Source organism: Comamonas sp. 7D-2 (assembly GCF_022749555.1).
Classification (GTDB): Bacteria; Pseudomonadota; Gammaproteobacteria; order Burkholderiales; family Burkholderiaceae_C; genus Comamonas; species Comamonas thiooxydans.
The window spans coordinates 4341274-4397777 of sequence record NZ_CP094238.1; the positions used below are offsets into that span (position 1 = coordinate 4341274).

Annotated in this window: 52 protein-coding genes and 2 tRNA genes (2 of these 54 only partly in view); 28 read left to right on the plus strand and 26 right to left on the minus strand. The window is 63.5% G+C overall.

Annotated elements, in window-relative coordinates; translation table 11 throughout:
* The 3 genes in view from MPZ60_RS19850 to MPZ60_RS19860 are tightly spaced (each overlapping or abutting the next) and all read right to left on the minus strand, a layout consistent with a single transcriptional unit that may run on beyond the window.
* Window positions 1–1603 carry the 5' portion of a cobalt chelatase gene (locus MPZ60_RS19850; RefSeq protein ID WP_034355631.1) on the minus strand. It extends 98 nt beyond the left edge of the window, so the window shows 1603 of its 1701 coding nt (coding positions 1–1603); the start codon lies at window positions 1601–1603; the stop codon falls past the left edge of the window.
* Complete coding sequence (locus tag MPZ60_RS19855) at window positions 1600–2583, minus strand: AAA family ATPase (RefSeq protein ID WP_034355632.1); 984 nt, start codon at window positions 2581–2583, stop codon at window positions 1600–1602. The genes MPZ60_RS19850 and MPZ60_RS19855 overlap by 4 nt, the downstream gene beginning before the upstream one ends.
* Window positions 2576–3400 (minus strand): IclR family transcriptional regulator, encoded by an 825-nt coding sequence (locus MPZ60_RS19860; protein ID WP_034355635.1) that lies wholly within the window; start codon window positions 3398–3400, stop codon window positions 2576–2578. The genes MPZ60_RS19855 and MPZ60_RS19860 overlap by 8 nt, the downstream gene beginning before the upstream one ends.
* 134 nt (window positions 3401–3534) lie before the next feature.
* On the opposite strand from MPZ60_RS19860, the gene xsc reads away from it, so the two are divergent.
* Both xsc and MPZ60_RS19870 read left to right on the plus strand, forming a co-directional pair.
* Window positions 3535–5346, plus strand: a complete 1812-nt coding sequence (gene xsc / locus MPZ60_RS19865; RefSeq protein WP_003062707.1) for a sulfoacetaldehyde acetyltransferase — start codon at window positions 3535–3537, stop codon at window positions 5344–5346.
* 222 nt (window positions 5347–5568) lie between these two features.
* Window positions 5569–6534 carry a bifunctional enoyl-CoA hydratase/phosphate acetyltransferase gene (locus MPZ60_RS19870; protein ID WP_034355638.1) on the plus strand — a complete coding sequence of 322 codons (966 nt, stop codon included), beginning with the start codon at window positions 5569–5571 and terminating at the stop codon, window positions 6532–6534.
* Between the two features lie 124 nt (window positions 6535–6658).
* Here the strand turns inward: MPZ60_RS19870 and MPZ60_RS19875 are convergent.
* From MPZ60_RS19875 to MPZ60_RS19895, 5 genes are all read right to left on the minus strand, one after another.
* Window positions 6659–6735 (minus strand) — tRNA-Arg (locus MPZ60_RS19875).
* A gap of 2 nt (window positions 6736–6737) precedes the next feature.
* Window positions 6738–6827: transfer RNA gene (locus tag MPZ60_RS19880), tRNA-Ser, on the minus strand.
* A gap of 31 nt (window positions 6828–6858) precedes the next feature.
* Complete coding sequence (gene serS / locus MPZ60_RS19885; protein WP_003065910.1) at window positions 6859–8175, minus strand: serine--tRNA ligase; 1317 nt, start codon at window positions 8173–8175, stop codon at window positions 6859–6861.
* 182 nt (window positions 8176–8357) lie between these two features.
* Window positions 8358–9347: a 4-hydroxy-3-methylbut-2-enyl diphosphate reductase gene (gene ispH / locus MPZ60_RS19890; protein ID WP_003065908.1), complete on the minus strand. Its 990-nt coding sequence runs from the start codon at window positions 9345–9347 to the stop codon at window positions 8358–8360.
* A gap of 164 nt (window positions 9348–9511) precedes the next feature.
* Window positions 9512–9982 (minus strand): peptidylprolyl isomerase, encoded by a 471-nt coding sequence (locus MPZ60_RS19895; protein WP_003052041.1) that lies wholly within the window; start codon window positions 9980–9982, stop codon window positions 9512–9514.
* A 116-nt stretch (window positions 9983–10098) separates the two neighbouring features.
* Between MPZ60_RS19895 and radC the strand changes: the two genes are divergently transcribed.
* On the plus strand, window positions 10099–10791 hold the full coding sequence (gene radC, locus MPZ60_RS19900) for a DNA repair protein RadC (RefSeq protein WP_034355793.1): 693 nt from the start codon (window positions 10099–10101) through the stop codon (window positions 10789–10791).
* A complete protein-coding gene (locus MPZ60_RS19905; protein ID WP_034355642.1) occupies window positions 10788–11444 on the plus strand; it encodes a Smr/MutS family protein in 657 nt (218 codons plus the stop codon). Before radC ends, MPZ60_RS19905 begins: the two co-directional genes overlap by 4 nt.
* Before the next feature lie 66 nt (window positions 11445–11510).
* Here the strand turns inward: MPZ60_RS19905 and MPZ60_RS19910 are convergent, their stop codons facing one another.
* The 5 genes from MPZ60_RS19910 to MPZ60_RS19930 form a co-directional block, all read right to left on the minus strand.
* Window positions 11511–12539, minus strand: a complete 1029-nt coding sequence (locus MPZ60_RS19910; RefSeq protein ID WP_034355645.1) for a M48 family metalloprotease — start codon at window positions 12537–12539, stop codon at window positions 11511–11513.
* Window positions 12540–12543: 4 nt separating this feature from the next.
* Window positions 12544–13131, minus strand: coding sequence for a LemA family protein (locus MPZ60_RS19915; RefSeq protein WP_034355648.1), 588 nt, complete (start codon window positions 13129–13131; stop codon window positions 12544–12546).
* A gap of 97 nt (window positions 13132–13228) precedes the next feature.
* Entirely contained in the window at window positions 13229–15319 is a 2091-nt protein-coding gene (locus MPZ60_RS19920) for a bifunctional 2',3'-cyclic-nucleotide 2'-phosphodiesterase/3'-nucleotidase (RefSeq protein ID WP_034355651.1), read from the minus strand.
* A 94-nt stretch (window positions 15320–15413) separates the two neighbouring features.
* Window positions 15414–15818 carry a group II truncated hemoglobin gene (locus MPZ60_RS19925; RefSeq protein WP_003065899.1) on the minus strand — a complete coding sequence of 135 codons (405 nt, stop codon included), beginning with the start codon at window positions 15816–15818 and terminating at the stop codon, window positions 15414–15416.
* Window positions 15808–17292: an MFS transporter gene (locus MPZ60_RS19930; protein WP_034355796.1), complete on the minus strand. Its 1485-nt coding sequence runs from the start codon at window positions 17290–17292 to the stop codon at window positions 15808–15810. The genes MPZ60_RS19925 and MPZ60_RS19930 overlap by 11 nt, the downstream gene beginning before the upstream one ends.
* A gap of 216 nt (window positions 17293–17508) precedes the next feature.
* Here MPZ60_RS19930 and MPZ60_RS19935 point away from each other — a divergent pair, with 216 nt between their 5' ends.
* Window positions 17509–18384 carry a LysR family transcriptional regulator gene (locus MPZ60_RS19935; RefSeq protein ID WP_034355655.1) on the plus strand — a complete coding sequence of 292 codons (876 nt, stop codon included), beginning with the start codon at window positions 17509–17511 and terminating at the stop codon, window positions 18382–18384.
* A gap of 13 nt (window positions 18385–18397) precedes the next feature.
* Here MPZ60_RS19935 and MPZ60_RS19940 read toward each other — a convergent pair whose 3' ends face one another.
* On the minus strand, window positions 18398–20968 hold the full coding sequence (locus tag MPZ60_RS19940) for an ABC transporter permease (protein WP_080746103.1): 2571 nt from the start codon (window positions 20966–20968) through the stop codon (window positions 18398–18400).
* A gap of 45 nt (window positions 20969–21013) precedes the next feature.
* On the opposite strand from MPZ60_RS19940, the gene MPZ60_RS19945 reads away from it, so the two are divergent.
* The 6 genes from MPZ60_RS19945 to MPZ60_RS19970 all read left to right on the plus strand — a co-directional run bounded on the left by MPZ60_RS19945 (window position 21014) and on the right by MPZ60_RS19970 (window position 24756).
* A complete protein-coding gene (locus tag MPZ60_RS19945) occupies window positions 21014–21799 on the plus strand; it encodes a sulfite exporter TauE/SafE family protein (protein ID WP_034355658.1) in 786 nt (261 codons plus the stop codon).
* 50 nt (window positions 21800–21849) lie between these two features.
* Window positions 21850–22920: an adenosine deaminase gene (locus MPZ60_RS19950; RefSeq protein ID WP_034355661.1), complete on the plus strand. Its 1071-nt coding sequence runs from the start codon at window positions 21850–21852 to the stop codon at window positions 22918–22920.
* A gap of 100 nt (window positions 22921–23020) precedes the next feature.
* Window positions 23021–23389 (plus strand): hypothetical protein, encoded by a 369-nt coding sequence (locus tag MPZ60_RS19955; protein WP_003065886.1) that lies wholly within the window; start codon window positions 23021–23023, stop codon window positions 23387–23389.
* Entirely contained in the window at window positions 23386–23877 is a 492-nt protein-coding gene (locus MPZ60_RS19960; RefSeq protein ID WP_080746104.1) for a low molecular weight protein-tyrosine-phosphatase, read from the plus strand. Before MPZ60_RS19955 ends, MPZ60_RS19960 begins: the two co-directional genes overlap by 4 nt.
* Before the next feature lie 12 nt (window positions 23878–23889).
* Window positions 23890–24429, plus strand: a complete 540-nt coding sequence (locus MPZ60_RS19965; protein ID WP_034355805.1) for a CbrC family protein — start codon at window positions 23890–23892, stop codon at window positions 24427–24429.
* Window positions 24430–24432: 3 nt separating this feature from the next.
* The gene (locus MPZ60_RS19970) at window positions 24433–24756 is read left to right on the plus strand and encodes a hypothetical protein (RefSeq protein ID WP_003065880.1); all 324 of its coding nucleotides are present in this window, start codon (window positions 24433–24435) and stop codon (window positions 24754–24756) included.
* 261 nt (window positions 24757–25017) lie between these two features.
* Here MPZ60_RS19970 and hppD read toward each other — a convergent pair whose 3' ends face one another.
* The 4 genes from hppD to MPZ60_RS19990 all read right to left on the minus strand — a co-directional run bounded on the left by hppD (window position 25018) and on the right by MPZ60_RS19990 (window position 29371).
* Window positions 25018–26106 (minus strand): 4-hydroxyphenylpyruvate dioxygenase, encoded by a 1089-nt coding sequence (gene hppD / locus MPZ60_RS19975; protein ID WP_003065874.1) that lies wholly within the window; start codon window positions 26104–26106, stop codon window positions 25018–25020.
* A gap of 41 nt (window positions 26107–26147) precedes the next feature.
* Window positions 26148–26528 carry a RidA family protein gene (locus MPZ60_RS19980; protein ID WP_003065871.1) on the minus strand — a complete coding sequence of 127 codons (381 nt, stop codon included), beginning with the start codon at window positions 26526–26528 and terminating at the stop codon, window positions 26148–26150.
* Window positions 26529–26596: 68 nt separating this feature from the next.
* Window positions 26597–27997: an amino acid permease gene (locus MPZ60_RS19985; protein WP_034355664.1), complete on the minus strand. Its 1401-nt coding sequence runs from the start codon at window positions 27995–27997 to the stop codon at window positions 26597–26599.
* A 48-nt stretch (window positions 27998–28045) separates the two neighbouring features.
* A complete protein-coding gene (locus tag MPZ60_RS19990; RefSeq protein ID WP_034355666.1) occupies window positions 28046–29371 on the minus strand; it encodes an FAD-binding oxidoreductase in 1326 nt (441 codons plus the stop codon).
* Between the two features lie 228 nt (window positions 29372–29599).
* Here MPZ60_RS19990 and MPZ60_RS19995 point away from each other — a divergent pair, with 228 nt between their 5' ends.
* Window positions 29600–30235: a TetR/AcrR family transcriptional regulator gene (locus tag MPZ60_RS19995; RefSeq protein ID WP_034355669.1), complete on the plus strand. Its 636-nt coding sequence runs from the start codon at window positions 29600–29602 to the stop codon at window positions 30233–30235.
* Window positions 30236–30348: 113 nt separating this feature from the next.
* Here MPZ60_RS19995 and MPZ60_RS20000 read toward each other — a convergent pair whose 3' ends face one another.
* The 6 genes from MPZ60_RS20000 to apbC form a co-directional block, all read right to left on the minus strand.
* On the minus strand, window positions 30349–31248 hold the full coding sequence (locus tag MPZ60_RS20000) for a DMT family transporter (RefSeq protein WP_034355808.1): 900 nt from the start codon (window positions 31246–31248) through the stop codon (window positions 30349–30351).
* A gap of 159 nt (window positions 31249–31407) precedes the next feature.
* Window positions 31408–31647, minus strand: coding sequence for a formate dehydrogenase subunit delta (locus tag MPZ60_RS20005; RefSeq protein WP_034355672.1), 240 nt, complete (start codon window positions 31645–31647; stop codon window positions 31408–31410).
* Complete coding sequence (gene fdhF, locus MPZ60_RS20010; RefSeq protein WP_034355676.1) at window positions 31647–34562, minus strand: formate dehydrogenase subunit alpha; 2916 nt, start codon at window positions 34560–34562, stop codon at window positions 31647–31649. The genes MPZ60_RS20005 and fdhF overlap by 1 nt, the downstream gene beginning before the upstream one ends.
* Window positions 34563–34572: 10 nt before the next feature.
* Window positions 34573–36717, minus strand: coding sequence for a formate dehydrogenase subunit gamma (locus MPZ60_RS20015; RefSeq protein WP_034355679.1), 2145 nt, complete (start codon window positions 36715–36717; stop codon window positions 34573–34575).
* A 113-nt stretch (window positions 36718–36830) separates the two neighbouring features.
* Window positions 36831–37772, minus strand: a complete 942-nt coding sequence (locus MPZ60_RS20020; RefSeq protein WP_034355681.1) for a LysR family transcriptional regulator — start codon at window positions 37770–37772, stop codon at window positions 36831–36833.
* On the minus strand, window positions 37772–38863 hold the full coding sequence (gene apbC / locus MPZ60_RS20025) for an iron-sulfur cluster carrier protein ApbC (protein WP_034355683.1): 1092 nt from the start codon (window positions 38861–38863) through the stop codon (window positions 37772–37774). The genes MPZ60_RS20020 and apbC overlap by 1 nt, the downstream gene beginning before the upstream one ends.
* Before the next feature lie 123 nt (window positions 38864–38986).
* Here apbC and MPZ60_RS20030 point away from each other — a divergent pair, with 123 nt between their 5' ends.
* The 11 genes from MPZ60_RS20030 to soxZ all read left to right on the plus strand — a co-directional run bounded on the left by MPZ60_RS20030 (window position 38987) and on the right by soxZ (window position 51431).
* Window positions 38987–39556 carry a restriction endonuclease gene (locus tag MPZ60_RS20030; RefSeq protein ID WP_003065830.1) on the plus strand — a complete coding sequence of 190 codons (570 nt, stop codon included), beginning with the start codon at window positions 38987–38989 and terminating at the stop codon, window positions 39554–39556.
* 93 nt (window positions 39557–39649) lie between these two features.
* Complete coding sequence (locus MPZ60_RS20035) at window positions 39650–40927, plus strand: patatin-like phospholipase family protein (RefSeq protein ID WP_052057609.1); 1278 nt, start codon at window positions 39650–39652, stop codon at window positions 40925–40927.
* A gap of 85 nt (window positions 40928–41012) precedes the next feature.
* Window positions 41013–42758 carry a diguanylate cyclase gene (locus MPZ60_RS20040; RefSeq protein WP_034355686.1) on the plus strand — a complete coding sequence of 582 codons (1746 nt, stop codon included), beginning with the start codon at window positions 41013–41015 and terminating at the stop codon, window positions 42756–42758.
* Between the two features lie 229 nt (window positions 42759–42987).
* On the plus strand, window positions 42988–45135 hold the full coding sequence (metG, locus tag MPZ60_RS20045; RefSeq protein WP_034355689.1) for a methionine--tRNA ligase: 2148 nt from the start codon (window positions 42988–42990) through the stop codon (window positions 45133–45135).
* A 184-nt stretch (window positions 45136–45319) separates the two neighbouring features.
* On the plus strand, window positions 45320–45589 hold the full coding sequence (locus tag MPZ60_RS20050) for a hypothetical protein (protein WP_231905935.1): 270 nt from the start codon (window positions 45320–45322) through the stop codon (window positions 45587–45589).
* A gap of 339 nt (window positions 45590–45928) precedes the next feature.
* A complete protein-coding gene (locus MPZ60_RS20055) occupies window positions 45929–46258 on the plus strand; it encodes a c-type cytochrome (RefSeq protein ID WP_034355691.1) in 330 nt (109 codons plus the stop codon).
* Window positions 46259–47536 carry an NAD(P)/FAD-dependent oxidoreductase gene (locus MPZ60_RS20060; protein WP_034355694.1) on the plus strand — a complete coding sequence of 426 codons (1278 nt, stop codon included), beginning with the start codon at window positions 46259–46261 and terminating at the stop codon, window positions 47534–47536.
* Window positions 47537–47724: 188 nt separating this feature from the next.
* Window positions 47725–48747, plus strand: a complete 1023-nt coding sequence (locus MPZ60_RS20065; RefSeq protein WP_034355697.1) for a YeeE/YedE family protein — start codon at window positions 47725–47727, stop codon at window positions 48745–48747.
* 184 nt (window positions 48748–48931) lie between these two features.
* Complete coding sequence (locus MPZ60_RS20070; protein WP_034355815.1) at window positions 48932–50263, plus strand: FAD/NAD(P)-binding oxidoreductase; 1332 nt, start codon at window positions 48932–48934, stop codon at window positions 50261–50263.
* A 159-nt stretch (window positions 50264–50422) separates the two neighbouring features.
* Window positions 50423–50911 carry a thiosulfate oxidation carrier protein SoxY gene (locus MPZ60_RS20075; RefSeq protein ID WP_034355701.1) on the plus strand — a complete coding sequence of 163 codons (489 nt, stop codon included), beginning with the start codon at window positions 50423–50425 and terminating at the stop codon, window positions 50909–50911.
* Window positions 50912–51101: 190 nt separating this feature from the next.
* Entirely contained in the window at window positions 51102–51431 is a 330-nt protein-coding gene (gene soxZ / locus MPZ60_RS20080; RefSeq protein ID WP_034355705.1) for a thiosulfate oxidation carrier complex protein SoxZ, read from the plus strand.
* A 166-nt stretch (window positions 51432–51597) separates the two neighbouring features.
* Here the strand turns inward: soxZ and MPZ60_RS20085 are convergent, their stop codons facing one another.
* Window positions 51598–52305, minus strand: coding sequence for a YitT family protein (locus MPZ60_RS20085; RefSeq protein WP_003065804.1), 708 nt, complete (start codon window positions 52303–52305; stop codon window positions 51598–51600).
* 321 nt (window positions 52306–52626) lie between these two features.
* Window positions 52627–53133: a hypothetical protein gene (locus MPZ60_RS20090; protein WP_034355707.1), complete on the minus strand. Its 507-nt coding sequence runs from the start codon at window positions 53131–53133 to the stop codon at window positions 52627–52629.
* Between the two features lie 106 nt (window positions 53134–53239).
* Between MPZ60_RS20090 and MPZ60_RS20095 the strand changes: the two genes are divergently transcribed.
* The 5 genes from MPZ60_RS20095 to MPZ60_RS20115 all read left to right on the plus strand — a co-directional run.
* Complete coding sequence (locus MPZ60_RS20095) at window positions 53240–53698, plus strand: hypothetical protein (RefSeq protein ID WP_034355709.1); 459 nt, start codon at window positions 53240–53242, stop codon at window positions 53696–53698.
* A gap of 377 nt (window positions 53699–54075) precedes the next feature.
* Window positions 54076–54282 (plus strand): DUF3460 family protein, encoded by a 207-nt coding sequence (locus MPZ60_RS20100; protein WP_003051953.1) that lies wholly within the window; start codon window positions 54076–54078, stop codon window positions 54280–54282.
* A gap of 70 nt (window positions 54283–54352) precedes the next feature.
* Window positions 54353–55210: a ScpA family protein gene (locus tag MPZ60_RS20105; protein ID WP_003065796.1), complete on the plus strand. Its 858-nt coding sequence runs from the start codon at window positions 54353–54355 to the stop codon at window positions 55208–55210.
* Between the two features lie 136 nt (window positions 55211–55346).
* On the plus strand, window positions 55347–55985 hold the full coding sequence (queE, locus tag MPZ60_RS20110) for a 7-carboxy-7-deazaguanine synthase (RefSeq protein ID WP_034355711.1): 639 nt from the start codon (window positions 55347–55349) through the stop codon (window positions 55983–55985).
* 157 nt (window positions 55986–56142) lie between these two features.
* On the plus strand, window positions 56143–56504 hold the 5' portion of the coding sequence (locus MPZ60_RS20115) for a 6-carboxytetrahydropterin synthase (RefSeq protein ID WP_003065792.1). It continues 4 nt past the right edge of the window; 362 of the gene's 366 nt are visible here — the first part of the coding sequence; its start codon is at window positions 56143–56145; its stop codon lies beyond the right edge, outside the window.

Sequence of the window (56504 nt, forward strand, 5' to 3'; positions counted from 1 at the left end):
GGTCCAGCCCGACGCCCAGGGCGCAGACCTTCACGCCTCCCATGCGTTCCTGGGCGGCAAGAACCTGCCTCAAATGCTGATCCAGATAATGCTCGTCATTGGCCTGATGGGTGGCCGTATCCATGGGACAGCCATCGGAGATGACCAGCAGGATGCGACGTTGCGCGGCCTTTGCACGCAGCCTCTGGCACGCCCATTCCACCGCCTCGCCGTCGATGCCTTCACGAAAGATGTCGGGCTTGCGCAGTGCCGCAATGCCGTGCCGGGCATGACGCCAGGGCTTGGCCCCGTCCTTGAAGACAATGTGCAGGCGCTCGTTCAGACGCCCCGGAAACTGCGGCTGGCCGGCGCGCTGCCAGCGGCGGCGTGCTCTGCCGCCATTCCAGGCCTGCGTGGAAAAGCCCAGTATCTCCACGCTTGCGCCGGCCATCTCCAGCGCCCGCCCCAGCACGTCGAGCAATAGCGACAGGGGCCTGGCATAGGTTTTCATGGAGCCCGAGCAGTCCATGAGAATGGCGACGGCGGTCTCGTTGACGGGGCGCTGCATTTCGTCCTTGAAGATCGCGCGCTGCTGCGGGTCCGTTACCAGCTGGGACAGGCGGCTGCCGTCCAGATGGCCTTCCTCCAGCCCGAAGCTCCAGCCATTGCGCTGCGTGCTGGCCAGGCGCTGCTGCAGATAGCGTGCCAGCCGCCCGGCCTGCAGCAATCCCGAGCGCGCCAGCTCCTCGTCCATCTGCTCCCGGAACTGAGCCAGCTGCAGCGCGCGGATCAGCTCGGCGGCCTGTACTTCCCTATCGAACTCGCGCGTGAAAACCCGATAGCTTTGCGCTGTGCCGATCCATGCCCGACTGTCGCCGCTTTGCGCCACGGGCATGCCGTCCTGACTCTGGGACTCAAAGTGCAGAGGCAGGGCAAAACTGCTGCGCCGCCTGGGGCCGCCGGCACCGCGCGGCGCATCGCCCTGTGCCGCACGCACCGCCATGCCGACCCAGCGGCTGACGGCCAGGGCAGGCTCGATAAACTGCTGCTGCCGGTCTCTGGCGCGCCGCAGCCGATCCCAGTGCCGGCCCAGCGGAGAAGCCATGGACATCCGCGTGGACTCCACCAGATCGGCCATGCGTTCCGGTATCTCATGCCCGGTCAGTCGACTCCAGGCCGTGATGGCCACCGTAAACAGCAAAATTCCCAGACTGCTCTCCGTCAGGCCGGAATCCATGAAGGCCTGGCACCAGTTCACAAAGCGCTGGCGCATGTTCTCGCGCGCTCCGTGCCAGGCCTCGGGAACCAGGCTCTCCACGCGCAACTGCTCCAGCAGCTCGAACACCATGCGCTCCACCGGGTCCTGGGGCAGATGAGCCTGGAATAGTGCCTGGTCGCTCCAATACAGACGCAGTCCCATGCTGTCGAGCAGGCCGCGCTGATCCGTCTGCTGCACCGGAACCTGGCTATGATGGGCTGCCGCCTGGGGTATGGGAGCGGTGCCGCGATACAGCGTCTGACCGCTCCATTGCAGGCTGGCGTCGCCGGTTACGGCGCGCAGCATGGCGCCACCCCAGGCTTCCATTCGGGACAGCGAGGCAGGGCCGGAGGTCCCGGCGCTCATGCCAGAAACGCCAGTGCTGGTTCTGCGGGCTGCGTCAGCTCCTGGGCAAAGCAGCGCTGGAAATACTCGCTCACGATGGCGCGCTCTGCAGGCTCGCATTTGTTGAGGAATGACAGCTCGAAGGCCTGCTTCAGGTCATGGAAGATGGCGATGTTCTCGGCCCAGGTAATCACCGTGCGCGGAGACATCAGCAAGGACAGATCCCCCACTGCAAAGCCCTTGCGTGTCAGCCCGGCCAGCGCCACCATGGCGTCCACCTTGCGGCGCCCATCGGCCGTGGCAAGCTCCGGCACACGCGCCAGCACGATGGCCGCTTCCTCGGCCGGGGGCAGATAGTTCAGGCTGGTGACCAGATTCCAGCGATCGAGCTGGGCATGGTTGAGCTGCTGCGTGCCGTGATAGAGCCCGTTGAGATTGCCCTGCCCCAGGGTGTTCATGGTGGCAAACAGCCGAAAACAGGGGTGCGGCTGGATCACCCGCTTTTGATCGAGCAGGGTAAAGCTGCCCTCACGCTCCAGAACCCGCTGGATGACAAACATCACATCGGGGCGTCCGGCGTCGTACTCATCAAACACCATGGCCACGGGCCGCTGCAGCGCCCAGGGCAGAATGCCTTCCTGGAACTGGGTCACCTGCTTGCCATCCTGCAGCACGATGCTGTCCTTGCCCACCAGATCCAGGCGGCTGATATGACCGTCCAGATTCACGCGCACGCAGGGCCAGTTCAACCTGGCGGCCACCTGCTCTATATGCGTGGATTTTCCCGTGCCGTGCAGGCCCTGAATGACGACGCGCCGGTTGTGCGAGAAGCCCGCCAGAATGGCCTGCGTCACCTGCGGATTCAGGCGGTAGGCCTTGTCAATCGCGGGAACATGTTCGCCCGGCTCGGCAAAAGCCGGCACGGTCATGTCCGTGTCGATGCCAAATACATCGCGCACGCTGACGGTACGGGTGGGCTGCAGCAGGCTCAGGTCAGTCATCATCGGCTTCCGGTGGAACGTCATCGTTAATGCGGGCGATCGCCGCGACGGCCGCCTGCAGCTTGGGAAGAAAGGACAAGGCCTTCTCCTTGGAAAAACGCATGATGGGCGCTTGCACCGCAAGCCCCATATTGGAGTTGCCATGGGGTGCGGGCACCAGCACGCCAAGGCACAGCAGCCCGGGCAGGAACTCCTCGTTGTCGAAGGCATAGCCCTGGGCGCGCACCTGATCGAGCTCCTGCTCCAGCGCCTCGAAGGTCGTCAGCGTGTTGCCGGTGAACGCCTCCAGCGGCACATTGGCCAGCAGCCGGCGGCGCTGGGCGGGCGACATCTGGCTCAGGAACAGCTTGCCCGTGGCCGAACAGTGCGCGGGCACGCGCGAGCCCGGATGCAGATAAAAGCGCAGCGGAGCCGGCGTCTCCACGCGGTCCAGATACAGCACCTCGCTGCCCGAAAAAGCCGTGATGTTGCAGCTCTCGCCGAGCTCGCGCACCAGCTGGGTCAGCACCGCATGCCGCGCGCCATGCGTGGTGTTGTTGAGCAACACGTTCTCCGCCAACCGCATCAGCCGCTGGCCCGTACCGTAGTGGCGGCCGTTGCCATCTCTTTGCAGGATTCCGGCGCCCTCCAGCTGCGCAAGCATGCGGTGCATGGTCGGCTTGGGCAAGCCTGTCTCTTCCACCATGGTTTGCAAGGTGAAGGGCTGGCTCTTTTGCGCCACGGCTTCCAGCAGCGCGAACAAACGCAGATTGGGCGTGTCTCCGTCCAGGCGAGCCGAGGGGATGTCTTCGCTGTGCTTCATATCGTTGTCGATCATATTAATTTCCATTTTTCGAGTCAATTTATTCCATAAAAAGAAATTTATTTGCACGAAAACAAAAAAATGCCATAGACTGACATCGTTATTTCTTTTTTCGGAACCATAGGTTTCAAATTTTCAAGGAGACAGAGATGGCTGCAACGGACAATCGTAAAGTGGTTGAAGGCGTTCACAAGATGACCCCTTCGGAAGCATTCGTGGAAACCTGCGTCGCCAATGGCGTCAGCGAGATGTTCGGCATCATGGGTTCCGCCTTCATGGATGCCATGGACATCTTCGCCCCCGCAGGCATTCGCCTGATCCCGGTGGTGCATGAGCAAGGTGCGGCCCACATGGCCGACGGCTATGCCCGCGTCTCGGGTCGCCACGGCGTGGTGATCGGCCAGAACGGCCCCGGCATCAGCAACTGCGTGACCGGGATTGCCGCAGCCTACTGGGCGCACAGCCCGGTGGTGATCGTGACTCCCGAGACCGGCACCATGGGCATGGGCCTGGGCGGTTTCCAGGAAGCCAATCAACTGCCCATGTTCCAGGAGTTCACCAAATACCAGGGCCATGTCTGCAACCCCAAGCGCATGGCCGAGTTCACGGGCCGCGTCTTCGACCGCGCCATGTCCGAGATGGGCCCGACCCAGCTCAATATTCCGCGTGACTACTTCTACGGCGAGATCGAGTGCGAGATCCCCAAGCCCATGCGTGTGGACCGCGGCCATGGCGGCGAAGCCAGCCTGCAGGCCGCCGTGGAGCTGCTCAAGACCGCCAAGTTCCCGGTGATCCTGGCCGGCGGCGGCGTGGTCATGGGCGATGCCGTGGAGGAAGCGAAGCAACTGGCCGAGCGCCTGGGCGCACCCGTGGCCACAGGCTATCTGCGCAACGACGCCTTCCCTGCCAAGCACCCGCTGTGGGCCGGCCCTCTGGGCTACCAGGGCTCCAAGGCCGCCATGAAGCTGATCGCCCAGGCCGACGTAGTGATTGCGCTGGGCTCGCGCATGGGTCCCTTCGGCACCCTGCCCCAGCATGGCATGGACTACTGGCCCAAGACCGCCAAGATCATCCAGATCGAGGCCGATCACACCAATCTGGGCCTGGTCAAGAAGATCGCCGTGGGCATCAACGGCGATGCCAAGGCCGTGGCGGCCGAACTGAGCAGGCGCCTGGCCGATGTGACACTGGGCTGCGATGCCACCAAGGCAGCGCGCGCCGACACCATCGCCACGGAAAAAGCCGCCTGGGAGAAGGAGCTCGACGGCTGGACCCACGAGCGCGACCCCTACAGCCTGGACATGATCGAAGAGGCCAAGGGCGAACGCACGCCGACCGGCGGCAGCTATCTGCATCCCCGCCAGGTGCTGCGCGAACTCGAAAAAGCCATGCCGGCGCGCGTCATGGTGTCCACCGACATCGGCAATATCAACTCGGTGGCCAACAGCTATCTGCGCTTCGACGAACCGCGCAGCTTCTTCGCTCCCATGAGCTTCGGCAACTGCGGCTATGCCCTGCCCACCATCATCGGCGCCAAGTGCGCAGCCCCCGATCGCCCGGCCATTGCCTACGCCGGTGACGGCGCCTGGGGCATGAGCATGATGGAAATCATGACTGCCGTGCGCCACGACATTCCCGTGACCGCCGTGGTGTTCCACAACCGCCAGTGGGGTGCGGAAAAGAAGAACCAGGTGGACTTCTACAACCGCCGCTTCGTGGCGGGCGAGCTGGAGAGCGAAAGCTTTTCCGATATCGCCAAGGCCATGGGCGCCGAAGGCATTGTGGTGGACCACATCGAGGACGTGGGCCCGGCGCTGCAAAAAGCCATCGACATGCAGATGAAGGAAGGCAAGACCTGCGTGATCGAGATCATGTGCACCCGCGAGCTCGGCGATCCCTTCCGCCGCGACGCCTTGTCCAAGCCCGTGCGCATGCTGGACAAGTACAAGGACTTTGTCTGACGCCGTCTGACACCCCCTGAGGCGCTGCGCGCCTTCCCCCTCTCTACCCGCTGCGCGGGGGAGGGGGACGACACCCTCGGTGCGGGGCGGCCCTTCCTCGGTGTCCCTTGGTCGGGCCGCGCCGGGCTCATGCGCCTGGGTAAAGCGCAAGGCCCTCGAAAACCGACTCCCAGCCCCCCTGCGTTGCTCGCGCCGGGCCCTGTACTTCTCGCAGGAGCATTCATGACTCCCTCACTCTCTCTTGCCGTGGCCGCCGACGATGCGCCAGCCACGCCTCGCCCTCATCTGCAGCATCTGCAGGAGCTCGCCCGCGCCAAAGGTCCGGTCGCAGTGGCCGTGGCCTACCCCTGCGATGCCAGCTCTTTGCAGGCAGCCATGCAAGCGGCGGAGGCCGGCCTGATCAAACCCCTGCTGGTAGGTCCACAGCAGCGTATCGAAGCCGCGGCTCGCTCTGCGGGTCTCGGTCTGTCTGCCGCCGAGATCCACTCCACGGCGGACGACCCTCGCATCGCTGCGGCCCAGGCTGCGGCACTGTGCCGCGATGGCCAGGCCCGATCCCTGATGAAGGGCAGCCTGCACAGCGACGATCTGCTCGGCGCGGCCGTGGCGCGCGAAGCCGGTCTGCGCGGCAGCCGCCGGGCAAGCCACGTCTTCATCATGGACATCCCGGGCTACGACCGCCCGCTGCTGATGACCGACTGCGTGGTCAACATCTTTCCCAGCCTGATGGAAAAGCGCGACATCGCCCAGAACGCAGTCGATCTGGCGCAGGCCATAGGCATAGTCCAGCCCCGCGTGGCCCTGCTGTCGGCGGTAGAGACCGTCAACCCTGCCATTCCCGGCACCATCGATGCGGCAGCCCTGTGCAAGATGGCCGACCGCGGCCAGATCACGGGCGGGATCCTTGATGGTCCACTGGCCTACGACAACGCCATCTCCCTGCACTCAGCGCACAACAAGGGCATAGTCTCCGATGTCGCAGGCCGTCCCGATGTGCTGCTGGCCCCCAATCTGGAAGCCGGCAACATGATCTACAAACAGTTGGTCTACATGGCCGACGCCGAATGCGCCGGCCTGGTGCTGGGCATGCGCGTGCCCATCGTGCTGACCAGCCGCTCCGATTCGGTGGCCAGTCGCATCGCCTCCTGCGCCCTGGCCGTTCTGGCCAGTGCAGGGATGCAGGCATAGAGCAAGACCTGATCAAGGCCCGCCTGGACACTGCGGTGGCCGGGCCTTTCTGTCAAACGCCTATCTCCCGCAGACGCCAGAAACGAAAAAGCCTCAGAGTATTTCTACTCTGAGGCTTAACGTTTGGTGCGGCTGGCAGGAATCGAACCCACGACCCCTTGGTTCGTAGCCAAGTACTCTATCCAGCTGAGCTACAGCCGCATTGGCGGAGAGGGTGGGATTCGAACCCACGGTACGTTTGCACGTACGCCTGATTTCGAGTCAGGTACATTCGACCACTCTGCCACCTCTCCTGTGTCGAAGCATCTATTGTAGCCTAAAAAATCAGGCCTTCAGCAAAGTTTTGCCGCCCATGTACGAAACCAGCGCTTCGGGCACGGTGATCGAGCCGTCGGCGTTCTGATAGTTCTCCAGCACGGCGACCAGCGTACGACCCACGGCCAGGCCGGAACCGTTGAGCGTGTGCACCAGTTCGTTCTTGCCCTGGGCATTCTTGAAACGGGCCTGCATGCGACGCGCCTGGAAGGCTTCGCAGTTGGAGACCGAGCTGATTTCGCGATAGGTGCCCTGTGCCGGCACCCAGACTTCGAGGTCATAGGTCTTGGCGGAGCCAAAGCCCATGTCGCCCGTGCACAGGCTCATCACGCGGTACGGCAGACCCAACTTCTGCAGCACGGCTTCGGCGTGACCGGTCATCTCTTCCAGCGCTTCATAGCTTTTTTCGGGATGCACGATCTGCACCATCTCGACCTTGTCGAACTGGTGCTGACGGATCAGACCGCGCGTGTCGCGGCCGCCCGAGCCGGCTTCGGAACGGAAGCAGGGGCTGTGTGCGGTCAGCTTGATGGGCAGGCGGTCTTCGGCCAGCACTTCATCGCGCACCAGATTCGTCAGCGGCACTTCGGCCGTGGGAATCAGGTACAGAGCCGCGGTATCGGGCAGGGGCTCGGCATCCTGGCCGCCCTTCTGGGCAGCAAACAGGTCGCCTTCGAACTTGGGCAACTGGCCCGTACCCTTGAGCGAATCGCTGTTGACGATGTAAGGCACATAGCATTCGGTGTAGCCATGCTGCTCGGTCTGCAGATCCAGCATGAACTGGGCAAGCGCACGGTGCAGGCGCGCGATCTGGCCCTGCATCACGGTGAAGCGGGCACCGGAGAGCTTGACGCCGGCTTCGAAGTCCAGGCCGATGGGCGCACCCAGATCGACGTGATCCTTGATCTCGAAGTCGAAATTCCTCGGCGTGCCGAAGCGGCGCACTTCCACATTGCCTTCTTCGTCGGCGCCCACGGGCACGGACTCATGAGGCAGATTGGGCACGGCCGCCAGCATGGCCTGCAGCTCGGTCTGGATCTGATCCAGGCGCGTGGCCGATTGTTCCAGCTCGGTCTTCATGGCTGCCACTTCGGCCTTGGCGGCTTCGGCGGCGTCCTTTTCGCCCTTGCCCATCAACATGCCAATCTGCTTGGACAGCTGGTTGCGCTTGGACTGCAGCTCCTCCGTGCGCGTCTGGATGGACTTGCGTTCGGATTCCAGCGCCTTGAAAGCTTCCACGTTGAGGAAGGCTTGGGGGTTCTTGCGGGTTTGCAGTCGGGCGACGACTGAATCCAGGTCTTTGCGGAGAAGTTGAATGTCGAGCATAGATGGGGATTTTAGAGCGACTGGCCGCACCCGGCCGATACACGGGGGATGGCAGCAGTCAGCTATCAAAAGCAAAGCGCCTTGCGCAGGCTATTCATAGAATTTCAGCATAAAACCATCTGAAATTACCGAATACCATGCGCAAGGCGCTATGAAGTTGCAAGCATTCAGCTTGCCATGACTCAATGTCCGGTCTCGGGCGCCTTGCGCACTTCGATCTCCAGGCCCGTGGCCGCGTCGATCTTCAGACCTTTGGGCAGCGGGAACTTGATGGTTTCCTCGATACCGTCCATCTTGCGCACGGCGACTGCGCCCAGTTGCCGGATGCGTGCGATGACCTCGTCGACCAGCACTTCGGGCGCCGAGGCACCGGCGGTCAGCCCCACGCGGGCCGCATCGGCAAACCACTCCTGCTTGAGCTCGAGCGCGTTGTCCACCATATAGGCGGGCGTGCCCAGGCGATCGGCCAGCTCGCGCAGGCGATTGCTGTTGGAGCTGGTCGGGCTGCCGACGACGATGACCAGATCCACCTGGGGTGCCAGCACCTTCACGGCGTCCTGGCGGTTCTGCGTGGCATAGCAGATGTCCTGCTGCTTGGGCTCGCGCACCAGAGGAAAGCGTGCCTTGATGGCGGCCTTGATGCCCGCAGCATCATCGACCGACAGCGTGGTCTGCGTCACCACGGCCAGCTTTTCGGTCTGGCGCGGCGCCACCTTGGCCACATCGCCCTCGTCCTCGACCAGATGAATGCCTTCGGAGAGCTGGCCCATCGTGCCTTCGACCTCGGGATGGCCCTTGTGGCCGATCATGAGGAATTCGTAGCCTTCCTTGGCCAGCTTGGCGACTTCCACATGCACCTTGGTGACCAGCGGGCAGGTCGCATCGAAGATGGCAAAGCCACGGCGCTCGGCCTCCTGCTGCACGGCCTTGGAAACGCCGTGGGCCGAAAAGATCAGCGTGGCGCCGGGCGGCACTTCGTCGAGCTCCTCGATGAAGATGGCGCCCTTGGCCTTGAGGTCGTTGACCACAAAGGTGTTGTGCACGATCTCGTGGCGCACGTAGATGGGCGCGCCGAACTTGGCCAGCGCCCGCTCCACGATCTCGATGGCGCGATCCACCCCGGCGCAAAAGCCGCGCGGCTCGGCCAGCAGGACTTCCTTGGCTCCCACCATTTCAATACCCCCTGGCGCTACGCACCACTCGCACGGCATGACACTGGCGCGCTTGAAGCGCGGGACGGCGGCGCGGGCCGACCGCAGCAAGGGCCGCCCCGCAGCAAAGGCCGTCGTCCCCCTTGAAGGGGGAAGCTGCGCAGCAGCTCAGGGGGTGTGTCATTTCAAAGTACCCCGATCAGCTTCACTTCAAACGTCACGGGCTGGCCGGCCAGCGGGTGGTTGAAGTCGAACAGCACGGCGCCGTCCTCGCGCACCTGCACCACGGCGCCGGCGTAGCTGCCGCTGCCGTCGGGCGTGGGGAACTGCACCACATCGCCTGCGGTGTATTGCTCATGCGGGTCGCCGAGCTCGTTCATGAGCTTGCGGGCCACCCACTGCATCATGTCGGGGTTGCGCTCGCCAAAAGCCTCGCCTGCAGGCAGCTCGAAAGTCGTGTGCGTGCCCTCGGCCAGGCCGATCAGCTTGTCTTCCATGGCCGGCGACAGCTCGCCCGCACCCAGCGACAGCGTCGCCGGCTTTTCGTTGAAGGTATTGATCACATCGCCCGCAGGGCCCGCCAGGCGGTAATGCAGCGTGAGAAAAGAGCCTGCCTGCACGACGGGCAGATCCGAAGGGGTTGCGCTTGTGGTCATGAAAGTCCCGATAAACTGGGCTGCATTGTAAGAGCGAGCCTATAACCTCTTCGCCGCTGCGTTGAGATGGCCGACCCGCCCCTTCCCCCGCCTTGTGCAAGCGAGCACTGACGCCCATGCCCATCAAAGACCTGCCCCTGGATGCCCAGCCGCGCGAAAAGCTCGCGCAGCGGGGTGCGGCTGCGCTCTCGGATGCCGAGCTGCTGGCCGTCATTTTGCGCACCGGCATAGCCGGCAAGACGGTGCTGCAGATGGCGCAGGAGCTGCTGGAGCTGCCCGGTGATGGCCAGGGAGCAGGCGGTCTGGCCAGACTGCTGGCCGCCGACTACAAGGCTTTGACAGCCGTCAAAGGCCTGGGCCCAGCAAAGCGAGCCGAGCTGATGGCCGTGCTGGAGCTGGCCCGCCGTGCCACGGCACAGCAGCTGCGCGAGCGGGAAGTCTTTTCCTCCCCCGAGGCCGTCAAGCACTATCTGCAGCTGCATCTGGCGGCCAGGCCGCACGAGGTGTTTGCCGTGCTGTTTTTGGACAGCCAGAACCGCTTGCTGGCTCTTGAAGAAATGTTTCGCGGTACCTTGACGCAAACCTCCGTCTACCCTCGTGAAGTCGTGCTGCGCGCCCTGCACCATCAGGCCGGCGCGGTGATCCTCGCGCACAACCACCCCAGCGGCAACGTGCAGCCCAGCAGTGCCGATAGCGCGCTGACCGCCACTCTCAAGGCCGCTCTGGCTTTGATCGATGTACGCGTGCTCGACCACATCATCGTCGGGCCGGGCGCCGCCTGCTCCATGGCCGAGGAGGGTCTGCTATGAGCCACGCACACCGCTCGCTGCAGGATCTGGCCGGCATCTCCCGCCATCTCAAGCAGATGCGCGAACAGGCCGAAGCCCTGGCCCTTGCGCAGGCCGAGGCGCGTGCAGCGCGCGAGCGTGAACGCAATCTGTTTGCGCTCAGCGTCGGCAAGGTCACGCCACTGCGCTCGCGCAACGAAGTCAGCTTTCTCGAGCCAGCGCCCTCCCCGCTGCCGCTGCAGATGGTGCTGGACGAACAGAATGTGCTGCGCGAAGCCATGAGCGACGAGTTCGATGTCAGCACCCTGCTGGACGTGGACGATCAGCTGAGCTTTCGCCGCCCCGGCATTGGTCTCGACGTGACCCGCAAGCTGCGTGGCGGCCACTGGAGCATTCAGCGCCAGCTGGACCTGCACGGCCTGCGCTCGGACGAAGCCCGCGAGGCGCTGGGCCAGTTCATCCGGCTGTCGCACCGCACGGGCGTGCGCTGCGTGCGCATCGTCCACGGCAAGGGCCTGGGATCGCCGGGGCGCACCCCCGTGCTCAAGGGCAAGGTGCAGCGCTGGCTGGTTCAGAAAAAAGAGGTTCTGGCCTTTGTCCAGGCCCGCCCGGCCGAGGGTGGCGCGGGCGCGCTGGTGGTGCTGCTGCAGCCGGGCAAGCGCAAGCTGTTCTAACTGTTTTAGGATCCAATCTGATAGCCACCTGCACCTATGTGCATTGGGTTTCAGGCCTGAAACAGCTTATCTTCCCTGCGGCACGGTGTTGAGCGGCAAGGGTAGCGGCCGCATATTGCGGCCGTAGATGCGGCGTATGCGCTCGGGCACCGTCGGGTGGGATTCCAGCCAGTCTTCGAGGCGGCTGGCATGGGGTGTTTCGGCCAGCAGCATATGCTGCACGATGCGCTTGTCCAGCCCCTGGTGGCTGCGCGTATCCTGCTGCCAGCTGCCGTACTGCTGCTCGGCCAGTTCACGCTGCGTGAGCACCTTGCGCAGCACGCCGCCCAGCCCATCCTTGCTGCGCGTCCACTGCACGGCACGCGCATCGGCCAGATACTCGCGCTGGCGCGATACGGCGGCCTTGAGCAACTGGCCGCCCAGCCAGCCGACAAAGCCCGCAGCCTGGATAAAGAGGCCGAACCATTGCATAAGAATGCTGTCGCGCTCGCGCAGGCTCTGGCCGAAGTTGTGGATCAGCTCCAGCCCGTAGACCATGCCGGCCAGCTGCATGTTCAGGCGCGTGTCGCCCTCGCGCAGATGGGACAGCTCATGCGCCACCAGGCCCTGCATTTCCTCACGGCTGAGCTGGTCCAGCGCCCCCTGGGTCACGGCGATGACGGCGTCCTGCGCATCCCAGCCCGCCGCAAAGGCATTGATGGCCTCGGTACGCGCCAGCACCGCGACCTGGGGCGCAGGCCAGTGCGCCGCAATGCACATTTCATCGACGATATTGCACAGCTGCTGCTCGGCCAGCGAGCTGCCGGGCCTGGCCTCGCGCGCACCCACACGCTGAGCCAGCTTGCGCCCGCCATGGCGCAGCTGGTCCAGCTCTATCCAGCAGCCGCCCAGCACCAGCAGCAAGGTCACGCCGATATTCACAGCCGCAAAGCCAGTGGGATAGTCCCAGCCGCCGAATGCCAGAGTGCCCAGCCACCAGGCCAGCATCAGGCCCAGGTGCACCGATGCCACCACGGCCAGCACGCACAGGCCGAACACCAGCAGCAACCAGCGCGTGCTGCGCCTGGCCTGGCGCTGTCGCTCCCAGAAACGCATGCGCTCAGAACCTGACCTGAGGAACGGCGCGCTCCTGCTCGCTCTGGGTCGAAGCCAGCATGTCCATATGCACAAAACCCACCAGCCGCGCCACGATCAGATCCGGGAACTGTCCGGCCTGGTTGTTGAATTCCAGCACCTCGTCGTTATAGGACTGACGCGCAAAACCGATGCGGTTCTCGGTACTGGTGATCTCTTCGCTGAGCTGCTGCATGCGGGCATCGGCCTTGAGCGTGGGATAGGCCTCGGCCAACGCCATCAGACGGCCCACCTGACCGCCCAGCACCTGCTCCGCAGCCATCAGAGCCCCCATGGCCTGCGTCTTGCCCGGCGACTGACGGGCCTTGTCGGCAGCGCTGACGGCCTCGCCTCGTGCGCGAATCACGGCCTCCAGCGTCTGGGCTTCGTGCTGCATATAGCCGCGTGCAACCTCCACAAGATTGGGAATCAGGTCATGACGGCGCTTGAGTTGCACGTCGATCTGCGCAAACGCGTTCTCCACCTGGTTCTTGTGCGTGCGCAAGCGGTTGTAGAGGGCAATTGCCCAGATCACGATCACCACAACCACTGCCAGCGCGATATATGCCGTCATACCCTCTCCCTGAAAATTTTCTCGCATCATAGCCAGTCCCAGAAAAAAGCCGCCGTGGCCTTTGGAGCCACGGCGGCAGTCATTGCGGCAACGCTGCCTACTTGGACAGATCGAGCTGGTATTTGCTCATGCCCTTGCCCGAGCCGTCATCGGCCGCCAGCACAGACACTCCCGTCAGGCCTGCCGCCTGGGCCACGCTCAAGGCATTGGTGCCGGAGCTGAACACCACCGGGCCGGCCGTCGTCACCTTGGCAAAGCGCCAGCTCTTGGCTGCGCCATTAGCCGCTCTGGTGATCTGCGGATTCTTGCGCACATACTCGATCACCACATCACGGTTCGCATCGGGCGATGCCCAGATGGCCGACGAGCCGTCGAGCTTGGGGATGAAGCTGGCACCGCTGGTGGCCCGGTAGTTGTTGGTGGCGATCACGAACTCCTGCGCCGTATCCATGGGCTTGCCCAGATAGCTGAGGTTCTTGATACGGCTGCCCAGCGGCTGGGTCACATCGATCTCGTACTGCACATCGGCGGTGGTGAACATATCGAAGTTGTAGCCCGGGAAGCTGCTGATCAAGGGCTGCTCGGCGGTCTTGTTCACGTCGATCTGGTTGAAGCGCTTGGCTGCAGCCTCCAGCCAGCTCTTGATGTCGGCGCCATTGACCTTCACCGCATATACGGTGTTGGGGTAGAGATACAGGTCGGCCGCGTTGTAGATGGCGAGCGAGCCGGCAGCCACATCGGTGAAGTCCTTGCCGCCCTGGAAGCCGGACTTGAACGGCGCGCTCACCGACAGCACGGGCAGGCTGGCGTACTGCGGCAGATTGGCCTTGATGTAGCTGGCCACATAGGCCTGCTGGGCCTGGTTGACGATCTGGATGGCACCGGGGTCGCCCACATCGGCAAACAGCGTGCTCATGCGGAAGTCCGTGCTGCCTATGGGCGTCTTCACGTAGCTGATGGCCGCCTGATGCTGTGCCTCGATCAGCGGCGCGACGGCCGGGTCGGCATCCACAAACACCGTGGCACCCGCGGCATCCTTGTTCTGGATGTTGCGCAGCTCGCTCTTGCTGCCGGTCTTGGCCACGCTCCACTTCTTGCCGTCCCATTGCAGCGGCAGCTGGATCACGCCCAGAGCCTTGCCCCAGGAGCTGGCCATGACCGCAGGCACGCCGTTGATGGTGCCAGCCTGGTTGTCCACACCGTTCTGGCTGTAGGCAGGCTTGGCCGACAAGTCGGGGAACACGCTGTGCTGATGGCCCATGACCATGGCGTCGATGCCCGCCACCTTGGACAGATACAGGCCGGGGTTCTCCATGGTGGCCGAATAGGCCGAGCCGTCCAGACCACCATGCAGCAGCGCCACCACCACATCGGCACCCTTGGCGCGCAACTCTGGCACGTATTTGCCGGCAGCCTCCACCGCACCTTCGGTGTAGACCTTGCCTTCGAGATAGCGCTTGTCCCAGTTCATGATGCCCGGCGTGGTGAAGCCGATCACGCCGATCTTGATGGGCAGCTTGACTTCCTTACCATCGCTGCCCTTGGCCACCATGGTGCGCTCCAGCACGGCATAGGGCTGAACCAGCGGCTTCCTGGTCTTGCTGCTATAGACATTGGCCAGTACGGCTGGATAGCCGTTGCCCGCACATTTCTGGCTGGCATCCACGCCATCCACATCCAGACCGCCGCCCAGCACCTGGTTGAGAAAGGGCAGGCCGTAGTTGAATTCGTGATTGCCCAGCGTGCCCGCGTCAAAGCTCAACGCGCCCATGGCCTTGTACATGGACAGCTGCTGCGTGCAGGGTATGGGCTTTACCTCGGCCTCGTAGTCGGCCAGGGCCGTGCCCTGAATGGTGTCGCCGTTGTCCACCAGCAGCGTGTTGGCAAATTCCTTGCGAGCCGCACGGATCAGCGTGGCCGTGCGCTCGAAGCCATAGGTCTTGTCCTCGGCCAGCTTGAAATAGTCATAGCTGCGCACATTGAAGTGCAGGTCCGTGGTCTCCAGAACGGCCAGCGTCGCCGTGGCAGGCTGCGCGGTCACAGGCGTCGTGCTGCTGTCGTCGCTGCCGCCGCAGGCGGCCAGCAATGCGGCACAGCCCACGGCCGTCAGCACATGGCGGCGTTGTTGCAATGCCGAGAAGAAACCGCCCGAGCGCAGCTTTGCGCCAGGCAAATCGAAATCCTGCATGGTTGACCCTGCTTGTTGAAAAACAGGCAGTGTCGGCAGGGCTTCTTACAGCATCGTGAAGGAAATTTGACGCTTTGAAACTGGGCTCAGGAACTCAGGCGCCGCGATTGCGCATCCAGTCCGCCGTGTTCATGAAGCTGGCCTTGAGGCGCGTGCGCAAGGCCTCGGGCACCTCGGTCTCGCCCATGGCCTGATCCATGCAAGCCACCCACTGGTCGCGCTCCTGGATCCCAATGGAAAACGGCATATGGCGCATGCGCAGACGCGGATGACCGAAACGATCCTGGTAATAGTCGGGGCCGCCCAGCCAGCCGCAGAGAAACCAGAACAGCTTCTGGCGCGCATCGGCCAGCGTGCTGCCATGGGCGGCGCGCAGCTCCTTGTAGCCGGGCTCCAGATCCATGAGGTCATAGAAGCGGGTCACCAGTTGCTGGACTTTCTCTTCCCCGCCTATCCATTCGTAGGGGGTATCAAACGGGGGCTTTTCTTCAATCTGCATGTGTAGCGGCTTTGCGAGTCAGTCCCGATTGTCGGACATGCGGCATGTCCATACCCGAGCGCAGGAATGCGAAAACCCCAACGGCCGTCAGCACCGTCACGCCTGCCAGCACATCGAGCAAGGTGGAAAAAGCCAGGCCATAGGCCTTGAGCAGCTCGGCGGCCGACGCATCCTGCATCAGCGCCTGCACTCCCTGCATATTGCCGGTGACCAGCATCTGGGCCACGGCCGAGCCCTGCGTCATGGAGGGCGAGAGAGCAGCCAGCTCCCGCGTCAGCAGCACGGCCAGCGCTGCCCCGACCACGGCCAGGGCAATGCCCTCGCCCGCCACACGCACGGTGCTGAAGATGCCCGTGGCCATGCCGGCACGCTCGCGCGGCACCACCGTCACGGCCAGCCCGTCCATCAGCCCCCAGGGCAGTCCTATGCCCAGACCGATCAGCAGCAGTGGCGCGGCCATCTGCGCCAGCTCCGAGCCGGGTGGACAGCGCCCCAGCCACAGCAGACCCGCGGCGCAGACCAGCAGCCCCGCGCCGCACAACAGGGCCGCCGACAGCCAGCGCGAGAGCCAACCCGCCAGCAGTGGTACGAACAGCATGGGCAGCGACAGCACAAACATGCGCTGCCCGGCCGCGAGCGGCGCCAGGCCTTCCACGCCGATGAAGCGCAGAGGCAGCAGCACCAGCAGCACCACAAAGGCGTAGGCCGGTGCTGCGGCCAGCAGCTGCACACCGACAAAGCGCGGATAGCGGAACAGCGATAGGTCCAGCATGGGGTGAGCGCTGCGGCGCTCGATCTGTACAAAGGCCGCTGCCGCCAGCAGGGCAGCCGCCAGGGGCAGCCATGTGCGGCCATGCGACCAGCCCGTTTCCGGGACTTGCAGCATGCCCCAGGTCAACAGCGCCAGCGCCAGCGTGAACGACAGCGCGCCCGGCAGGTCCAGCCGCTGTGCCTGCGGATTGCGCGATTCCGGCATATGGCGCAGGCCCAGCAGCAGCGCCGCGAATGCTGCTGCGGCGGCGCTGAGCAGCACGCTGCGCCAGCCCCAGCTCTGCAGCAACCAACCCGACAGCAAGGGCCCGAAGGCCAGTCCCACACCAAAGGAGGTGCCCACGAAACTGAAGGCACGGGTACGCCGGGCTCCATCGTAGGCCTGGGCCAGGCCGGCGGTGCCTGCCGCCAGTGCAGCGGCCGCGCCCAGTCCCTGCAGCGCCCGCAACAGATCGAAGCCGATGATGGCCCCCTTGCCCTGCAGGCAGACCTGCAGCAGCACGCTGCCAACCACGGCGGCCAGCCCCGCAAGAAACACACGCCGCCGCCCGTAGATGTCGGCCAGTGCTCCTGCCGCCATCAGAGTGGAGCCGAAACTCAGCATGAAGGCATTGGTGACCCAGTTCAGCGCCAGAGGGCCACCGCCCAGAGCCTCACGCAGCGCCGGCAGCGCCACGGCCGGCCCGGTAAAGCTCAGCGGCATGGCCAGCGCGGCCAGGCAGACCGACAGCAGCACCCAGACAGGCGATGCGCGGCGGGTGCAAAAAGAAAGGTCCGCGTGCGGGCGGGATGGGGAAGTGGGGCAAGACATGGAGGGCTGGCGTCGTGAATCAATCAGACATGAAAGATAAAAGCTCTCCAATGAAACGAAAATAGCTTTAACACTCCCCACAATCCCAACCAAAGGTTGCCAATTACCATGGACAGCTTCAGCGGACTTGAGTCCTTTGTACGTGCCGCCGATCTTCTGAGCTTTGCCGAGGCCGGTCGCGCACTCGGCATCTCGGCCTCGGCCGTGGGCAAGAACGTGGCGCGCCTGGAGCAGCAGCTAGGCCTGCGCCTGTTCCATCGCACCACGCGCCAGGTTCGCCTCACTCAGGAAGGCAGCCTGTTCCACGAGCGCTGCCGGCGCATCCTCGACGAGCTGCACGATGCACGCGCCGCCATGCAGGCCGCTGCCGAGGCGCCACGCGGCCGGCTGCGCGTGAGCCTGCCCACCATCGGCTACCGTTTTCTGCTGCCCGTGCTGCCCGAATTTCAGGCCCGCTATCCCGAGGTGGAGCTGGATCTGGATTTCAACGACCATCTGGTCGATGTCGTCGAAGCCGGTCTCGATGTGGTCATCCGCAGCGGCGAGCTGGCCGACTCGCGGCTGGTGGCGCGCCGACTCGGGCCGTTTCGCTTCATTCTGGCAGCCTCGCCGGCCTATCTGTCCGAGCGCGGCGTGCCGCTGACGCCGCCCGACCTTGCCGGACACAGCAGCCTGCGCTATCGCTTTCTGAACAGCGGCAAGCTCGAGGAGTGGACGCTGCCCGGGCTGCCGGCCATGCCCATCGCCCTGGTCTGCAACAATATGGAAGCCATGCTGGGCGCAGCCGTCTCAGGCCTGGGCCTGGCCTACATGCCCGACTTCCTGGCCCGCGACGCACTGGCGCGTGGCGAGCTCCAGCAGGTGCTGGCCGAGCAGCTCACGCATAGCGGGCAGTTCTCGGCACTCTGGCCCTCCAGCCGCCAGCTCTCGCCCAAGGTCAGGGCCTTTGTGGACTTTGCGAGCGAGCGGTTGTTCAAGGGCTAGCCTTAGAACATTCTTATTCCGCCGCCTGGCGCAGCGTGATCATCACGGGGCGGCTGACCACCTCGCGCAAGGCCCACCAGCCGGCCAGCCAGGCCAGCAATGCGCCCGCCAGCGCGCCCACCAGGGGCACCCACCAGAGCACATTCCACTCGAAATCAAACACCCAGCGCGCCAGCGCCCAGCCCACGGCAAGGGCCACACAACTGGCCAGAAAGCCGGCCATCAGGCCCACTCCGGCCAGCTCGGCACTCTGCACCTGCTGCAGCAGGCCCGACCTGGCGCCCACGGCGCGCATGATGGCATATTCGCGCGCTCTTTCCTCACGCGTGCCGGTGACGGAAGCAAACAGCACGACCAGCCCCGCCACCAGCGTGAAGCCGAACAGGAACTCCACGGCGCGTATGACCTGGTCCATCACCTGCTGCACCTGGGCCAGCGTGCTGCTCAGATCGACATTGGTGATGTTGGGAAATTCATTGACCAGCGCATTGTCAAAGCCCTTGATATCGGGCGCGCGATAGGCCGCCAGATAGGTCACGGCCACGTTCTCCAGGTGCTGCACGGGGTAGATCACAAAGAAGTTGGCGCGCATGGAACTCCAGTCCACCTTGCGCAGACTGGTGATGCGGGCTTCGCTTTCCTCGCCGCCGATATCGAAGCGCAGCGTATCGCCCAGCTTCAAGCCCAGGGTCTTGGCAATGCCTTCCTCCATGCTGATCGCGCCCTGCTCGCCCGCCTGCCAGCGGCCGCCCACGATCTGGTTGTGATCCGGCATGGTTTCGGCAGTGGAGATATTGAACTCCCGGTCCACCAGTCGCTTGGCGCGATCCTCCTCATAATCATCGGGGCTAACGGCCTTGTCGTTAACGGCGATCAGCCGGCCGCGAATCATGGGATACCAGTCATAGCTGTGCACGCCAGCCTTTTTCAGCGCGGCCTGAAAGTCCTGCGCCTGATCGGGCTGGACATTGATCACAAAGCGGTCGGGCGCATTGGCAGGGGTGGCCTTGCGCCAGCTGGCAATCAGATCGGTGCGCAGCAGTACCAGCAGCACCAGGGCCAGCAGCCCCACGGCCAGCGAGCTGACCTGCACCACGGCATACACGGGCTTGGCCGAGACCTGGCGCGTGGCCATTACCAGCCATCGCGGCGCCGTGGCCTCATTGACCACCTGGCGCAGCAGCTTGACGGCCAGCCAGGCCAGGCCCGCGAACAGCAACACGGCCACGGCAAAGCCGCCCACGGCAATCAGGCCCAGCTTGATGTCGCGGCTGGCCACCATCAGCAAGGCCGCAAACCCCGTCACGCCCACGCCCAGCACCAGCCATGAGGCGGGTTTGAGCGCCCCCAGATCGCGCCGCATCACGCGTAGCGGTGGCACCTGGGCCAGCTGCAGCACGGGCGGCAGGCCAAACGCCAGCAACAGGGTCAGCCCCATGCCCATGCCGAACAATGCGGGCCACAGGCTCGCCGCAGGCAGGGCGGACTCGACCAGTCCGGCCAGCAGCCAGACAAACACATGGTGCACGGCCCAGCCCAGCAGCACGCCGGCCGCGCTGGCGGCCAGGGCAATGCTCACGAATTCCACGACATAGGCCAGGGCAATACGGCGCTGACTCTGGCCGAGCACGCGCAGCATGGCCGACGCATCGAGATGGCTGTTGGCAAAAGCACGCGCCGCCAGTGCCACGGCCACGGCCGAGAGCAGCGCCGATAGCAGCGCCACCAGACTCAGGAACTTCTCGGCCCTGTCCAGGGTCTGGCGCATCTCGGGGCGGCCGCTTTCCAGCGATTCCACACGCACGCCATGCAGGCTCTTGGCCAGCTCCTGCGCCCAGCCCAGATAGTCTTGCGCAGCCCGTTCTGCGCCGCGCCCGGCGTCTGCCTGCGCAGCCACGGCCAGTCGATAGGTGATGCGGCTGGCCGGCTGTACCAGGCGCGTGGCGGGCAGGTCGGCGCTGTTGATCATCACGCGCGGGGCAAAGCTCATAAAACCCGCGCCACGATCGGGCTCGATGGCGATGATGTGCGAGATATGAAAGCTCGCATCGCCCAGCAGCAGTCTGTCGCCGAGCTTCAGGCCCAGCGCCTCCAGCAGCGGCGCATCGACCCAGGCATGGCCGCTTTCGGGAATCGCCCGCACTTCCAGATCCGGCTGGCCCGTCCCCTGGTTCAGATGTAGCACGCCGCGCAAAGGATAGCCGGGCTCCACGCTTTTGAGCGCCACCAGACGGCTGGCACCACCCTGCTCCTGAGCGGCCCGCGCCATGGTCGGAAAGCTGGCCGTGGCCACGGTCTGCAGCCCCTGCTGCCTGGCCTGCTGCACAAAAACCGCGGGAGCGGGGTTGTCGCTGACCACAACCACATCGCCGCCCAGCAACTGACGGGCGTCACGCTGCAGGCCGGCCTGCAGGCGGTCGGCAAAAAAACCCACCGAGCTCAGTGCCGCCACGGCCAGCAGCACGGCCACGATGATCAGGCGCAGCTCGCCAGCGCGCAGATCGCGCCAGAGATTGCGCAGCCCCAGAATCCAGACAGATGATGCTTGCATGGTCTGCACGATAGCGCAGCGGCCTGCCGCCATGCCAGAACTGCATGGCAATGCCCTGCTGGAGCGGGACGATAATCGATGCCTTCAGACGGAGGCCAGAACGTGGAAGTGATCTTGGTGGTGGCCCTGGGGGCTGCGGTGGCAGGCTTTGTACAGGGGCTGTCGGGCTTTGCCTTCGGCATGGTGGCCATGTCGTTCTGGGCCTGGGTGCTGGAGCCGCAGCTGGCCGCCGTGCTCTCGGTGTTCGGCTCGCTGACGGGGCAGATCATTGCGGCCTTCACCGTGCGGCGCGAATTTCACTGGAAGTCGCTGCTGCCCTTCATCGCGGGCGGTCTGGCCGGCATTCCCATAGGCGTGGCCGTGATGCCGCATCTCAATATGGACTGGTTCAAGTTCGGCCTGGGCTGCCTGCTGGTGCTGTGGTGCCCCACCATGCTGCTCAGCGCCCACCTGCCCCGGCTGACGCTGGGCGGCGGCCTGCTGGCCCGCTGCAGCGATGCGATTGCGGGGCTCATCGGCGGCGCCATGGGTGGGCTGGGCGGCTTCAGCGGCACCGTGCCCACGCTGTGGTGCACGCTGCGCGGCTTTGAGCGCCATGTGCAACGCACGGTGATCCAGAACTTCAACCTCTCGGTGCTGGCCGTCACCATGGCCAGCTATCTGGCCACCGGCCTGGTCAAGCCCGCCATGTGGCCCTCGTTCGCCATCGTGCTGCCGGCCGTGCTGGTGCCCGTGATCTTCGGCACCCGCGTCTACAAAGGCGTGAGCGATGCCCGCTTTCGCCAGATCGTGCTGAGCCTGCTGACCTGCTCGGGCATCGCCATGCTGGCGGCGTCCGTGCCGCGGCTGTTCCTGGCACCGTAACGTAAAACTGCCTACGGCAAGGCTGATCGCAAGCCACTACCATCTGCGGCATGAATGCCGCGCCTACCGCCCCCACACCTGAACTGACCGCCTTTGCCCACGCCATCCCCAAGATGGAGTTGCACTGCCACCTGCTGGGCACGGTCAGAAAAAACACCTTCATCGAACTGGTGCAGCGCGCCAAGGCGCCGCTGACTGCCGAAGAGATCGAGGCGTTCTACACGCGCGGCGAAAAGCCCGTGGGCGTGCTGCGCGTGCTGCGCGCACTCGACGAGTGGCTGCTGCAGACGCCGGCCGATCTGGAGCGCATTACCTATGAATACCTGCAGGATGCCGCTGCCCACCATGTGCGCTATGCCGAATTCTTCTGGAACCCCACGGGCACGGTGCAATGCTCGGGCATGAGCTATGCCGCCGCCCAGCAAGCCATCCTGGCCGGCGCCGCAGCCGCGCAAAAGGATTGCGGCATACGTGGCCGCCTGGTGCCGTCCATCGACCGCGAAGCCCCGGCCGAGGCCGCCGTGCAGATGGTGCAATGGATGCTGGACAACCGCCATGAAGATGTGCCCGGTATCGGCATCGACTACCGCGAAAACGAGCGCCCGCCCGAGCTGTTTGTCGAAGCCTATGCGCTGGCGCGTCGCAACGGCCTCAAGACCACGGCCCATGCCAGCGAGTTCGGCCTGCCCTGGAACAATCTGCAAACGGCCATAGAGACTCTCAAGGTGGACCGCGTCGACCACGGCTACACTGTCATCGACAACCCTGAGCTGGCCCGGCGCTGCGCCGATCTGGGCATTGTGTTCACCGTGGTGCCGACCAATTCCTACTACCTGCGCACGCTGGCACCCGAGCGCTGGGCGCTGGACCACCCGATTCGCCAGATGCCCGGCCTGGGCCTTCGCGTGCATCCCAACACCGACGACCCCACGCTGCACCATGTGGACCCCACAGGAGCCTGGACCAAGATGGTCAGCGACTTTGGTTTTTCGATTGCCGACCTCAGGGACTTCATGCTCAACGGCATCGATGCGGCCTGGATAGACGAGAGCGAAAAGCGCAGCCTGCGCCAGCAGTGGAGCGCAGAGTTCGATGCATTGAGCAGCACACACCACTTCTAATCAAATATCGCTGCAGCGCTTTCCATAAAGTGCCTTCAGCTATCAAAATCAATTCAAGCAGGCAGAACACCCGCCTCTTCTCTTAACGACCATCTGCCCTATGCCGTCAGACAAGCCCTCCAGCCTTGAAGAGATTCAGGCGTCCATTGCCAAACTCAGAGTCACCGAACAGCAGCTCGAAGCCACCGCGCAGAAGTACGAAAGCAAGATGCAGAGTTCGAGGAAATGGAACTATCTTGCCGTGGCCATGGCCGTGGTGGTCTGCGCCGTCGCATGGCTTAACCAGGCCTCGCCCTGGCTGCGCTGGGGTGTCCTGCCCGTGGTGCTTTTCATGGTGCTGTTCTTCGAAGGCATGCGTCGCCTGCTGGGCGTGACCATGCAAAGCAGCATGCGCCAGCTCAAGACCCAGATCCGCACACTGGAAACCAGGATGGCCGAGGTACAAGCCACAGTGAAAGATCAGCCATGACTGCCGCCAAACCCGTTCGCGTTCTCATGGTCTGCACCGGAAACATCTGCCGCAGTCCCACTGCCCACGGCGTGCTGGAAAAAATGGTGGTGGATGCGGGTCTTCAGCATCTGGTGCAAGTGGACTCCGCCGGCACGCACGGCTATCACGTAGGGGAGGCTCCCGATGCCCGCAGCCAGCAACATGCGCGCCGCCGGGGCTATGACCTCAGCGGGCAGCGTGCGCGGCAGCTAACGAAGCAGGATTTCGACGCTTTCGACCTGGTACTGGTGATGGACAGTGCCAACGAAATCGCTGCGCGCCGCATCGCCACACCCGCCCAGCAGCAGCGCATGAAGCGGCTGACCGACTACTGCCAGCGCTTTGACGAGCGCGAAGTGCCCGATCCCTACTATGGCGGCGACAGCGGCTTCGAGCATGTGCTCGATCTGGTGGAAGATGCCTGCCGAAATCTGCTGCAAAACATCGTCCAGAATCGCCAGACCTGAATGGAGCTCTCCATGGATTTGCCGAAATTCCGACTCAGCCCCAATGCCTATGCACTGGATCTGTTTGTGGCTGAAAGCGGTACCTGCTCCTGCTGTGGCCAAGCGCGTGAGCTCAAGTACAACAGCTCGTTTTACAGCCGCGAAGAGCCGGACTATCTCTGCCCCTGGTGTATTGCCGACGGCAGCGCGGCCAAGCACTATGAGGGCGAATTCAACGACTACCTGGGCATTGAAGGCGTGAACGCCGATCCCGACGAACCTGACAGCATCGTCATGGATCACGTGCTGCTGCTGGAAGTCTGCGAACGCACGCCCAGCTATCACAGCTGGCAGCAGGAGCAGTGGCTGGTGCATTGCAACCAGCCCTGTACCTTTCTCGGCTATACCGATTACGCCGAAATCCAGACCCTGCAGGCCGAGTTGCAAGCCGATATAGCCAGCATGCCGGAGCGCTATCTGCAGGCCATCAGCAAGACCGGTGATCCGGTGGGCGGCTACCTGTTTCGCTGCGTGAAGTGCGGCATGCACCGGCTGCACACCGATTGCACCTGAGGCATGAACACGGACATCATGCAGGTGGAGTTCAGCCACCATATCGACGCCAGCGAAGCTGATGCCGAAGGCTTTTACGAGTACTACTACGAGTACGACATCTATCGCTTTACGCTGGGCGGCCTGAGTCTTGTGGTGCGCAGCTATAGCGATACCTGGGAGCAAGCCAGCGTGCTGCGACTGGAAGAAGCCGGCAAGTCACGCCCGCTGCAGCCCAAGGATCTGAAAATGCCTCTTGTCCAACAGGCGCGGGAGCATCTGCAAAGCCTGGGCAAGCAGGAACTGCGCTGGTTCAACCCCAGGCACGCGCGCTACGACCCGCTTTGAGCAAGCCGCTGAAGCGCTCAGGCTACGACGCACCCACCGCCAGTTCATGGCGGCCGCAGACACCCGGCACCGTAGTGCCCGGAAAATGCAAGCCTTCGGAAAGCGCCTGGCGCTCTTGCCGCGTGGCCCGCATCAGTCGATACATGTCCGCATGGTCGATGAGGCCGGCGGTGCACAGATCCAGCCCCTAGTTGCCGATCGCGACGCCAATACGCCAGCCGCTGTCGTCCACCGCACGGAAGCGATCGATCTTCATGGTGCTCACTCCTTGGCGGTTTCGAGCACGCCGCGGTTGATCTGGTCGCGTTCCATGGACTCGAACAGCGCCTTGAAATTGCCCTCGCCAAAGCCTTCGCGGTAGTTGCCCTTGCGCTCGATGAACTCGAAGAACACGGGTCCCAACAGCGGCTCGGAGAAAATCTGCAACAGCAGGCGTGGCTGGCCGCCTTCGGTGGTGCCATCCAGCAAGATGCCACGCGACTGCAACTCGCCCACGGGCTGGCCGTGGCCGGGAAGGCGCTTGGCGAGGTTCTCGTAATAGATGTCGTTGGGCGCAGTCAGCAGCGGAATGCCAGCCATCTGCAGGCTGTCGATGGCCGTGGGCAGGTCTTCGCACAGCAGCGCGATGTGCTGTATACCCTCGCCATTGAACTTCATCAGGAATTCCTCGATCTGGCCACCGCCCTGCTTGGCTTCCTCGTTCAGAGGAATGCGGATCAGGCCGTCAGGCGCAGTCATGGCCTTGGAGGTCAGGCCCGTGTACTCGCCCTGGATGTCGAAGTAGCGGATTTCCTGGAAGTTGAACAGCTTGTTGTAGAAGTCGGCCCAGTAGGCCATGCGGCCGCGGTAAACGTTGTGCGTGAGGTGATCGACGACCTGGAAACCGTGGCCCTTGGGATTGCGGTCCACACCGGGCAGAAACTCGAAGTCGATGTCGTAGATGGACTTGCCATCTTCGTAGCGATCGATCAGGTACAGCGGCGCACCACCGATGCCCTTGATGGCGGGCAGGCGCAGCTCCATGGGGCCGGTGGGAATGTCCACGGGCTGGGCGCCCAGCTCCAGCGCGCGCTTGTAGGCCTTGTGCGCATCCTTGACACGGAAAGCCAGGCCGCAGGCACTGGGACCGTGCTCGGCTGTGAAATAGGCCGCCTGACTCCTGGGCTCGCGGTTGATGATGAAATTGATGCCACCCTGACGATACAGCACCACGTCCTTGGAACGATGCTTGGCCACCAGCGTGAAGCCCAGCTTCTCGAACAGCGGCTCCAGCACGCCGTCTGCAGGCGAGGCGAACTCGACGAACTCAAAGCCGCACAGGCCCATGGGGTTTTCGAACAAATCGGTCATGAGGAGGTTTCCTGAAAAAAATGAAGTTGATGATGGCGCGATCAGGCGGTTTTATCCAGTGCCTGGACTTCGATCTCAACGCCTACGCCAAAAACCAGCTGAGCCTGCACCAGGCTGCGCACCGGGTAACGGCCTTCCTTGAAATAGCTTGCATAGACCTTGTTGAAGGCATCGAAATGAGCCAGGTCGCTGAGCCAGATATTGGCCTTGACCACATCGTCCAGCGAGCTGCCCACCGCCTCCAGCCGCGCCGCGATGGCCTTGAGCACGGCATGTGTCTGCTCTTCGATGGGGCCGGTGAGCGGACGCTTGTCCTCGCCGAAGGGGATCTGCCCCGACAGCATCAGAAGGCCGCCTGCGCGGACTGCGGAAGAGAAGGGCATGCCGCCGGGCGCGGGATAAAAGGTTGCAGTGGAGTTCATCGAAGTGCTCTCAAGGTTCAGGTGGTTACAACAGGCTGGCGCCAAGGTCTGCGCAAGCCCTCATTCAATCAAACCGCAGTCTGCACCAGCCGAACGGGCTGGCGAAACACCATGCGGTACATGGCATAGACCGCCAGCACCCACACCGGAATGGCATAGGCAGAGGCACGTACTCCGGGAGTGAGCAGCATCACGACCACCACCAGCGCCATGGCCGCCAGACAGATGTAGTTGGTCAGCGGGAACAGCGGCGCCTTGAAGCTGCGCGGCGTGCCCTTGGCATCATGCAGCTTGCGGTAGTTCAGGTGCGAAATGATGATGATGGTCCAGATGATCACCAACGCCGCCGTGATCAACGAGATCAGCAGCTCTATCACGCCGGCAGGCGCCACATAGTTCAGCACCACGCAGAAGGCAGTGACGATGCCGGGATAGACGATGGCCTTCACGGGCACACCGCGTTTGTTGACTTCAGCCAGCGACTTCGGTGCGTTGCCTTCCTGGGCCATGCCATACAGCAGACGGCTGGAGCTGTAGACCATGCTGTTGTAGACCGACAGCGTAGCGGTGAGGATCACGAAATTCAGCATATGCGCGGCCAGGTGCTCGCCCATGCCCGAGAACACCAGCACAAAGGGACTACTGCTGTAGGTGCCGCCACCGGCCTTGAGCTGGGCCACCAGATCAGTCCAGGGCGTCAGCGACAGCAGCACGGCCATCGAGCCCACATAGAACAGCAGCACGCGCACCATGAGCTGGTTGATCGCCTTGGGGATGACCTTGCGCGGCTCTTCGGTTTCTGCTGCGGCAAAGCCCAGCATTTCCACGCCGCCGAAGGCGAACATGATGAAGGCAAAAGCCATGAACAGACCCTTGAAGCCGTTCGGCAGGAAACCGCCTTGCGTCCACAGGTTGCTGATCGTCTGCGTGGGGTTGTGCGTGGTGGACAGCAGGTAGATGCCCGTAGCGATCATCGCCACCACGGCCACGATCTTGATCAGTGCGAACCAGAACTCAAACTCGCCATAGGCCTTGACGTTGATGAAGTTCACGCCGTTGATAAGCACAAAACAAACGGCGGCCGTCACCCAGACCGGGATATCGGGCCACCAGAACTGGATGAACTTGCCCACGGCGGTCAGCTCCAGCATGCCCACCAGCACATAGAGGGCCACGCAGTTCCAGCCCGACAGGAAACCGGCAAAGCGCCCCACGTAGCGGTTGGCGAAATAGCTGAACGAACCGGCAGAAGGCTCCTCGACCAGCATTTCGCCCAAGAAACGCATGATGAAGAAGATCAGCAGGCCGCCGATGGTATAGCCCAGCAGCACGCCAGGGCCGGCCAGCTCGATGATGCCGGCCGAGCCCAGAAACAGCCCGGTGCCTATGGTGCCGCCCAGCGCAATCAGCTGGATATGGCGGTTCTTGAGCTTGCGCTCCAGATGCCCGTTGGAGGAAGGGGTATGCATGGTTTGTCTCCTGTTATCTATATCTACCTATGCGGATCCGAAAAGCGCTTACTGCTCGGCCCTGCCGCGCCACATATCCCATGCCAGCGTGAGTCCCACGCCGATGTCGCGCAGCGGGCGCGGCGGGATGTAGTTGGCAGTGCCCTCGACGAGGAAGTCGTCGATCAGCGGGGTCTTGCGGCCCAGCGCCAGGTCGGCGATCAGCATGCCGGCAGCGGTATGGCGCACGATGCCCGAGCCGTTGCAGCAGGACGCTGCCCAGGCGTTGTCGCCAATCCGGCCAAAGGCGGGCGCATGGTTGTGCGAGACCGCCAGCCAGCCCATCCAGAAATGCTCGAGTTCGATGGCCCCGAGCTGTGGAAAGCGGCGGCGCAACAGCGCCTGGTTCATGGCCCTGGCCTTGGCGCGGCGCCCGTCAGTGGTGCGCAGGCTGGGTGAATACTCGAACCCCTGGCGGATCATCAGCCGCCGGTCGTGCGTCAGCCGTACCGTGGAACCCGCCACGCCATGCGCGGGCGTCACACCCCAGGCGACATCCGTTCCCAGCTGGGCGATCTGGGCATCGCTGAGCGGGTGGGTGAGGCTGGCGAACAGCAGAATCGGTACCTGGCGCTCCTGGTAGACGCCGAATGACTGCGAGAACGCATTGACGGCCAGAATGGCCTTGCGCGCACGGATGCTGCCCTGGGCCGTGCGGACAAAGGGAGCCGCGCCTTCGAGCTTCGCCTCGATGACCGGCGAGTTCTCGAACAGCTGTACCTGGGACGGCAGGCTGTCGGCCAGACCACGCACCAGCGCCGCGGGATTCATGAGGCGCGTGCCCGGCGTGTAGACCGCTGCCGCGTAGTAATCGGTGCCTATGCGCTGGCGCAGCGCATCACGATCCAGATATTCATGGGACTCCTGCCAGGCATCCAGATTGCGTGCATAGGGCTTGAGCGACTTCTGCGCCACCTCCTCCGTCACCGCCACGTGGTAGCGGCCGCGCTTTTGCCAGCCACAGGAGATGCTGTGCTCAGTCACTGCCCGCTCCAGTGCATCCACGGCAAAGCGGTTGACGCGGATCACGCGGCGGCCCGCCTCGACCGCGGCATCGGAAGGCGCCGAGCTGTGCGGCAAATCGATCGCGAAGCCCGAGTTGCGGCCCGAGGCGTTCTCCCCCACCACGCCCGCATCCACCACGGCGATGGAAGCATCAGGTTGCTGTTGTGCCAGCTGGCGTGCTGCCGCCAGCCCCGCATAGCCGGCGCCCACGATGACCCAGTCCACCGCCACATCGCCCTGCAGCGGCGCCTTCGGCTGGCGAGTTCCCAGCAGCGCGCTCCATCCATTGGTGCGGTCGTCGGCGGGAAGGCGGTAAACAGAGCGTGACATGGCGGTTTCCAATAAGAGCCCTCGGAAGCTGACTCGCTCTCCAAGGTCGCTGATGAACAACAATGGAGGCGGAGTCTAAAACATAAAACATTAAACGTTTAATCTTTATTTATCATGGATTACCCGAGGGTGAAATTACCCAAGCAGGCCCATCCAGCCGTCAGTGCCGGAGCGTGTAGCATCTGGTGTGGTGCGTCATCGACGCCTTATGAATCACACACGCAGCCCATGAATCAAACAGGAAGCAAAACCGCCCCCCGCCGTACCCAGGCAGAACGCAGTCAGACCACTCAGCGCAAGATCATCAAATCCGCCATACGGCTGCTACAGAAGGTTGGGTTTCAGCAGACCAATCTGCAGGAAATTGCGCGTGGCGCCAAAGTCACGCTGGGGGCGGTGCAGCACCAGTTCGGCAGCCGTCAGGCGCTGATGGAGCAGGTGGTCGATGAAATCATGGCGCCGCTGGCGGCTGCGGGCGCGGGCTGGCCCGAAGATGCCGCCCAACTGCCGCTGGAGCCGCGCGCTCGCGAATTCGTGCGCAGGGCCTGGCAAAGCGTCTATGCCCAACCCAGCTATGTGGCGACCTGGAGCATGTTTTTCGGCTGCAAGAGCACACCGCTATTCGAGCGCATCAACGCGCACCGCTCCCAGCATGACCCCGCCTCCTTCGAACACTTCGTGAAGGTTTTCCCGGAAATCGCCGAGCGCCATCCTCAGCCCAGCCACTTTGCATCTGTGGTGTTTGCTGCGCTGCGAGGCCTGGCCGTCATGCGTCTGTTCGAGATCGACGATGCAGCGGCCGAACATCAGTTGGAGGTGATCTCCCAGATGATCGTGAACGCAGGCACGATCAACCAGGCTTGAGCCGCAGGCAGCAGCGACTTTCGCACCCTGAACAAGCCAGGCCCATATTAACCAAATCGGCTTGAAATGCTTTCTTTACAAGCGCTTCATGCTATCAAACATGAGCTCCAACCTCAGGCTGTTGACCGACGCCCCCAGTTCATCACGGCTGTACCCAGCACCGCCATGGCGCCGCCGAGCACCATGGCGCCTTCAATGCTCTCGCCCAGCAGCAGGGCAGAAAGCAGCACGCCGATCACCGGCACCAGCGTGATATAGCCCGAGGCCGCACCTGCGCCCAGCGATTTGACGCCCGCGAAGTACCAGGCATAAGCCAGGGCCGTGGAGCCATAGGCCATGAAGACCATGGCAGTCCAGGCTGTGCCGCTGGCCTGAAATGCCGAAACCAGCCCCTGCGGGCCTTCCAGCACCAGGCTGGCGGCCAGAAGCAGCAAGGCGCCAAAAATGGAAGTCACAGTGGTCGCAGCCAGCACATCCACGCCTGCCAGCATGGCGCGGCCAATCAGCGTGTAGCAAACCCAGCAGGCCACGCAGCCCAGAATCAGCATCTCGCCCACCCCTACCGTTCCGTTGAGCAATTGCATGGAATCGCCATGTGAGATGACCACCATGGCGCCGCAGGCCGCCAGCAACATGCCCAGCGCAATGGTGGCGTTGATGCGCTCCTTGAAAAGCCACACCGCAAACGCCAGCGTGACCACCGGATTGAGCGTGATGAGCAGCGCCACCTTTCCCGCAGGCAGATACTGCAGACCCGTGAGGAAAAAGCTGGCGTAGCCGAACACCCCGGTCGCGCCTGCGGCAAACATGCTCAGCCAGGTCTTGACAGACCAGTGCCTGAGAGCACCCAGCCCGCCCGAGAAATACAGCCAGGGCAGCAACAGGGTCGCAGCCAGCAAAAAGCGCAGCGCCGATGCCGCCAGAGGCGGCATATTGAGCGCCAGAATGCGGCCTGCCGGCCAGGAAGCGCCCCACATCAGGGCCATGCCCAGAAGACGCAGGTGTGCGCTCATCAAAGAGCTCTTGACGGATTCGGAAATCATGAAGATGGCCAACAAAAAAAGCCGCGGCCATTCGATCGCGGGCAGCGGCTCAGATCAGGGATCTAAAGACCCAATATACCCGCAACACATTCCGGATGGATGCATGCCGCTACCGTCTGGCGCACTGTGCTATGCCTGCACAGGCCTCAGCCGCGCGGCATGCTTGCGCAACGCATCGCGCACCAGAGGCCGCAGCTGCGCAGCCTCCGAAGGCTCATTCAAAGCCGCCAGAATGCGAAGCCGCATGCGCGGCTCCCAGAACTTCTGGATATGCTGGGCCACACCGTCGAGCGCCTCGTCATGCTCTGGCATGGCCTCGAAGAACTCGGCTATGCGATTGGCCATGCGGATCAGGTTGTTCACATCCATCACTGACTTCCCATCTCCAGTTGGGCTGCGGCCAGATGACCGAGCTGCTGGTCGTTGAAACGCCTGTAGCCCTGCTGCCAGCTTGAAGGCTGCGCCACGGGCAATACCTGCACGGCCGTCACCTTGTACTCGGGGCAGTTGGTGGCCCAGTCCGAACTGTCGGTGGTGATCACATTCGCGCCCGACTCGGGGAAATGGAAGGTGGTGTAGACCACGCCGGGCTGTATGCGCTCTGTCACCGTGGCGCGCAGCACCGTCTGGCCGGCGCGGCTTTCAATGCCCACCCAGTCGCCATCGCGGATGCCACGGTCCTGTGCGTCATGCGGATGAATCTCGAGCCTGTCCTCACCGTGCCACTGGTTGTTGGCCGTGCGCCGCGTCTGCGCGCCCACGTTGTACTGCGAGAGAATGCGCCCCGTGGTCAGCAGCAGCGGAAAGCGCTGCGTGACCTTTTCATCGGTGGCCACGTACTGGGTGATGATGAAGCGGCCCTTGCCACGCACGAATCTATCCTGGTGCATGATGGCCGTGCCCGCCTCTTCGGTGCCCTCGTTGCAGGGCCACTGCACGCTGCCCAGGCGCTCTATCTTCTCGTAGCTCACGCCCGCGAAAGTCGGGGTCAGTGCCGCGATCTCGGCCATGATCTCGCGTGGATGGGCGTAGTTCATGGGATAGCCCAGCGCGTTGGACAGCAGTTGCGTCACCTCCCAGTCGGCATAGCCGGCCAGCGGCTGCATGAGCTGGGTCACGCGCGAGATGCGGCGCTCGGCATTGGTGAAGGTGCCGTCCTTCTCCATGAAGGACGATCCGGGCAGGAACACATGGGCGTACTTGGCGGTTTCGTTGAGGAAGATGTCCTGCACCACCACGCACTCCATGGCCGACAGCGCTGCCGTCACATGCTGGGTGTTCGGGTCGGACTGCACGATGTCCTCGCCCTCGCAGTACAGGCCCATGAAGCTGCCTTCCAGCGCGGCCTCGAACATATTGGGAATGCGCAAACCCGGCTCGGGACTGAGCTTCACGCCCCAGGCGCCTTCAAACTCGGCTCTGGTGATGCTGTCCGAGATATGGCGATAGCCCGGCAGCTCATGCGGAAAGCTGCCCATGTCGCAGGAGCCCTGGACATTGTTCTGCCCGCGCAAGGGATTCACGCCCACACCTTCACGACCCACATTGCCCGTAGCCATGGCCAGATTGGCAATGCCCATGACCATGGTCGAGCCCTGGGCATGCTCGGTCACGCCCAGGCCGTAATAGATGGCGGAGTTGACCTGCCTTCCCTGCGGATGATCCGCACTGCCCAATGCATACAGCCGCGCCGCACCACGCACCAGCTCGGGAGCCACACCGGTGATGTCGGCCGTGGCCTCGGGCGAGTTCTCCGGCCTGGCGACGAACTCCTTCCATTGCGCAAAGGACTTGGCATCACAGCGCTCGTCAATATAGGCATCGGCCAGCCAACCCTCGGTGACGATCACATGGGCCAGCGCCGTGATCATGGCCACATTGGTGCCGGGCTTCAGCTGCAGGTGGTAGTCGGCCTTGATATGGGGCGAGTTGACGAGCTCGATCTCGCGCGGGTCGATCACGATCAGGCCGGCGCCGGCACGCCGGGAGTCGCCACGCAGCCGCTTTTTCATGCGTGAGCCGAACACCGGGTGCGCCGCCGTGGGATTGGCGCCTATCACCATGATCACATCGGAGTGCTCGACCGACTTGAAGGTCTGCGTGCCTGCCGACGTGCCATAGGTCTGGCCCAGGCCATAGCCAGTGGGCGAGTGACAGACACGCGCACAGGTATCGACATTGTTGTTGCCGAAGGCCGCGCGGATCAGCTTTTGCACCAGATAGGTTTCCTCATTGGTGCAGCGCGACGAGGTGATGCCGCCAATCGAGTCCCTGCCATGCTTGGCCTGGATGCGGCGGAACTCGCTGGCCGCGTGGGCAATGGCATCCTCCCAGCTCACTTCGCGCCAGGGATCGGTGATCTTGGCGCGGATCATGGGTTGGGTGATGCGGTCCTTGTGCGTGGCATAGCCCCAGGCGAAACGCCCCTTGACGCAGGCATGGCCTTCGTTGGCCTTGCCGTCCTTCCAGGGCACCATGCGCACCACCTGCTCGCCCTTCATCTCGGCCTTGAAGCCGCAGCCCACGCCGCAGTAGGCGCAAGTCGTGATCTCGCTGTGCTCGCTCTGCCCCAGCTCGACCACGGTCTTTTCCTGCAAAGTGGCCGTGGGACAGGCCTGCACGCAGGCGCCGCAGCTCACACAGTCGCTGGCCATGAAGCCGTCGCCCTGACCTGCCGTGATGCGAGACTCGAAACCGCGTCCGCTGATCGTCAGTGCAAACGTGCCCTGCGTTTCCTCGCAGGCGCGCACGCAGCGATTGCAGACAATGCACTTGCTGGGGTCGTAGTTGAAATACGGGTTGGAGGTATCGACCTCAGCCTTGGCCTCGCCCTTGAAGTGGTTGGCTCCATCCATGCCATAGCGCACCTCGCGCAGGCCGACCACTCCGGCCATGTCCTGCAGCTCGCAGTCGCCGTTGGACGAGCAGGTCAGGCAATCGAGCGGGTGGTCGGAGATATAGAGTTCCATCACGCCCTTGCGCAGCTCCTGCAGCTGCGGACTCTGGGTGCGCACCCTCATGCCCGCTTCGGCAGGCGTGGTGCAGGACGCAGGAAAGCCCTTGCGCCCCTCGATCTGCACCAGACACAGCCGGCAGGAACCAAAGGGCTCCAGCGAATCCGTGGCACAGAGCTTGGGCACCTTGATGCCGCCATCGACAGCGGCGCGCATCAGCGATGTGCCCTTGGGCACGGTGACCTCGCGGCCGTCTATATGCAACGTGACCAGTTCCTCGGACAGGCTGGCAGGCGTTCCGCAATCGGTGTTCTTCAGATGTTCCAGCATGGCTCTCTCCTCAGGCGGGGTTCACGGTCTGCGCGGGCTCGATACCGAAGTCCTGCGGGTAGTGCTGTAGCGCAGAGCGCACCGGATAGGGGGTCATGCCGCCCATGGCGCACAGGCTGCCATGCTGCATGGTGTCGCACAGGCTCTCGAGCAGCGCCACATTGGCCGCATGCTCTGCACCGCCTTGACGCGTGATGCGGTCTATCACCTCCACTCCCCGCGTGGAGCCGATGCGACAGGGCGTGCACTTGCCGCAGGACTCGATGGCGCAGAACTCCATGGCATAGCGCGCCAACTGCGCCATATCGGCGCTGTCGTCATGCACGACCAGACCGCCATGGCCGACCACATTGCCCTTGGCTGCATAGGCTTCGTAGTCCAGCGGATCATCCCAGTTCTCGGGCGCCACATAGCTGCCCAACGGGCCGCCAACCTGAATGGCCTTGATGGGCCGACCGCTGGCCGTGCCGCCGCCAAAGTCCTGCACCAGCTCGCGCAGCGTGAGGCCGAAAGCTTTTTCCACCAGTCCGCCACGCGCGATATTGCCCGCGAGCTGGAACGGCAGCGTGCCGCGCGAGCGGCCCATGCCATAGCCCTGATAGAAGGCCGCGCCCCTGGCAAGGATGATGGGTACGGTCGCCAGCGTGATCACATTGTTGATGACCGTAGGCTTGCCGAACAGGCCTTCGATCGCGGGCAGCGGCGGCTTGGCGCGCACAATGCCGCGCTTGCCTTCGATGCTCTCCAGCATGGCGGTCTCTTCGCCGCAGACATAGCTGCCCGCTCCCTTGCGCACCTGCAGGTAGAACGCCTTACCGCTGCCGGCCACATTGGCGCCCAGCCAGCCCGCCGCACTGGCGCGTGCAATCGCCTCGTTCAGCACCGCAATCGAGTGCGGATATTCACTGCGCACATAGATATAGCCCTGAGTCGCACCCACGGCCAGACCAGCGATCGCCATACCCTCGATCAGGCAGAACGGGTCGCCCTCCATCAGCAGACGGTCGGCGAACGTGCCCGAATCGCCTTCATCGGCATTGCAGGCAATGTATTTCTGCGGCCCTGCTCCCACATTCTCTGCAGCCGCAACAGTCTTCCATTTGATCCCCGCGGGAAATGCCGCCCCGCCGCGACCACGCAGGCCGGAGTCCAGCACCTGCTGGACGATGGCTTCGGGCGCCATGGCTGCAGCGGCCCTGAGGCCTTGCCAGCCGCCATGGGCCTCGTAATCCCGCAGGCTCAGCGGATCGACGATGCCCACGCGCGCAAAAGTCAGACGCTCCTGCCGTGCCAGATAAGGCATCTGTTCGGTCAGCCCATGGCATAGCGCATGGGACCGCCCCTGCAGCATGCCGGCGTCCAGCAGACCCGGCACGTCAGCCGCCTGAACCGGGCCGTAGGCCACACGGCCCTGTGCAGTCTCGACCTCGACCAGGGTCTCCAGCCACAGCAAGCCGCGCGAGCCGTTGCGTACCAGCTCCACCGCCAGGCCTCGCGCCTCGCACTCGCGCTGCAGTGCCTGGGCCACCGCATCCGCGCCCACGGCCAGGGCTGCGGCATCGCGCGGCACATAGATGCGCGTGGCAGCAACAGCTTCATTTTCGATAGCTGCTTGCGCTTCATCTGCCTTGGCTTCAAGTCGTTTTTGCTGTATTTCCTCCAGCAGGGCATCGAGCCGGTCCGCAGTCATTCGCGCATGGACTTCGCTCTCATCGACCATCACGGCCGGCGACTGGGCGCACAGCCCCAGGCAGTAGACAGGCTCCAGCGTCACGCTGCCATCGGCGCTCGTGCCATGGGCCTGGCAGCCCAGTGTCTCTTGCGCATGGGCGAACAGTGCATCGCCACCACGCGACTTGCAGGCTTCGGCCCGGCAGATCTGGATTAGCGTCCTGCCATGCGGCTGCTCGCGCAAATGCGGGTAATAGCTGACAACACCATGGACCTCGGCACGCGAAAGATTCAGGGCCTCGGCAATGGCGGGCACGGCGGCGCGCGGGATGAAGCCCAGCGCATCTTGCAGGGAGTGCAGCAGCGGCAGCAGGCCACCGGGTTCCTGACCAAAGCGGGCCAGACAGTGCGTCAGGGCGTCCCGCTGTTCGGGGCTGAGCAGCGGCGCAGCCTCCTGCGGCTGCGCAATAGGGTGATGGGGCATGGGGCGACCTTGTTATGAGGGCGCACCAGCGCCCTTTGTCTCATGCCGTATTTCAGCCCCGGCCGTATCTCAGGTCAAATTCTTTGAATTGATGACGCGATTCAAATTGCAAATCAGCGCACGGCCCCGGCAAAGCTCGCACATTGCTGGCGCCAGGCCTGGGACTGCATGAGCGCCAACGCGGCCTGCTGCGCGCGGGTCGCCTGCTCCTGCGAAGGGGTCAGGAAAGCAATGGCCGTCTGCACCTTGGGCGCAATCAGAGGACGCACCGAGATCCGGGCCGACTCGGGCAGCGTCGCCACCAGCGCACCGGGCAGCACGCTGTGCAGACCGCCTTCGGTCACGGCCAGCATCAGGCTCAGCACGGAATTGGTCTCCATGGCCGCACTGACCTCGCAGCCGGCTGCCACAAAGCTCTGGTCCACAATCAGCCGGTTATGCATGTCCGGCGTCAAAAGACATAGCGGCAGCCTGGCCGCCTGAGCCCATTTCACAGGTTTCTGGCTCTGCTCCTCAGCCGCAGGACTGAGCAGGAAATAATGCTCCTGATACTGCGGCCACATGGTGATGCGGGCGCTGCGTGCCGTGCGGCGGCCCGACTCCAGCCTTTCGCTGTAGCCCAGGGCCAGATCTAGCGAGAGATCTTCGAGTCCGGTTTCTATCTCAAGCGAGCTCATGGAGAGCACCATGGGCGTGATGCCCGGGTGCTGGACCCGCAGCAGCGCGGCAAAGCGCGTCAGCATGGGGATGGCCGTAGGCACGGCAGCCATGCGCAGCAGACCCTTGAGCTGGCCGGCTGCGGCGCTCAGATCCTGTCTCAGCGCCTCCTCGGCCCTGAGCATGGACAGTGCCGTGGCCAGCACCTGCTCGCCCTCGGCAGTCAGCCCGCCAAACACGCGGCCGCGCCTGACGATGACGGCACCGAACTCGTCCTCCAGCGCCTTGAGCGCATTGGACAGTGCAGGCTGCGTGATATGGCAGGCCTGCGCCGCCCTTGCGAAATGGCGGTGCTCGTTGAGCGCCACCAGATAACGCATGGAGGTCAGAAGGTTCATCAGGTATTGCTGCTAACCGTGATCGTGGGGAACTTGCTGGAGAAGTCCTTGGCCTTGAGAGCCACCTTCACGGCCAGATCGCGTGCCACCTTTTTGTAGACCTGTGCGGCTTCGCTCTCGGGCTCGGCCACCACCGTGGGCTTGCCGCTGTCGGCCTGCAGACGGATCTGCAGCGACAGGGGAAGCGCCCCCAGATAGTCGATGTTCTGCTCGCCTGCCATCTTCTTGCCGCCGTCTGCGCCAAAGATATGTTCGACATGGCCGCAGTTGGTGCAGACATGGGCAGCCATGTTTTCGACCAGGCCGAGAATCGGCACGCCGACCTTCTCGAACATCTGAATGCCCTTCTTGGCATCGATCAGGGCGATGTCCTGGGGCGTGGTCACCACCACGGCACCCGTCATGGGCACGCGCTGGGACAGCGTCAGCTGGATGTCGCCGGTTCCGGGCGGCATATCGACCAGCAGATAGTCCAGATCCTTCCAGTTGGTCTGGCGCAGCATCTGCTCCAGCGCCTGGGTGGCCATGGGGCCGCGCCAGATCATGGCCTGGTCGTTGTTGACCAGCAGACCGATGGACATGACCTGCACGCCGTGGTTCTCCAGCGGCTCCATGGTCTTGCCGTCATGGCTTTCGGGCTTGCCCGAAACACCCATCATCATGGGCTGGCTGGGGCCGTAGATGTCGGCATCCAGAATGCCCACGCGGGCACCTTCGGCGGCCAGCGCCAGCGCCAGATTGGCCGTGGTCGTGCTCTTGCCCACGCCGCCTTTTCCGGACGAGATGGCGATGATGTTCTTCACGCCGGGCAGCAACTGCACGCCACGCTGCACGGCATGCGAGGCCACCTTGGTGGTGATGTTGACCGAGACATTGCCCACGCCCGCCACAGTCCTGGCCGCAGCGATGAACTGGCTGCGCAGGGCAGGCTGCAGGCTCTGGGCCGGATAGCCCATCTCCACATCGAACGAGACATCGTCACCGGCAATCTGCAGATTGCGCAGGGCGCGCGTGCTCACAAAGTCCTTGCCAGTGTGCGGATCAAGCACGGTGGTCAACGCGCTCAGAAGCGCTTGTTCTGTAACAGCCATTGGATTTAGTTTTCCAGAGGTTTCTTCAATGAGGGATAGTCTAGCGAAGCTGTCCAACCCCTGTGCACAGGAGACAATGCAGCCCTTTGCCCAAGATTTGAGAGACAGCCCGTGAAATTGAAGATGGCCGAAAATTCTCTGTTTGCAGTCCTGATGCGCTCACGCTGGTGGATCAGCTTTGCGATCTGCGCTGCGGTGGTGCTGGTGTCGCTAGCGGTGTTCCCCAAGGACATTTCGCCTTTTGCCGCTCTGGGAGCCTTCCCGTTCTTCGTCGTCGGCTGCATTGCCTGCTACAAGCAGCTGCGGGCCCCCAGCCCGGCCAGGCTGGAGCAGATTCAGCAGGTGATCGCCGAGCAGTCCTGGGCCGACTTCAGTGCACAGTTGCAGACAGCCTGGCAAGCCGAAGGCTATGAGGTTCAGCGCCTGAACCAGGCCGGTGCCGATCTGCTGCTGACGCGCAACGGCCAGACCAGCGTGGTCGGCGCGCGCCGCTGGAAAGCCGCCGCCCATGGCGTGGAGCCGCTGCGCGAGCTGCAGGCCGCACAACACAAGCTGAAAGCCGATCTCTGCGTTTACGTGGCTCTGCAGCCTCTGGGCGAAAATGCCGCCAGCTGGGCCGCGCAAAATCAATTGGTGGTGCTGGATGCCAAGTCCATCGCCACGCTGATTGCCAAGAACCAGAAAAAGAGCTGACGGCCGCCGCAGACTGTCACCTGGGCCGCCGCCGGCCCGTTCGATGGCCCGGCCCACCTACCGCCCGCGGCCCAATCCGGGCACACTGCAGCCATGGCGGCAGTGCAGTTCTCTCCCACCCTCCCACCCAGTCTTGCCGAAGCAGAGCGGCAGAGCTCCATAGGCCCTAGCTCCAGCATCGGGCAGACCGGCCTGTTGCTCAGCGGCGGCGGCGCCCGGGCTGCCTACCAGGTCGGCGTGCTGGCCGCCATCGCCGAGCTGCGCCGCGCTCGCGGTCTGCAGCATGGCCCCAATCCCTTTCCAGTGCTTGCAGGTACATCGGCAGGCGCCATCAATGTCGCAGCCCTGGCTTGCCATGCCGATGCCTTTGACAGCGCAGTGCGGCGCATGTTGCATGTCTGGGGCCATATGCATACCGAGCAAATCTACAAGGCCGACTCTCTCAGCGTGCTGCGCAGCGGCGCACGCTGGCTGACGCTGTTGTCGCTGGGCTGGGCGCTGGCCCGCTGGAGCCGCATGCGCCCGCGCTCGCTGCTGGACAATGCTCCGCTCAAAACCCTGATGAACAGCGGCCTCATGCCTTTCGAGCGCATCCCACAACTCATCGACAGCGGTCATCTGCACGCCCTGGCCATTACCGCATCCAGCTACAGCAGCGGTCAGCACATCACTTTCTTTCAGACTCGCGAGGCCTTGAGCCCCTGGGTGCGCGACCAGCGCAAGGCCGTGCAGACCCTGCTGACCGCCGATCACCTGCTGGCCTCGTCGGCCCTGCCCTTCATCTTTCCAGCCATGCCGCTGCCCATGGACGGACATCTCGAGCATTTCGGCGACGGCTCCATGCGCCAGACTGCGCCCCTGGCACCAGCGATTCATCTGGGCGCCAGCAAACTGCTGGTCGTCGGCGCGGGCAGACGCCACGAGCCTGTGAGCAGCCAGCCGCAGGTCGATGCCAGCTATCCCACACTTGCCCAGGTGGCCGGGCACGCGCTGTCCAGCATTTTTCTGGACACGCTGGCTGTGGACATAGAGCGTGCCGAACGCATCAATCACACACTGAGCCTGATTTCTCCGGCCGAGCGCATTCACAGCCGGCTGCGCCCTATCGAGGTACTGGCCATCACCCCCAGCGAGCGCATCGACGATATTGCCACGCGCCACATCGACAAGCTGCCGCTGCCGGTGCGCACCCTGCTGGCCACGCTGGGCGTGCGCGCAGGCACGGGCAACCCCATGCGTGACGGTGCGCTGGCCAGCTACCTGCTGTTTGAGCAAGGCTATACCCGTGAACTGATAGCACTGGGCCGCAAAGACGCACTGGCCCGAAGTGAGGAGCTGTGCGCCTTCCTGGGTTGGCCCCAAAAAATGTAATAAATGTTAATGATGCGAGAGGAGCCTGGCAAATGATGCGTGAGACACTTTGCATGACCTTCATCATCGCTCCGACAACCGCCTAGTGACTCCATCCCCACAGCCCATCCGCGCTTCCAAATCGCTCAAGCTTTCGCTGATCCTGCCTTTTGTTGCCCTGATTGCGCTGCTGACATCGGCTCTAGGCATGCTCTGGTACTGGACCGGCAGCAACACGGTGTCCGCCTTGTCCGAGCAGGTGATGCAAGAGAAAGCCGAGCGCATCGCGCTGATCGTGGATCGCCACCTGTACCCGTCCAGTGCCGTGCTGGAGGCTGCGTTCCCCAGCGGCGAGTCCGTGGCCGCCGATATCCGCGAACATATTCCCGACCTGATCTCCCGGCTGTGGGTGGCGACCTCGCTGCATACCCGACCCAACGACTATGTGTACTACGCCAATATCGCAGGCCAGGGCATTGCTCTCAAGCGAGTGGCTCCAGAACTGGGCCAGTTGCGCCTCAAGACTCTGCCCGGCGAGCACCGCAGCTACTTCAAGGTCGCCGGCATGCATGCCGAGCCGATCTACGAATCCACCGAAACCAATCTGTTCGAGCCACGCCAGCGCCCCTGGTTCAAGCTTGCGGCACAGTCGGCCGATGTGATCTGGACTCCTGCCTATATCGACTTCAGTGCCAAGGACCTGGTGCTCACGCGCGCACGCCGCATTCTCTCCATCAAGAGCAGTCTCGAGGGTGTTGTGGCCACTGACATTTCGCTGCGCGCGCTCAACGAATTCGTCAACCAGCTGCATCTGAGCGAACATGGCCGGGCCTTCATCATCGAGGCCGACGGCTCCCTGATCGCAGCCACCGGCATGCCCAACATCCACCAGCGCAAAGACGGCAAGCTGGAGCGCATGACCGCCGCCAACAGCCAGGACCCGCTGATTCAGGCTGTGTACGAAAAAATCCAGGGCGCCTTCCAGTCCTCGCTGTCCAGCGAGGGCCCCGGCACGGCCCTGCTCGAAGATGACAGGCACAACCATATTCGCATTGCCTATCGGCGCCTGAGCAATGGAGCCGGTCAGGACTGGATGGCCGTGGTGGCCGTGCCGCACAAGGACATGCTGGCCGGCGTCTACCGCCATATGGCCCTGGTGGGCAGCCTGGGCCTGCTGGCCCTGGTCGTGGCCGTCGTCATCGGCACCCGCATCTTCGGTGCCGTGGCCAACGATATGCGCTCGCTGACCCGCGCCGTGCGCCGCGTCGGCCAGGGCGAGATCGACACGCCGATCGAAGTGCAGCGCCGCGATGAAATTGGTGAGCTGGCCCACAATTTCCACCGCATGCGCCACAGCCTGTTTACCGATCCACTGACCGGAGCCAGCAACCGCAGCGCACTGCAGCATATTCTGACCACACTCACCCGCCCCCTGCCCGGCCAGAACATGGCCGCCCCGTTTGCCCTGCTGTTTGTGGACCTGGACCGCTTCAAGCCGCTCAATGACCGCTGGGGCCATGACAACGGCGATCTGGCACTGGCCGAGATCAGCCTGCGCCTGCGCAATCTGCTGCGCCCCGACGATGTCGTTGCCCGCCTGGGCGGCGACGAGTTCATCCTCATCCTGCGCGGAGTCAGCGACGAGGAGCAGGTTCAGGCCGTGCGCCTGAAGATAGAACATGCGCTGCAGCAGCCGCTGGGCACGCTGCAAGGCATTCCCGAGGGCGAAGCCGTGACCGTGGGCGCATCCGTGGGACAGGCCCTATATCCCAGGGATGCCCAGGATGCACAAAGCCTGCTCAAGGTGGCCGACCAGGACATGTATCGCAACAAAAGGCCTTCGGTGGGCTGAGCGCAGCCTCGGCTATCGCTTCCAATTTTGAAGCTGCTTACGCTTTATATTCATAGAATTACTATTAATTTCAGCTTGAAAACAATATGTGCACTATGTAATTAGCTATAAAAAGCAAAGCGAATGCCGCTCCCGAACGAACTCGGCGGGCACCGCCGCAAAACCCGCGCCCGCAGCCTGATGCCAAGCCCTTCTAGAATGACGGGTTCTCTGTGAAAGCTGTTTCCTCATGACCGCACGCAAACTATTCGTCACCACCGCCCTGCCGTACGCCAACGGCAACTTCCACATCGGCCACATCATGGAATACATCCAGGCCGACACCTGGGTGCGTGCGCAGCGAATGCAGGGCAATGCGGTCAACTTCGTGGGTGCCGACGACGCCCACGGCGCGCCCATCATGATTGCCGCCGAAAAGGCCGGCAAGACGCCCCAGCAGTTCGTGGCCGACATCGCCGCCGGCCGCAAGCAGTATCTCGACGGCTTCCACATCGCCTTCGACAACTGGAGCAACACCGACAGCGCCGAAAACCACGAGCTGTCCAAGCAGATCTATCTGGACCTGAAGAAGGCCGGCTTCATCGAAACCCGCACCATCGAGCAGTTCTTCGATCCCGAGAAGAACATGTTCCTTCCCGACCGCTTCATCAAGGGCGAATGCCCGCGCTGCCACGCCAAGGACCAGTACGGCGACAACTGCGAAGTCTGCAGCTCGGTCTACGCGCCTACCGACCTCATCAATCCGTTCTCGGCCCTGTCGGGTGCCACGCCGGTGATGAGGTCGTCCGAGCATTTCTTCTTCAAGCTCTCCGACCCGCGCGCCGTGGATTTCCTGACCGAATGGACGCAGAACGGCAAGCATGTGCAGCCCGAAGTGGCGGCCAAGATCAAGGAATGGTTCGGCGTTCGCACCAACCCCGACGGCTCGACCAGCGAAGGCCTGGACGACTGGGACATCAGCCGCGACGCGCCCTATTTCGGCATCGAGATCCCCGATGCTCCGGGCAAGTACTTCTATGTCTGGCTCGATGCGCCCGTGGGCTATCTGGCATCGCTCAAGGAACTGCTCAACAAGCGCGGCGAGGACTACGACGCCTATATGGCCGACCCCGACCTGGAGCAGTACCACTTCATCGGCAAGGACATCATCACCTTCCACACCCTGTTCTGGCCTGCGATGCTCAAGTTCAGCGGCCGCAAGACACCGACCAGGATCTGCGTGCACGGCTTCATGACCGTGAACAACGGCGAGAAGATGAGCAAGAGCCGCGGCACCGGCCTCGACCCGCTCAAGTACCTGTCGCTCAAGATGAACCCCGAGTGGCTGCGCTACTACCTGGGCGCCAAGCTCAACGGCAAGAACGAAGACATCGACTTCAATCCCGAAGACTTCATGCTGCGCGTCAACTCCGACCTGATCGGCAAGTACGTGAACATCGCTTCGCGCGCCGCAGGCTTCATCAGCAAGCGCTTTGACGGCAGGCTGGGTCAGGTAAGCGAAGACGGCCAGGCCCTGCTGGCCGCGCTGCGCGAGCAGCAAACCGCCATCGTCGCCGCCTACGAGGCTCGCGACAGCGCCCGCGCCGCGCGCGAGATCATGCTGCTGTGCGACAAGGTCAACAGCTATGTGGACGCCAACAAACCCTGGGAACTGGCCAAGAAGGAAGGCATGGATGCGCGCCTGCACGATGTGTGCACGACCTGCATCGAAGCCTTCCGCATCCTGACCATCTACCTGAGCCCCATCCTGCCCGGCGTGGCCGCCGAAGTGGCCCGATTCCTCATCGTGCCGCCCGAGAGCTTTGCCGACGTGGTCAAGCCCCTGGGCGCAGGCCACCAGATCGGCATCTACCAGCATCTGATGCAGCGCGTCGATCCCAAGCAGCTCGAAGCCCTGTTCGAAGCGCCCGCCGGCCAGGCCGCCCCCGCCGCCGAACCCGCCAAGGCCGAGAAGAAGGCTGCCAAGAAGGCCGAGCCCGTGATCGACCCCAATGCCCCCGGCGGCGAGCCGCTGGCCGAGACCATCAGCATCGACGACTTTGCCAAGGTCGATCTGCGCATCGCCAGGATTCTGGAATGCAAGACGGTCGAAGGCTCGACCAAGCTGCTGCAGCTGACGCTGGACGTGGGCGAGAAGGACGAAAACGGCCAGCCCAGGACCCGCAACGTGTTCAGCGGCATCAGCAGCATGTACCAGCCTGAGCAGCTGCAGGGCAAGCTGACGGTGATGGTGGCCAATCTGGCTCCGCGCAAGATGAAATTCGGCCTGTCCGAAGGCATGGTGCTGGCCGCCAGCCATGCCGACGAGAAGGCCCACCCCGGCATCTATGTGCTGGAACCCTTCCCCGGCGCCCAGCCCGGCATGCGGATTCATTGATCTCATGATCCCCCCTGAGTCGCCTTCGGCGCCTTCCCCCCGAGGGGACGACACCTTCGCCGCGAGGCGGCAGGGCCGCCTTAGGCGCTTGCCCGGTGTCTCCTCCCGGGGGCGTGCCTCATCAGGCTCCTGCGGCTTCTGGCTGGCTGGAGCTTTTTTATGCCTGGCGCTTTCGGGCTGCACCGTGATCGCCGTCACCGGCACTGCCATCAGCGTGACAGCCGGGGCCGTGGGCCTGGCCGCCGATGCCGCCATCGGCACAGCCAAGATCGTGGGCAAGGGGGTTGGCAAGGCCGCCGATGCCTTGATGGATGAGGATCAGCCCGATGCCAGCGGCGTGAATATTCGCTACCGCGATCCGTCGGCAAGCGCTCCCGCAGCGGCAGAAATGCCGGCAGCGACCGCCAACACCATGCCTGCCGCGCCCTCTGACGGACTGCCGCCGCAAAACTGACGAATCACCCGCATCCGTTCACAGGAAACCGCATCTCGCTACACATCAGATAGCGCAATGCGGTTTTTTCATGCCCTGGCGCGCACCCGCAAGCACAAGCGCAGCGCATAACTAAATAACCAATAACTTCCTGTTACACCACCGGGATATTGAGCTTGTCAGAGCCGGTCCGCTTCCTAGAATCCGACTCCATCAGCTCTGCCTGCTCCGCCCCTGCCCAGAAGAATGCTCGACATTCACCACACATAACAAAGGCCGCGCACATTCAGGCATCGAGGTCATAAATCCCCCACGCGGCCTTGCGTGGGGACAACGGGAGGCCCCATGCGATCGAAACCCTTGCTCACTTCAGCGCGCTCTGCGCTATGGCTGGCTTTTGCCCTGGCAGCGCCGCTGCCCAGCCTGGCCAGCCCTGCTGCCACCTCCTTGCGTGTGCAGGATGTGGCCGTGCTGGCTGCCAGCTGCGCCAACTGCCACGGCCCGGACGGCCGCTCCACTGGCGTCATTCCCCAGCTGCGCGGCCTGCCCGAGGCCCATCTGCTGCAGCGCCTGCAGGCCTTCAAGGCCGGCACCGCCAAGGACGCCACCGTCATGACCCGTCTGGCCAAGGGCTACGACGATGAGCAACTCAAAGCGCTGGCCCAGTGGTTCAGCAAGAAGGGCCAGTAAATGCAGATCAATCGTCGTCAAATTCTCGGCGGTGCCGCCGCCGGCGCAGCCAGTTTCGCCGTGCCCGCCATCGTGCAGGCAAAGGCAGCTTCGGCCCATGTGGTCGTGATCGGAGGCGGCTTTGGCGGAGCCACGGCCGCGCGCTATCTGCGCCAGTTCGCACCGCATATCCAGGTCACACTGGTGGAGCCGGCCGAGCGCTTCTATACCTGCCCCTTCTCCAATCTGTACCTGGCCGGCCTGCGCAGCTGGGACAGCATAGGCCACGGCTACGGCGGTCTGCGCAAGGCCGGCGTGAACGTGGTCCATGCACGTGCCGACCAGGTCCTGACCGACTCCAGGCGCGTGCTGCTGTCCAACGGTCAGGCGCTGAGCTATGACAAGCTGGTACTCTCGCCCGGCATCGACATGCGCTGGAATGCACTGGAAGGCTATGACGAGGCGGCCGCCCAACTCGCTCCCCATGCCTGGAAGGCCGGAGCACAGACCCAACTGCTCAAGAAGCAGCTCGAAGCCATGCCCGACGGCGGCAAGTTCGTGATGGTCATCCCTGCCAACCCTTTCCGCTGCCCGCCCGGTCCCTACGAGCGCGCGGCCATGGTGGCGCACTACCTCAAGAAGCACAAACCCCGGTCCAAGATTCTGCTGCTGGACGACAAGGATGCCTTCTCCAAGCAAGGCCTGTTCATTCAGGGCTGGAAAGCGCTTTATGGCGACATGATCGAATGGGTCAAGCAGGCCGATGACGGCAAGGTCACACGCGTGGATGCCAGGAACCTGGAAGTGGAAACCGCGTTCGGCACCAGGCACAAGGCCGATGTGCTCAACGTCATCCCGCCCCAGAAGGCCGGCTTTATTGCCGACCGTGCCGGCGTGACCAATGCCAGCGGCTGGGTGCCCGTCAAGCCCGAGTCCTTTGAGTCCACTCAGGTCCAGCATGTCTATGTGCTGGGCGACGCCACGATTGCCGCGCCCATGCCCAAGTCCGGCTTTGCCGCCAATACGCAAGGCAAGGTAGCCGCTGCCGCGATTGCCGCCGAACTGAGCGGCCAGCCCCTGCCTGCGGCGGCCTTTGCCAATACCTGCTACAGCCTGATCGGCACCGATTACGGCATCTCCGTGGCCGGCGTCTACCGCACGGCGGCGGGCAAGCTGATCGAGGTGCCAGACTCCGGCGGCGTGAGCCCCTTGAACGGCGATGCGGCCTTCCGCAAGGCCGAGGCCGACTACGGCGCAGCCTGGTACAAGGCGATCAGCGCGGATATCTGGGGTGGTTGAATAGAGGCATCCCCCTGAGGCGCTGACGTGCCTTCCCCCTTCTCTCGTTGCGCTTCGCTTGCGGGAAGGGGGACGCTGGCTTTGCTGCAGGGCGGCCCTTGCTCGCCAGCCCTCGCGAAGCTTCACGCTTCATGCGCCTGGTGTGAATCTCTGCCGCCCGCCCTCCTCTGCTTTATTGAACGACTGATATGTTGTTGTGGTCTGTTTTTTTGCTGGGCATGGCCTTCGGCGTCGCCGCGCGTCTGGGGCGTTTCTGTCTGCTGCGCGGCCTGCGCCAGCAAATGGGGCGAGATACCGAAGTCGCTGCGGGCCAGGCACCTGCATTGCAGGCCTTTGCCCTGGCATTGGCCGTAGCCTTGCTGGCCTCGCAGGGGCTGCAGGCTCTGGGAATGCTCGATCTGAGCCAGGCCGCCATTGCGCGGCCCAGCTTTTCCATGGCTGGCGTGCTGATTGGTGGTTTGCTGTTTGGCATCGGCATGGTGCTGGCACGCGCCTGCGGCGCACGCTCTCTGGTGCTGCTGGCGGGAGGCAATCTGCGCTCTCTGGTCACCCTGGTGTTTCTGGCGCTGGGCGCGCAACTGGCCATGACTGGTGTGCTGACGCCTCTGCGCCTGTGGCTGCAGGCCCTCGCCCCCCTCACGCTGGCCCAGGCCACCTTGCCCGCCTATCTGTCTTCCCTGAATACATGGCTGCTGACGCTTGGGCTGGCCTTGCTGCTGCTGGCCTACGCCCTGCTGCGTCCCGGCCTGCGTCAAAGCCGCTTGCAGTGGAGCAGCGCGTTGCTCATAGGCCTGCTGGTGGCTGCCGGCTGGTGGCTGACTGCGCATATCGGGGTCGATGAGTTCGAGCCGGCCCGCCTCACCTCGCTGAGCTTCATCGGCCCGATTGCCGAGGCCCTGCTCTATCTGCAGCTGTCCGTGGGACGCGAGCCCGGCATAGGCCTGGCGCTGACGGCGGGCGTGCTCGCCGGCGCATTTCTCGCAGCCCTTGGCAGTCGCACGGCACGCTGGGAAGGCTTTGACTCCACCAGCCGCCTGGCTGCCAGCGCCGGTGGCGGCCTGCTGATGGGAGTTGGCGGCGTGCTGGCCGCAGGCTGCTCCATAGGCCAGGGACTGAGCGGGCTGTCCACGCTGTCGCTAGCCAGCTTTGCGGCCGTTGCCGGCATCCTGCTCGGAGCGCTTCTCAGCCTGCGCCTGCTACGCCAGCAATAGCGCTGGCTTCGCTTGGGTATTCACCTCCGGATCAGGACCTGCTCCTAGAATCTCCAGCCACCAGCTCTGCTTGTGCCGCGTGTCGGCTGAGAGGCAATCCCATCGCGCTGCGCCCAAGCTTGCTTCCCTCCACCGAATCCGAGGCCTGGATCAGGCCCTCATTCCCATTACAGGAGCAATGCTCATGCAACGTCGCCATTTCCTCTGGACTCCGCCCGCACTCGCCCTGGGCGCCGCTGCCGGCCCGGCAATGGCAGCACCCGCCATCATCAGCAGCCAGTCGCCCATCCTGCCGCGCAAGGGCAAGGGGCCTCGCATCGTGATCTGCGGCGGCGGCTGGGGCGGCATGACGGCGGCACGCTATCTGCGCGAGCTGATTCCCGCTTCCGACGTCGTGCTGCTGGAGCGCAATCCGACCTTCTGGTCCGGCCCCATGAGCAACAAGTGGCTGGTGGACATAGTTGGCACGGACTTCGTGAACCGCGACATGCTGCACCCGGCCAACAAATACGGCTACACGCTGCTGCAGACCGAAATCACGGGCTTCGAGCGCGACAAAAAGCTGGTGCGCACGGCCCATGGCCTGATCGAGTACGACTTCCTGATTCTCTCGGGCGGCATTCGCAACGATTACGAGGCCTGGTTTGGCAACGACCAACGCGCCATCGAGTACACGCGCACCCACTTTCCCAACGCCTACATCCCCAATCAGGAAATGCTCTCGCTCAAGAGCAAGGTCAAGAACTTCAAGGGAGGCACGCTGGTGATGACGCTGCCGCCTCCACCGCATCGCTGCCCGCCCTCGCCCTATGAGCGCGCCTGCCTGATCGCCTGGCATATCAAGAAGAACAAGATTCCCGGCAAGATCCTGATCCTCGACCCCAAGCCCAAGATCGCCCCCATAGGCGTGGGCTACAAGCAGGCTTTCGAGGAGCTGTACGCAGACATCATCACCCATGTGCCCAATGCCGGCGTCAAGGAAGTGGACCCCTTCAACAAGCAGATCAAGACCGCTGCGGGCGACTTCAAGTTCGACGACGCCATCCTCATGCCGCCCCACCAGGCCGCCGACATGGTCTGGAAGGCGGACCTGATAGGCAAGGATGCCGCCACCGGCAAGCCCACGGGCTGGGCCGATATGCATAACCGTCTGTTCCATGCCAGGAGCGACGACCGCGTCTACTTTGTGGGCGATCTGATGGGCGCGATCTCGCCCCAGTTCGGCCACTATCCCAAGAGCGGCCATGTGGCCAACTACATCGGCAAGATCGTCGCCCGGAACATTGCCGAGCGCGTGGCCGGCAAGGAGGTCGTGGCCCGGCTGCCCGACAACCTCTGCTACATGATGGTCAACGGCGACCCTCAGGAAGAAATTTCGGTGAAGTTCGAATACGAGGTGGACGCCAGCGGCCAGGTCAACCAGACCCAGATCGACATGGATGTGCGCACCTCCGATCTCGTCAAGGAAGACTTTGCCTGGATCAACGGCAAGTTCGGTGATTTCTTGGGCACTTAAATCTCCCCCTGAGCGGCTTTGCCGCTTCCCCCTCTCTCTTCGGGAGGGGGACGACGCCCTCTGCTAGGCGCCCCCGCCGCGAGGCGGCTCTTGCTTGGCGTCTCTCGCTTGGAGCCGGTGCGAGTTTTGAAGTTTTGTTGATTGGATTGAAGAGAAGCAATGTTCAAGAACACCACCCGTAGAAGCATGGTGCTGAGCGCGGCGGCAGCCGGGGCCAGTCTGGCTCTGCCCGCCCCTGCTCTCGCCCAGGCCAAGGCTCCGTTGGTCGGACCGCTGGCCCCCAACCCGGCCGAGTTCAGAAAAGCCATGGAGCAGTTCACGAGCGGCAAGCCCGGCCTGGCCGAAGGCCTGCAGCTCGATGTGCCCGTGCTGGCCGACAACCCCAGCGCCGTGCCCGTCAAGGTCAAAGTGACGCTGCCCATCACCGAGCAGGACTGGTGCGAGGAGATCATCGTGCTGGCCGAGCTCAACCCCTCGCCGCTGACCTGCCGCATGCAGTTCACTGCAGCAGCCGGAACGGCCGAGGCGGCGGTGCGCATACGCCTGTCCCAGTCGCAGACCGTGCATGCCCTGGCACGCATGAAAAGCGGCAAGATCCTGGTCGCCAAACAGGCAACGACCGTGGCCGCCAGCGGCTGCGGCATGTGAATCTGGAAACACCCCCTGAGTCGCTGCGCGCCTTCCCCCTCTGTTGTGCCACGCTTTGCGTGGCCGAGGGGGACACCGCCCGCGCGGCAGGTCGGTCTTTGCGCGGCGGTTGCTGGCCCAGGCCCACTTCTGGTTCGGGGCGTAGTTGCATCCACATTCACGATGGATGCCTGAACTGAAAGGAATTTAGATGAATAAGCCACCCCGCGTCTGGGTCAGCAATGCCAGCCCCAAGAAGGGCGAAGTGCTGCGCGTGCGCGCGCAGATGGAACATGTCATGGAAAGCGGTCTGCGCACCGACCCGGCCACGGGCAAGGTGCGCCCGCGCAATATCGTGAGCCGTTTCGAAGCCCGGCTGGGCAATACCTTGCTGTTTGCCTGGGAGCCAGGTATTTCGATTGCCCAGAACCCTTATATCGAGTTCACCTTTGTGGCGCGCGAAAGCGGCGAGCTGAATATGCAGTGGAAGGACGAGCAAGGCCAGACACTGAGCGCCCAGAAGACGATCAGCGTCGCCTGATCGCGAGAGCCATGAGAAATGGCTCCCCACGCTTGCCCACTACGTGTGGCCGCGGCCCCTCCGAGAGGGCCTAGGTGGCCCCGGCGTTTTCATCTTGGGCGGCCCGGCGATGAAAAAGCCCCGTCCGGTTTGCACCGGAGCGGGGCTTTTTCATGGATGACAGACCTCAGTTGCCCTGATAGCGGCCGGGGCGATGGCTGATCCACAGGAACATGCTCATGATGACCGCGGCGAGCACCGAATACGCCACACGCTCCAGCGGCACGATGGCCAGCGCCAGCAGCACAACAGTGCAGTCGATCATCATCTGCACCTTGCCGGCGCGAATGCCGTAGCGGTCCTGCAGATAAAGAGAGACGATGGTGGCCCCGCCCAGGCTGGAATGATGGCGTGCCAGGAACAGGCAACCCGATCCCATGAGCAAGCCTCCAGCCACGGCCGCATAAAGCGGATTCAGGTAGTCGATATGAATGAAGCGCGGGCCCACATCGGCCATCAGCGCCAGCATGGCAACCGAGACAAAGGTCTTGATCGTGAATTCCGCGCCCATGCGCTTCCAGGCAAACCAGTAGAACGGCAGATTGATGACGAAGAAAATGGCACCGAAAGGCAGTCCCGTCACATAGTGCAGCAAAAAGGCCACGCCCGCCGTGCTGCCCGTGAGCAGTCCCGCCTGCGCAAACAGCATCATGGTGATGGAGACAAACAGCGAGCCTGTGAACAGGGCCTGCGCGTCCTCGAAGCGGCCATGGCGCAGGCCCGAAGTGGCCGGTGCAGCAGCAGCGGGGGCATCCATGCGGCCGGCCAGTGCAGAGCTGGCCGAAGAAGATAGCGGTGTGGACATGTCGGGTAAGACAGCAAGATTGATGCCCATGATCTCGATAAAGACCGGGGCGAGCCGGTGCGGATAACACCGGGAAACCCCTTAATTTTACGGATGGACTCATGCTGTATGCACATGATTTGCTGCAACGCAACAAATCTCGAAGGGGAATTTCAGGCGCAACTCCGTCGTATATTTCAAGCTTTTCGGCATCCATCGCTTACAGGGAAAGCGTCAAAAGCTATCAATTCAGAAGCATCTCGACTCCCCCGCCACCACAGCATTCAGCCCCTCTTCAGACCAGAGGCAAAAAAGCCCTGTCTGCGCCATCGCAAACAGGGCTTTGAACAGATCCGGTGGCTTTGCAGGCGATCAGCCGCGCGACTCGTCGGGCAGGCGCTCGCGGTTGAGCGTGCGCAGCACCCGGCCATCGGAGCCAAAGGTGACCGTGAACTGCATCTCGCGAGTGGGCGGATCGATGTAGTTCCAGTCCCAGTCGGTTTCCTGCTTGAGCTTGTAAGTCATCATCTTGGCGGGCTTGCCCAGCATGCGGCGCACCTCGTTTTCCTCCATGCCGGGCACGACCTTGGCAAACACATGCGGAGCCAGCACCTGACGCAGCGCACTCATCTTGCCGTCCGCGTCTATGGTGATCATGTAGTTCCTGGCGCCGGCAGGCTGACGGTTGTACTCGAAGGTGCGCGAGCCATCTTCCTCGTTCCAGATGCGCTCGGGCTCGCCAAACTTCGCACGCACATCGGCCTCGGTGGACAGGCCTTCCTCCAGCTCCTTGATCTTCTGCTCGTCACAGCCCAGCAGCGCCAGGGTGCTGATTGCAGCCGCCGCCAGGGCCGCCGTCAAACGGGAAAAAATATTCATGGGCTTGAATCACAATGCTTGCCAGACAGAATGCGAATTCTGACATCAAGCCACCCGCGCACACGCGCCACTTTTGCAAACGCTTGTCAAAACGGAGTCATCCCCAGTGAGCACAACCCTAGAACAACTGTTTTCCCAATTCAGCAGCGCAGCACAGGCGGCCCGGGATCAGCAGGACAAATGGCTGATCATTGATCCCGTCTACGAACACCTGGAGACACTGCAGGACGCCGCACTGGAGCAGGTCCTGCCCCATATCCTGGCGCTGATCGAAACCTATCCCGAACTGGACTACGGCGGCCCCGGTCCGTTCGGCAGCCTGATCGAGGAGCACCCCATGGCCTCCTACACCCCGGCCTTGCTGGCGTCGCTTGAGCGCCAACCCAGCGTGCAGGTGATAGGCTGGCTGGACCGCACCATGCGCGTGGACGAGGACTTCCAGCGCAATGATCCGAACCCGGTCGGATCCGCCGAATTTGCCGCCGTGCTGCGCAAGATCGTCGATTCGCCACTGGCCTCGGACGAATGCAAGGAGTTCGCGCAGATCTGTCTCAAGGATCTATAAGAACGAGCTTGCGATCTCTACGCAGCCGCGTTGGAGCGCAATCGGGATGAGTTCGAAGCGGTGGCTCGCCGCTTGCACCGGGGTGCAAGCAAGAGTCAGCGCGTAGAAATCGCCCGATTTCGCTCCAACCCTTCGGGACAGTGTCTTTGCGGACGCCCGGTCAGGGGCGGTCTGCGGCGTTGCCTCGCCGTCCGCGCAAATCCTCGCAACAGCAGAGCTATTGCTGCGGTATCGCGCGCGGGGGGCCGCCCCCTGGCATCCCATCCCGCAAAGCCTCTGTCGCGGCGCGAGGAGATCGCAAGCACGTTCTAAAGGCCCGGTGCGGGCCTGGCGCCCGCGTCGGGCTAAAATCCGCTGTTCTGAGAGGTTTTACACATATGTCTTTCTTCCGCCGCCCCGACTACCGTTCCGACACCACCAACTTCATCAACGACCTGAAGCAGCAAAAGCCCGAGCTGGACAAGCAACAGCAAGCCGGTCGCGCCCTGCTGTGGGACAAGGACGTGAACTATGAAGTCTGGGAAGATCTGCGCGCCGGTCGCGTGGAACAACAGCCCTACGTGTACCAGACCAACCACTCCTGATCTTTTCGATGAAATCAGCCTCAAGCGCTTACTCATCAAGCGCGCTCAGCTCTGCAATCCATAGCAGACCATGAGCGAGGCTGAAGAACAGACCCTGTTGCCGGGCCAGAACCCGGACGCTTCTGATCCGTCGCCTTCGGTCGTCGATCAGGTGGCCCTGGCACGCCTGTACGGCGAGCCGCTGTTTGCGCTCCCCCAGGATCTCTATATCCCGCCCGATGCGCTGGAAGTCTTTCTCGAAGCCTTTGAAGGCCCGCTGGACTTGCTGCTCTACCTGATCCGCAAGCAGAACTTCAATATCCTCGACATCCCCATGCTGGACGTGACGCGCCAGTACATGACCTATGTGGACGAGGTGCGCAGCCGCAATCTGGAGCTGGCAGCCGAATATCTGCTGATGGCGGCCATGCTCATCGAGATCAAGTCGCGCATGCTGCTGCCGCCCAAGAAGCAGGAGGACGGCGAAGAAGCCGAGGATCCGCGCGCCGAGCTGGTGCGCCGCCTGCTCGAATACGAGCAGATGAAGCTGGCCGCCCAGCAACTGGGACAGCTGCCCACCTACGGGCGCGACTTTCTCAAGGCCACGGTCTATATCGAGCAAAGCCTGCAACCGCGCTTTCCGGATGTGGAAATCGGCGAGCTGCAAGCCGCCTGGCGCGACATCCTCAAGCGCGCCAAGCTGGTGCAAAGCCACAAGATCACGCGCGAAGAGCTGTCGGTGCGCGAGTACATGAGCCAGATCCTCAAGCAGCTGCAGGGTCAGCGTTTTGTGGAGTTCGAGCGCATCTTCAATCCGGAAAAAGGCTCGACCGTGCTGGTCGTCACCTTTATCGCCATGCTGGAGCTGGCCAAGGAAACGCTGATCGAAATCACCCAGGCCGAAGCCTACGCGCCCATTTATGTGCGCCTGGCCTATACCCCGGTGTGAGGCCGGAGAACAGTTGCAGGGCCTCGGCCTTGTAACCCTATGGCCCACCAGAAGTTCAGCAAGGGCTTACATTCGCATCCTGGGCTGCAGCATGCCAGCCTCCTGTTCCACCGCGCCTTGACGCGACACCTACGACATGACATACAGCGTCAAAGAAATTTTCTACACCTTGCAGGGCGAAGGCGGCCAGGCCGGCACGCCGGCCGTGTTCTGCCGCTTTGCGGGCTGCAATCTGTGGACCGGCCGCGAGCAGGACAGGCCCAATGCCATCTGCCAGTTCTGCGACACCGATTTTGTCGGCACCGACGGCACGCTGGGCGGCAAGTTCGCCACGGCCGATGAACTGGCCGAGCGCATCCTGAGCCAGTGGCCTGCCGACGACAGCCGGCACCGCATGGTGGTGCTGACTGGCGGCGAGCCTTTGCTGCAGGTCGACCCAGCCCTGATCGCCGCCCTGCATGCGCGCGGTTTTCGTATCTCGGTGGAAAGCAATGGCACGGTGGCCGCACCCGAAGGCATAGACTGGCTGTGCATCAGCCCCAAGGCCGGTGCCGACTGGATTCAGCGCAGCGGGCAGGAGCTCAAGCTGGTCTGGCCTCAGCCCACGTTCGACCTGGCGGCCATTGAAGCCAGCACCGAGTTCCAGCACTATTTTCTGCAGCCCATGGACAATGCCCAGCAGGGCAGCAATATTGCCGCCTGTATCGCGCAATGCATGCAGCGCCCCGGCTGGCGCCTGAGCCTGCAAACCCACAAGCTCACGGGCATTCGATGAAACACCCCCTGAGTCGCTTCGCGCCTTCCCCCTCTCTCGCTACGCGGGAGGGAGACGACAGCCTCGCTGCGGGGCGGCGCGGCCGGCCCAGGCCCTTGCTTGCTGTCACTGGCGTTGGTGCGTGCCGGTTGCATGCGCAAAGCCAGAAATAACGTTTATGCAGTTCACCGTTCACCAGCGTTTTTTCTTCGATGCCGCCCATACCCTGGAGCGGGCTATCGAGACCGAGAGCAGCCGCCGCATTCACGGCCATACTTACTGGGCGGAGGTCAGCGTGAGAGGCCCGCGCAATCCGGACAACGGCATGGTCATCGACCTCGGCCACCTGCGCGCGCGCCTGGAGTTGCTGCGCGATCAGCTAGACCATCACTTTCTCGATGAAGTGCCGGGCCTGGGCAAGCCCACGCTGGAAAACCTCTGTCTCTTCATCGCCAATGCCCTGGCCGACCTTGAGCCCGCGCCCAGCCGCATCCGCGTCTGGCGCGACAGCATCGGCGACGGTTGCGTGCTCGATCTGTC

Excerpts from the sequence above, each read along its gene's own strand:
- MPZ60_RS19855 (WP_034355632.1), bottom strand. The coding sequence starts at position 2,583 with ATGACTGACCTGAGCCTGCTGCAGCCCACCCGTACCGTCAGCGTGCGC.
- MPZ60_RS19860 (WP_034355635.1), bottom strand. The coding sequence starts at position 3,400 with ATGATCGACAACGATATGAAGCACAGCGAAGACATCCCCTCGGCTCGC.
- xsc (WP_003062707.1), top strand. The coding sequence starts at position 3,535 with ATGGCTGCAACGGACAATCGTAAAGTGGTTGAAGGCGTTCACAAGATG.
- MPZ60_RS19870 (WP_034355638.1), top strand. The coding sequence starts at position 5,569 with ATGACTCCCTCACTCTCTCTTGCCGTGGCCGCCGACGATGCGCCAGCC.
- serS (WP_003065910.1), bottom strand. The coding sequence starts at position 8,175 with ATGCTCGACATTCAACTTCTCCGCAAAGACCTGGATTCAGTCGTCGCC.
- ispH (WP_003065908.1), bottom strand. The coding sequence starts at position 9,347 with ATGGTGGGAGCCAAGGAAGTCCTGCTGGCCGAGCCGCGCGGCTTTTGC.
- MPZ60_RS19895 (WP_003052041.1), bottom strand. The coding sequence starts at position 9,982 with ATGACCACAAGCGCAACCCCTTCGGATCTGCCCGTCGTGCAGGCAGGC.
- radC (WP_034355793.1), top strand. The coding sequence starts at position 10,099 with ATGCCCATCAAAGACCTGCCCCTGGATGCCCAGCCGCGCGAAAAGCTC.
- MPZ60_RS19905 (WP_034355642.1), top strand. The coding sequence starts at position 10,788 with ATGAGCCACGCACACCGCTCGCTGCAGGATCTGGCCGGCATCTCCCGC.
- MPZ60_RS19910 (WP_034355645.1), bottom strand. The coding sequence starts at position 12,539 with ATGCGTTTCTGGGAGCGACAGCGCCAGGCCAGGCGCAGCACGCGCTGG.
- MPZ60_RS19915 (WP_034355648.1), bottom strand. The coding sequence starts at position 13,131 with ATGACGGCATATATCGCGCTGGCAGTGGTTGTGGTGATCGTGATCTGG.
- MPZ60_RS19920 (WP_034355651.1), bottom strand. The coding sequence starts at position 15,319 with ATGCAGGATTTCGATTTGCCTGGCGCAAAGCTGCGCTCGGGCGGTTTC.
- MPZ60_RS19925 (WP_003065899.1), bottom strand. The coding sequence starts at position 15,818 with ATGCAGATTGAAGAAAAGCCCCCGTTTGATACCCCCTACGAATGGATA.
- MPZ60_RS19930 (WP_034355796.1), bottom strand. The coding sequence starts at position 17,292 with ATGCCGCTGAGCTTTACCGGGCCGGCCGTGGCGCTGCCGGCGCTGCGT.
- MPZ60_RS19935 (WP_034355655.1), top strand. The coding sequence starts at position 17,509 with ATGGACAGCTTCAGCGGACTTGAGTCCTTTGTACGTGCCGCCGATCTT.
- MPZ60_RS19940 (WP_080746103.1), bottom strand. The coding sequence starts at position 20,968 with ATGGCGGCAGGCCGCTGCGCTATCGTGCAGACCATGCAAGCATCATCT.
- MPZ60_RS19945 (WP_034355658.1), top strand. The coding sequence starts at position 21,014 with ATGCCTTCAGACGGAGGCCAGAACGTGGAAGTGATCTTGGTGGTGGCC.
- MPZ60_RS19950 (WP_034355661.1), top strand. The coding sequence starts at position 21,850 with ATGAATGCCGCGCCTACCGCCCCCACACCTGAACTGACCGCCTTTGCC.
- MPZ60_RS19955 (WP_003065886.1), top strand. The coding sequence starts at position 23,021 with ATGCCGTCAGACAAGCCCTCCAGCCTTGAAGAGATTCAGGCGTCCATT.
- MPZ60_RS19960 (WP_080746104.1), top strand. The coding sequence starts at position 23,386 with ATGACTGCCGCCAAACCCGTTCGCGTTCTCATGGTCTGCACCGGAAAC.
- MPZ60_RS19965 (WP_034355805.1), top strand. The coding sequence starts at position 23,890 with ATGGATTTGCCGAAATTCCGACTCAGCCCCAATGCCTATGCACTGGAT.
- MPZ60_RS19970 (WP_003065880.1), top strand. The coding sequence starts at position 24,433 with ATGAACACGGACATCATGCAGGTGGAGTTCAGCCACCATATCGACGCC.
- hppD (WP_003065874.1), bottom strand. The coding sequence starts at position 26,106 with ATGACCGATTTGTTCGAAAACCCCATGGGCCTGTGCGGCTTTGAGTTC.
- MPZ60_RS19980 (WP_003065871.1), bottom strand. The coding sequence starts at position 26,528 with ATGAACTCCACTGCAACCTTTTATCCCGCGCCCGGCGGCATGCCCTTC.
- MPZ60_RS19985 (WP_034355664.1), bottom strand. The coding sequence starts at position 27,997 with ATGCATACCCCTTCCTCCAACGGGCATCTGGAGCGCAAGCTCAAGAAC.
- MPZ60_RS19990 (WP_034355666.1), bottom strand. The coding sequence starts at position 29,371 with ATGTCACGCTCTGTTTACCGCCTTCCCGCCGACGACCGCACCAATGGA.
- MPZ60_RS19995 (WP_034355669.1), top strand. The coding sequence starts at position 29,600 with ATGAATCAAACAGGAAGCAAAACCGCCCCCCGCCGTACCCAGGCAGAA.
- MPZ60_RS20000 (WP_034355808.1), bottom strand. The coding sequence starts at position 31,248 with ATGAGCGCACACCTGCGTCTTCTGGGCATGGCCCTGATGTGGGGCGCT.
- MPZ60_RS20005 (WP_034355672.1), bottom strand. The coding sequence starts at position 31,647 with ATGGATGTGAACAACCTGATCCGCATGGCCAATCGCATAGCCGAGTTC.
- fdhF (WP_034355676.1), bottom strand. The coding sequence starts at position 34,562 with ATGCTGGAACATCTGAAGAACACCGATTGCGGAACGCCTGCCAGCCTG.
- MPZ60_RS20015 (WP_034355679.1), bottom strand. The coding sequence starts at position 36,717 with ATGCCCCATCACCCTATTGCGCAGCCGCAGGAGGCTGCGCCGCTGCTC.
- MPZ60_RS20020 (WP_034355681.1), bottom strand. The coding sequence starts at position 37,772 with ATGAACCTTCTGACCTCCATGCGTTATCTGGTGGCGCTCAACGAGCAC.
- apbC (WP_034355683.1), bottom strand. The coding sequence starts at position 38,863 with ATGGCTGTTACAGAACAAGCGCTTCTGAGCGCGTTGACCACCGTGCTT.
- MPZ60_RS20030 (WP_003065830.1), top strand. The coding sequence starts at position 38,987 with ATGGCCGAAAATTCTCTGTTTGCAGTCCTGATGCGCTCACGCTGGTGG.
- MPZ60_RS20035 (WP_052057609.1), top strand. The coding sequence starts at position 39,650 with ATGGCGGCAGTGCAGTTCTCTCCCACCCTCCCACCCAGTCTTGCCGAA.
- metG (WP_034355689.1), top strand. The coding sequence starts at position 42,988 with ATGACCGCACGCAAACTATTCGTCACCACCGCCCTGCCGTACGCCAAC.
- MPZ60_RS20060 (WP_034355694.1), top strand. The coding sequence starts at position 46,259 with ATGCAGATCAATCGTCGTCAAATTCTCGGCGGTGCCGCCGCCGGCGCA.
- MPZ60_RS20065 (WP_034355697.1), top strand. The coding sequence starts at position 47,725 with ATGTTGTTGTGGTCTGTTTTTTTGCTGGGCATGGCCTTCGGCGTCGCC.
- MPZ60_RS20070 (WP_034355815.1), top strand. The coding sequence starts at position 48,932 with ATGCAACGTCGCCATTTCCTCTGGACTCCGCCCGCACTCGCCCTGGGC.
- MPZ60_RS20075 (WP_034355701.1), top strand. The coding sequence starts at position 50,423 with ATGTTCAAGAACACCACCCGTAGAAGCATGGTGCTGAGCGCGGCGGCA.
- soxZ (WP_034355705.1), top strand. The coding sequence starts at position 51,102 with ATGAATAAGCCACCCCGCGTCTGGGTCAGCAATGCCAGCCCCAAGAAG.
- MPZ60_RS20085 (WP_003065804.1), bottom strand. The coding sequence starts at position 52,305 with ATGGGCATCAATCTTGCTGTCTTACCCGACATGTCCACACCGCTATCT.
- MPZ60_RS20090 (WP_034355707.1), bottom strand. The coding sequence starts at position 53,133 with ATGAATATTTTTTCCCGTTTGACGGCGGCCCTGGCGGCGGCTGCAATC.
- MPZ60_RS20100 (WP_003051953.1), top strand. The coding sequence starts at position 54,076 with ATGTCTTTCTTCCGCCGCCCCGACTACCGTTCCGACACCACCAACTTC.
- MPZ60_RS20105 (WP_003065796.1), top strand. The coding sequence starts at position 54,353 with ATGAGCGAGGCTGAAGAACAGACCCTGTTGCCGGGCCAGAACCCGGAC.
- queE (WP_034355711.1), top strand. The coding sequence starts at position 55,347 with ATGACATACAGCGTCAAAGAAATTTTCTACACCTTGCAGGGCGAAGGC.